Source organism: Nocardiopsis sp. NPDC101807, assembly GCF_044766605.1.
In the GTDB taxonomy this organism is placed as follows: Bacteria; Actinomycetota; Actinomycetes; order Streptosporangiales; family Streptosporangiaceae; genus Nocardiopsis; species Nocardiopsis tropica.
Genome location: NZ_JBIWMK010000005.1, coordinates 512,732 through 570,402, shown reverse-complemented (window position 1 = coordinate 570,402; position 57,671 = coordinate 512,732). Strand labels below are relative to the sequence as shown.

The 57,671-nt window shown below is 73.6% G+C and carries 49 protein-coding genes (2 of these 49 running past the window's edge); 23 read left to right on the top strand and 26 right to left on the bottom strand.

All coding sequences use genetic code 11. The annotated features are described in order from the left end of the window. Positions 1-1,340, bottom strand: the 5' portion of a protein-coding gene (locus ACIRPH_RS18750) for a HelD family protein (protein ID WP_402915945.1). Its footprint begins 820 nt before the window's first position; 1,340 of the gene's 2,160 nt are visible here — the first part of the coding sequence; it begins with the start codon at positions 1,338-1,340; its stop codon lies beyond the left edge, outside the window. Positions 1,341-1,696: 356 nt separating this feature from the next. Continuing rightward, positions 1,697-2,602, bottom strand: coding sequence for a type I pantothenate kinase (gene coaA, locus ACIRPH_RS18745; protein ID WP_402916028.1), 906 nt, complete (start codon positions 2,600-2,602; stop codon positions 1,697-1,699). A 331-nt stretch (positions 2,603-2,933) separates the two neighbouring features. Here coaA and glmS point away from each other — a divergent pair, with 331 nt between their 5' ends. Beyond that, positions 2,934-4,787 carry a glutamine--fructose-6-phosphate transaminase (isomerizing) gene (glmS, locus tag ACIRPH_RS18740; RefSeq protein WP_402915943.1) on the top strand — a complete coding sequence of 618 codons (1,854 nt, stop codon included), beginning with the start codon at positions 2,934-2,936 and terminating at the stop codon, positions 4,785-4,787. A 98-nt stretch (positions 4,788-4,885) separates the two neighbouring features. On the opposite strand, the gene ACIRPH_RS18735 is transcribed toward glmS, so the two are convergent. Both ACIRPH_RS18735 and ACIRPH_RS18730 read right to left on the bottom strand, forming a co-directional pair. Continuing rightward, positions 4,886-5,269 (bottom strand): STAS domain-containing protein, encoded by a 384-nt coding sequence (locus tag ACIRPH_RS18735; RefSeq protein ID WP_402915941.1) that lies wholly within the window; start codon positions 5,267-5,269, stop codon positions 4,886-4,888. Between the two features lie 149 nt (positions 5,270-5,418). Continuing rightward, positions 5,419-5,967 carry an ATP-binding protein gene (locus tag ACIRPH_RS18730; RefSeq protein ID WP_402915939.1) on the bottom strand — a complete coding sequence of 183 codons (549 nt, stop codon included), beginning with the start codon at positions 5,965-5,967 and terminating at the stop codon, positions 5,419-5,421. A gap of 300 nt (positions 5,968-6,267) precedes the next feature. Here ACIRPH_RS18730 and ACIRPH_RS18725 point away from each other — a divergent pair, with 300 nt between their 5' ends. Together ACIRPH_RS18725 and ACIRPH_RS18720 are read left to right on the top strand one after the other, a co-directional pair. Next, positions 6,268-7,176, top strand: coding sequence for a helix-turn-helix domain-containing protein (locus ACIRPH_RS18725; protein WP_402915937.1), 909 nt, complete (start codon positions 6,268-6,270; stop codon positions 7,174-7,176). Positions 7,177-7,591: 415 nt separating this feature from the next. Next, a complete protein-coding gene (locus ACIRPH_RS18720; RefSeq protein ID WP_267947976.1) occupies positions 7,592-7,828 on the top strand; it encodes a DUF397 domain-containing protein in 237 nt (78 codons plus the stop codon). Between the two features lie 348 nt (positions 7,829-8,176). Here the strand turns inward: ACIRPH_RS18720 and ACIRPH_RS18715 are convergent, their stop codons facing one another. Further along, positions 8,177-9,523: a KamA family radical SAM protein gene (locus tag ACIRPH_RS18715; RefSeq protein ID WP_402916026.1), complete on the bottom strand. Its 1,347-nt coding sequence runs from the start codon at positions 9,521-9,523 to the stop codon at positions 8,177-8,179. A gap of 427 nt (positions 9,524-9,950) precedes the next feature. Between ACIRPH_RS18715 and plsX the strand changes: the two genes are divergently transcribed. From plsX to ACIRPH_RS18700, 3 genes are all read left to right on the top strand, one after another. After that, positions 9,951-11,087 (top strand): phosphate acyltransferase PlsX, encoded by a 1,137-nt coding sequence (plsX, locus tag ACIRPH_RS18710; RefSeq protein ID WP_402915935.1) that lies wholly within the window; start codon positions 9,951-9,953, stop codon positions 11,085-11,087. Between the two features lie 112 nt (positions 11,088-11,199). Next, on the top strand, positions 11,200-12,945 hold the full coding sequence (gene argS, locus ACIRPH_RS18705; RefSeq protein WP_402915933.1) for an arginine--tRNA ligase: 1,746 nt from the start codon (positions 11,200-11,202) through the stop codon (positions 12,943-12,945). Positions 12,946-13,308: 363 nt separating this feature from the next. Further along, positions 13,309-13,914, top strand: coding sequence for a YceI family protein (locus ACIRPH_RS18700; protein WP_402915931.1), 606 nt, complete (start codon positions 13,309-13,311; stop codon positions 13,912-13,914). Between the two features lie 91 nt (positions 13,915-14,005). On the opposite strand, the gene ACIRPH_RS18695 is transcribed toward ACIRPH_RS18700, so the two are convergent. Together ACIRPH_RS18695 and ACIRPH_RS18690 are read right to left on the bottom strand one after the other, a co-directional pair. Continuing rightward, a complete protein-coding gene (locus ACIRPH_RS18695; RefSeq protein WP_402915929.1) occupies positions 14,006-14,962 on the bottom strand; it encodes a ribokinase in 957 nt (318 codons plus the stop codon). Then, entirely contained in the window at positions 14,959-15,792 is an 834-nt protein-coding gene (locus ACIRPH_RS18690) for an exodeoxyribonuclease III (RefSeq protein WP_402915927.1), read from the bottom strand. Before ACIRPH_RS18690 ends, ACIRPH_RS18695 begins: the two co-directional genes overlap by 4 nt. A gap of 457 nt (positions 15,793-16,249) precedes the next feature. Here ACIRPH_RS18690 and ACIRPH_RS18685 point away from each other — a divergent pair, with 457 nt between their 5' ends. Beyond that, positions 16,250-17,476, top strand: coding sequence for a winged helix-turn-helix domain-containing protein (locus tag ACIRPH_RS18685; protein WP_402915925.1), 1,227 nt, complete (start codon positions 16,250-16,252; stop codon positions 17,474-17,476). Between the two features lie 66 nt (positions 17,477-17,542). Here ACIRPH_RS18685 and ACIRPH_RS18680 read toward each other — a convergent pair whose 3' ends face one another. Together ACIRPH_RS18680 and ACIRPH_RS18675 are read right to left on the bottom strand one after the other, a co-directional pair. Then, a complete protein-coding gene (locus ACIRPH_RS18680; protein ID WP_402915923.1) occupies positions 17,543-18,685 on the bottom strand; it encodes an acetyl-CoA C-acetyltransferase in 1,143 nt (380 codons plus the stop codon). 80 nt (positions 18,686-18,765) lie between these two features. Then, positions 18,766-20,796, bottom strand: a complete 2,031-nt coding sequence (locus ACIRPH_RS18675) for a DHA2 family efflux MFS transporter permease subunit (RefSeq protein WP_402915921.1) — start codon at positions 20,794-20,796, stop codon at positions 18,766-18,768. 197 nt (positions 20,797-20,993) lie between these two features. On the opposite strand from ACIRPH_RS18675, the gene ACIRPH_RS18670 reads away from it, so the two are divergent. After that, entirely contained in the window at positions 20,994-22,136 is a 1,143-nt protein-coding gene (locus tag ACIRPH_RS18670) for an acyl-CoA dehydrogenase family protein (protein ID WP_402915919.1), read from the top strand. A 32-nt stretch (positions 22,137-22,168) separates the two neighbouring features. After that, positions 22,169-22,336, top strand: coding sequence for a hypothetical protein (locus ACIRPH_RS18665; RefSeq protein ID WP_402915917.1), 168 nt, complete (start codon positions 22,169-22,171; stop codon positions 22,334-22,336). 228 nt (positions 22,337-22,564) lie between these two features. Here the strand turns inward: ACIRPH_RS18665 and ACIRPH_RS18660 are convergent, their stop codons facing one another. The 5 genes from ACIRPH_RS18660 to ACIRPH_RS18640 form a co-directional block, all read right to left on the bottom strand. Then, positions 22,565-23,335, bottom strand: a complete 771-nt coding sequence (locus tag ACIRPH_RS18660) for an NPP1 family protein (protein ID WP_402915915.1) — start codon at positions 23,333-23,335, stop codon at positions 22,565-22,567. Positions 23,336-23,783: 448 nt separating this feature from the next. Further along, positions 23,784-26,054 carry a SpoIIE family protein phosphatase gene (locus ACIRPH_RS18655; RefSeq protein WP_402915913.1) on the bottom strand — a complete coding sequence of 757 codons (2,271 nt, stop codon included), beginning with the start codon at positions 26,052-26,054 and terminating at the stop codon, positions 23,784-23,786. 152 nt (positions 26,055-26,206) lie between these two features. Further along, the gene (locus ACIRPH_RS18650) at positions 26,207-26,908 is read right to left on the bottom strand and encodes a metal-dependent transcriptional regulator (protein ID WP_402915911.1); all 702 of its coding nucleotides are present in this window, start codon (positions 26,906-26,908) and stop codon (positions 26,207-26,209) included. Between the two features lie 391 nt (positions 26,909-27,299). After that, a complete protein-coding gene (pdxH, locus tag ACIRPH_RS18645) occupies positions 27,300-27,953 on the bottom strand; it encodes a pyridoxamine 5'-phosphate oxidase (protein ID WP_402915909.1) in 654 nt (217 codons plus the stop codon). Positions 27,954-28,013: 60 nt separating this feature from the next. Then, positions 28,014-31,484, bottom strand: coding sequence for an ABC transporter substrate-binding protein (locus ACIRPH_RS18640; protein ID WP_402915907.1), 3,471 nt, complete (start codon positions 31,482-31,484; stop codon positions 28,014-28,016). A gap of 232 nt (positions 31,485-31,716) precedes the next feature. On the opposite strand from ACIRPH_RS18640, the gene serC reads away from it, so the two are divergent. Then, positions 31,717-32,841, top strand: a complete 1,125-nt coding sequence (serC, locus tag ACIRPH_RS18635) for a phosphoserine transaminase (RefSeq protein ID WP_402915905.1) — start codon at positions 31,717-31,719, stop codon at positions 32,839-32,841. Positions 32,842-32,938: 97 nt separating this feature from the next. After that, the gene (locus ACIRPH_RS18630; protein ID WP_402915903.1) at positions 32,939-33,952 is read left to right on the top strand and encodes a glycerophosphodiester phosphodiesterase family protein; all 1,014 of its coding nucleotides are present in this window, start codon (positions 32,939-32,941) and stop codon (positions 33,950-33,952) included. A gap of 75 nt (positions 33,953-34,027) precedes the next feature. Here the strand turns inward: ACIRPH_RS18630 and ACIRPH_RS18625 are convergent, their stop codons facing one another. Further along, the gene (locus ACIRPH_RS18625) at positions 34,028-34,477 is read right to left on the bottom strand and encodes a VOC family protein (protein ID WP_402915901.1); all 450 of its coding nucleotides are present in this window, start codon (positions 34,475-34,477) and stop codon (positions 34,028-34,030) included. 100 nt (positions 34,478-34,577) lie between these two features. On the opposite strand from ACIRPH_RS18625, the gene ACIRPH_RS18620 reads away from it, so the two are divergent. Beyond that, on the top strand, positions 34,578-35,162 hold the full coding sequence (locus ACIRPH_RS18620) for a CGNR zinc finger domain-containing protein (RefSeq protein WP_402916024.1): 585 nt from the start codon (positions 34,578-34,580) through the stop codon (positions 35,160-35,162). 189 nt (positions 35,163-35,351) lie between these two features. Here ACIRPH_RS18620 and ACIRPH_RS18615 read toward each other — a convergent pair whose 3' ends face one another. Beyond that, positions 35,352-36,419, bottom strand: a complete 1,068-nt coding sequence (locus ACIRPH_RS18615; RefSeq protein WP_402915899.1) for a hypothetical protein — start codon at positions 36,417-36,419, stop codon at positions 35,352-35,354. Between the two features lie 90 nt (positions 36,420-36,509). Between ACIRPH_RS18615 and ACIRPH_RS18610 the strand changes: the two genes are divergently transcribed. Continuing rightward, the gene (locus ACIRPH_RS18610) at positions 36,510-37,235 is read left to right on the top strand and encodes a 3-keto-5-aminohexanoate cleavage protein (RefSeq protein ID WP_402915897.1); all 726 of its coding nucleotides are present in this window, start codon (positions 36,510-36,512) and stop codon (positions 37,233-37,235) included. Between the two features lie 168 nt (positions 37,236-37,403). Here the strand turns inward: ACIRPH_RS18610 and ACIRPH_RS18605 are convergent, their stop codons facing one another. Continuing rightward, a complete protein-coding gene (locus ACIRPH_RS18605) occupies positions 37,404-37,568 on the bottom strand; it encodes a hypothetical protein (RefSeq protein ID WP_402915895.1) in 165 nt (54 codons plus the stop codon). 154 nt (positions 37,569-37,722) lie between these two features. After that, the gene (gene thpR, locus ACIRPH_RS18600; protein WP_402915893.1) at positions 37,723-38,313 is read right to left on the bottom strand and encodes an RNA 2',3'-cyclic phosphodiesterase; all 591 of its coding nucleotides are present in this window, start codon (positions 38,311-38,313) and stop codon (positions 37,723-37,725) included. Between the two features lie 90 nt (positions 38,314-38,403). On the opposite strand from thpR, the gene ACIRPH_RS18595 reads away from it, so the two are divergent. Beyond that, positions 38,404-39,126 carry a sulfite exporter TauE/SafE family protein gene (locus tag ACIRPH_RS18595; RefSeq protein ID WP_402915891.1) on the top strand — a complete coding sequence of 241 codons (723 nt, stop codon included), beginning with the start codon at positions 38,404-38,406 and terminating at the stop codon, positions 39,124-39,126. Positions 39,127-39,195: 69 nt separating this feature from the next. Here the strand turns inward: ACIRPH_RS18595 and ACIRPH_RS18590 are convergent, their stop codons facing one another. Both ACIRPH_RS18590 and ACIRPH_RS18585 read right to left on the bottom strand, forming a co-directional pair. After that, complete coding sequence (locus ACIRPH_RS18590; RefSeq protein ID WP_402915889.1) at positions 39,196-40,614, bottom strand: MFS transporter; 1,419 nt, start codon at positions 40,612-40,614, stop codon at positions 39,196-39,198. Between the two features lie 157 nt (positions 40,615-40,771). After that, on the bottom strand, positions 40,772-42,241 hold the full coding sequence (locus ACIRPH_RS18585; protein WP_402915887.1) for an NCS2 family permease: 1,470 nt from the start codon (positions 42,239-42,241) through the stop codon (positions 40,772-40,774). 219 nt (positions 42,242-42,460) lie between these two features. Between ACIRPH_RS18585 and ACIRPH_RS18580 the strand changes: the two genes are divergently transcribed. Continuing rightward, positions 42,461-42,727: a DUF2530 domain-containing protein gene (locus tag ACIRPH_RS18580; RefSeq protein ID WP_402915885.1), complete on the top strand. Its 267-nt coding sequence runs from the start codon at positions 42,461-42,463 to the stop codon at positions 42,725-42,727. A 54-nt stretch (positions 42,728-42,781) separates the two neighbouring features. Further along, entirely contained in the window at positions 42,782-44,278 is a 1,497-nt protein-coding gene (locus tag ACIRPH_RS18575) for a methyltransferase (RefSeq protein WP_402915883.1), read from the top strand. Positions 44,279-44,321: 43 nt separating this feature from the next. On the opposite strand, the gene ACIRPH_RS18570 is transcribed toward ACIRPH_RS18575, so the two are convergent. Beyond that, the gene (locus tag ACIRPH_RS18570; protein ID WP_402915881.1) at positions 44,322-44,960 is read right to left on the bottom strand and encodes an SRPBCC family protein; all 639 of its coding nucleotides are present in this window, start codon (positions 44,958-44,960) and stop codon (positions 44,322-44,324) included. A gap of 64 nt (positions 44,961-45,024) precedes the next feature. After that, entirely contained in the window at positions 45,025-45,444 is a 420-nt protein-coding gene (locus tag ACIRPH_RS18565; protein WP_402915879.1) for a hypothetical protein, read from the bottom strand. A 103-nt stretch (positions 45,445-45,547) separates the two neighbouring features. On the opposite strand from ACIRPH_RS18565, the gene ACIRPH_RS18560 reads away from it, so the two are divergent. Beyond that, entirely contained in the window at positions 45,548-46,408 is an 861-nt protein-coding gene (locus ACIRPH_RS18560; RefSeq protein WP_402915877.1) for an MOSC domain-containing protein, read from the top strand. A gap of 46 nt (positions 46,409-46,454) precedes the next feature. Here the strand turns inward: ACIRPH_RS18560 and ACIRPH_RS18555 are convergent, their stop codons facing one another. The 4 genes from ACIRPH_RS18555 to ACIRPH_RS18540 all read right to left on the bottom strand — a co-directional run bounded on the left by ACIRPH_RS18555 (position 46,455) and on the right by ACIRPH_RS18540 (position 52,534). After that, positions 46,455-49,697 (bottom strand): sacsin N-terminal ATP-binding-like domain-containing protein, encoded by a 3,243-nt coding sequence (locus ACIRPH_RS18555; protein WP_402916022.1) that lies wholly within the window; start codon positions 49,695-49,697, stop codon positions 46,455-46,457. A 150-nt stretch (positions 49,698-49,847) separates the two neighbouring features. Further along, entirely contained in the window at positions 49,848-50,603 is a 756-nt protein-coding gene (locus tag ACIRPH_RS18550) for a DUF3027 domain-containing protein (protein ID WP_267950231.1), read from the bottom strand. Positions 50,604-50,788: 185 nt separating this feature from the next. After that, on the bottom strand, positions 50,789-51,172 hold the full coding sequence (locus ACIRPH_RS18545; protein ID WP_402915875.1) for a cold-shock protein: 384 nt from the start codon (positions 51,170-51,172) through the stop codon (positions 50,789-50,791). Between the two features lie 570 nt (positions 51,173-51,742). Then, a complete protein-coding gene (locus tag ACIRPH_RS18540) occupies positions 51,743-52,534 on the bottom strand; it encodes a hypothetical protein (RefSeq protein WP_402915873.1) in 792 nt (263 codons plus the stop codon). 165 nt (positions 52,535-52,699) lie between these two features. Between ACIRPH_RS18540 and ACIRPH_RS18535 the strand changes: the two genes are divergently transcribed. From ACIRPH_RS18535 to ACIRPH_RS18510, 6 genes are all read left to right on the top strand, one after another. Continuing rightward, positions 52,700-55,261, top strand: coding sequence for a helicase-associated domain-containing protein (locus ACIRPH_RS18535; RefSeq protein ID WP_402915871.1), 2,562 nt, complete (start codon positions 52,700-52,702; stop codon positions 55,259-55,261). A gap of 51 nt (positions 55,262-55,312) precedes the next feature. Beyond that, positions 55,313-55,483 carry a hypothetical protein gene (locus ACIRPH_RS18530; protein WP_402915869.1) on the top strand — a complete coding sequence of 57 codons (171 nt, stop codon included), beginning with the start codon at positions 55,313-55,315 and terminating at the stop codon, positions 55,481-55,483. Positions 55,484-55,621: 138 nt separating this feature from the next. Then, positions 55,622-56,134, top strand: coding sequence for a hypothetical protein (locus tag ACIRPH_RS18525; protein ID WP_402915867.1), 513 nt, complete (start codon positions 55,622-55,624; stop codon positions 56,132-56,134). A 134-nt stretch (positions 56,135-56,268) separates the two neighbouring features. Then, a complete protein-coding gene (locus ACIRPH_RS18520) occupies positions 56,269-56,724 on the top strand; it encodes a hypothetical protein (protein WP_402915865.1) in 456 nt (151 codons plus the stop codon). Positions 56,725-56,874: 150 nt separating this feature from the next. Then, a complete protein-coding gene (locus ACIRPH_RS18515; RefSeq protein WP_402915863.1) occupies positions 56,875-57,336 on the top strand; it encodes a DUF4190 domain-containing protein in 462 nt (153 codons plus the stop codon). 231 nt (positions 57,337-57,567) lie between these two features. Continuing rightward, a protein-coding gene (locus tag ACIRPH_RS18510; protein WP_402915861.1) for a DNA repair helicase XPB crosses the window boundary here: on the top strand, positions 57,568-57,671 show its start. Its footprint extends 1,543 nt past the window's final position; only the first 104 of its 1,647 coding nucleotides appear in the window; its start codon is at positions 57,568-57,570; the stop codon falls past the right edge of the window.

Below are 57,671 nucleotides of genomic sequence, written 5' to 3'. Positions count from 1 at the left end.
CTCAGGAGGCCGTCGGCGGCACGGGCGAGCCGTTCGGGGTCGGTGAGCAGGCCGAGCACGAGCTTGAGCGGGTCGGCCTTGGGCCACATGGCGGTGACCGCGGACCGCACGGCCGGATCACGGCGCACCTGCGCGTGGGTGCGGTCGTCGCACGCCTCGCCCTCGCCCTCCATGAGGGTCAGGACGGCGTGGGCGATGCGGTGGGAGAGGAGTTCCCGCCCGGAGCCGTAGGCGACGCCCCGCTCGGCGAGCTCGCCCAGGAGCGGGCTCAGGTCCTCCGGGTAGAGGCGCCAGCGGCGCGAACCGCGGCGGACCACGACGGCCTCCTCCGGGGTGCGCAGGTGGGACCACAGGTCGCGGCGCAGGACCTCGGCCATGCTTGCCTGGCCCTTGATCCGGGCGGCGGCGGGCTCCTCGACCCGTCCGACCCACCCGGCCGCGGGGCGGGAGCGTTCGGGCAGGTCGCGGGTGAGCAGCTCGGTGACGGTGGTCTGGTGGACGTCGACCTCGCCGAGGGCGGGCAGGACGTCGTGGATGTAGGAGAGGAAGGAGCGGTTGGGCCCGATGACGGCCACGCCGCTGCGGGACAGCCGTTCGCGCTCCGTGTAGAGGAGGAAGGCGATGCGGTGCAGGCCCACCGCGGTCTTGCCGGTGCCGGGCGCCCCCTGGACGCACAGGGTGGTGCCGAGCGGCGCGCGGACGAGGTCGTCCTGCTCGGGCTGGATGGTGGCGACGATGTCGCGCATGGGGCCGGTGCGGGGGCGTTCGATCTCCGCGTTCAGGAGCTCGCCCCCGCCCTGCCCGGTCTCGGGCGGGGCGCCGGCCAGCGTCTCGTCCTCGAAGGCGGTGAGCAGCGCCTCGGGCTCGGCGTCCGGCCCCGGGGTGACGGTGGTGAAGCCGTAGCGGCGCCGGACCCGGACGGACATCCGGTCCTGGGGCGAGGCCCGGTAGTAGGCGACGCAGATCGGGGCGCGCCAGTCCAGGACCATGGGGCGCCCGGCCTTGTCGTGGATGTGGCGGCGGCCGATCTGGACGCGGTCCGCGTCGGCGGAGCCGTCCGGGGCGGGGGCGTCGTCGAAGAAGACGGTGCCGGGGTCGAAGTCGAGGCGGCCGAAGAAGAGGGGGGCGCCCGGCACCTCGGCCAGGGCGGCGAGCCGCCGCTCGCGGCCGCGCCGGAGGGCCGCGTTGGTGACCTTGTCGTTGACGACGTCGCCCAGCACGAGTTCGCTGCCGGCGACCTCCTCGCGCATCCGCCGCAGGGCTTCGCGGGCGGCGGTGAGCCGGTCGCGTTCGGCCTGGAGCGCGTCGTTCGCGGGCACGGAGGGATCGGTGGTGGTCATACGAAGACCTCGGAGGGTTCGGCGGGACGGTGGCGCGGCGACGCGCGTGCGCTGGTCCCGCCCCGGTTCCCGCGAGGGGCCCGGTTCGTTCCGATCCTTGAGAGCGCACGGCACCCGGTGAAGGGGCGCGGCCGAAAAGAGAGACCACACTAACCCGCCGTCCGGCCCCGGCCAAACCGGCCTCCCGGCGCCCGCACTCGCCCCGGGCCGGCGCGGCCGGCCCGCGAGGGGCGCGCCGGCCCCCTGCGGGAGGAGCCGAGCCGCGAGCGGGGAACGAGCGACAGGCGAAAACGACGACGAAGGCCCCTGGCTACCGGCGCCCCGAGGCCGCGCAGCGAACCCGTGAGCTCGCCGAATTACGTCTTGCGCAGCCGCACCCGCCGGACGCGGTGGTCGTCCCCCTTGTAGAGGATGAGGGTGGCGCGTCCCCGCGTCGGGCGGATGTTCTCGACGAGGTTGACCTCGTTGATGGTGCGCCAGGTGTTGGCGGCGAACTCCAGGGCCTCCTCCTCGCGGATGGTGGTGGCCATGTGGTGGAAGTAGGAGCGGGGGTCGGAGAACGCGGTCCGGCGCAGTTCGCGGAAGCGGTCGAGGTACCAGTTGCGGATGTTCTCGACCTTGGCGTCGACGTAGATGGAGTAGTCGAAGAAGTCGGCGACGGCCAGCCGTCCCGCGGTGGCGGGCTGGAGGACGTTGATGCCCTCGACGATGAGGATGTCGGGGCGGTGCACGGACTGCCGTTCGCCCGGGACGATGTCGTAGTTCAGGTGGGAGTAGACGGGGATGTCGATGCGGTCGGCCCCGGCCTTCATCTCCGACACGAAGCGCACGAGCGCGCGGCGGTCGTAGCTCTCCGGGAATCCCTTGCGCCGCATGAGCCCCCGCGACTCCAGGGCGGAGTTGGGGTACAGGAAGTTGTCGGTGCTGACCAGTTCCACGTTCGGGTGGTTGGGCCACTGCGCGAGGAGGGAGCGCAGGAGCCGCGCCGTGGTGGACTTGCCCACGGCGACGCTGCCCGCGACGCCGATGATGAACGGCGCCGGGCGGTCCGTCTCGCCGAGGAAGGCGCGGACGGCGGCGTGCCGCTGCTGGGTCGCGCCCACGTAGAGGTTCAGCAGTCGCGACATCGGCAGGTAGACGTCCCGCACGTCCTCCAGGGAGGTGGGGTCGGTGGTACCGCGGAGCTCTGCCAGGTCGGCCTCGGTCAGGGAGAGGGGCGTGGAGGCCCGCAGGGCCGCCCAGGCCGCCCGGTCCAGCTCCACGTACGGTGAGGAGAGGCCGTTCTTCGTCGTGTGGGACACGAATGACCACCCTAGACGAGGAGGTCGTCCGGATTCGGCAGCCGGTCCCCAGTAGTCCCGAACCGGGGTGGAACGTGCCCGAAACCACACGTTCACGGTGGTGTCTCCCAAGGTTTTTCAGCGGGTCGCGAGTCGGGGGAAATCGGTTCCACTCTGCGCGCCCGCATGCCCCCCACCTGCGCGGTATGGCCCCCATGCACCAAATGGTCTATACCGCCACCTGCGAAAACAACCAGTGGTATGGGTAGGTGGTTGGTCGATCCGGCGTCCTTTTTCGCCTACGCTGGCGGCCATGTGCGGAATCGTTGGCTACGTCGGGCCGCAACCGGCGCTTCAGGTCGTCGTGGACGGCCTCGCAAGGTTGGAGTACCGCGGATATGACTCCGCGGGTGTGGCGGTGCTGGGCGACGGCGCCCTGCGCACGGAGAAGCGCGCGGGCAAGCTCGCCAACCTGCGCCGGGCCCTGGAGGAGCGGCCGATCTCCGGCGAGGGGGCCGGTATCGGGCACACGCGTTGGGCCACCCACGGTGCCCCGAACGACGTCAACGCCCACCCCCACGTGGACAACGGCGGACGTGTCGCGATCGTCCACAACGGCATCATCGAGAACTTCGCGGCGCTCCGCCTGGAGCTGGAGGAGCAGGGCTGCAAGTTCCTCTCCGAGACCGACACGGAGGTGACCGCGCACCTGCTCAGCACCGAGCTGGCCGAGCGCGGCGACGGGGACCTGCCCGCGGCCATGCGCGCCGTGTGCAAGCGGCTGGAGGGCGCCTTCACCCTGGTCGCGACGTCCGTGGACGACCCCGACCTGGTGGTGGCGGCCCGTCGCAACTCGCCGCTGGTCGTCGGCCGCGGCGTGGGGGAGAACTTCCTGGCGAGCGACGTGGCCGCGTTCATCGCGCACACCCGCGAGGCGGTCGAGCTGGGCCAGGACCAGGTGGTCGAGCTGCGGCCCGACTCCGTGGTCGTCACCGACTACGAGGGCAACCCCGTCGAGGTCCGCGAGTACCACGTCGACTGGGACGCGTCCGCCGCCGAGAAGGGCGGCTACGACTACTTCATGCTCAAGGAGATCGTCGAGCAGCCGCGCGCGGTGGCCGACACGCTCCTGGGCCGGCTGTCGGTCGACGGGCTGCTGACCCTGGACGAGATGCGCCTGACCCCGGAGGACCTGCGCTCCGTCGAGAAGATCGTCATCATCGCCTGCGGGACCTCGTACCACGCGGGCCTGATCGCCAAGTACGCCATCGAGCACTGGTGCCGCATCCCGTGCGAGGTCGAGGTGGCCAGCGAGTTCCGCTACCGGGACCCGATCCTGGACCAGCAGACCCTGGTCATCGCGATCTCCCAGTCCGGCGAGAGCATGGACACCCTGATGGCGGTCCGCTACGCCCGCGAGCAGCGCGCCCGCGTGCTGGCGATCTGCAACGTGAACGGTTCGACGATCCCCCGCGAGTCCGACGGCGTCCTGTACACGCACGCGGGCCCCGAGGTCGGGGTGGCCGCCACCAAGACCTTCATGACCCAGCTGATCGCCTGCTACCTCGTCGGCCTGTACCTGGCCCAGGTGCGCGGGCTGAAGTTCGGCGACGAGATCACGGCGGTCATCGCCCAGCTCGCCACGATGCCGGAGCAGGTCGACAAGGTCCTGAAGACGGTGGAGCCGGTCCGCGAGCTGGCCCGCTCGCTCTCCGACGCCGACACGGTGCTGTTCCTGGGCCGCCACGTGGGCTACCCGGTGGCGATGGAGGGCGCGCTCAAGCTCAAGGAGCTGGCGTACATGCACGCCGAGGCGTTCGCGGCCGGGGAGCTGAAGCACGGCCCGATCGCGCTGATCGAGGACGGCCTGCCGGTCGTCGTCGTGGTGCCCTCCCCGAAGGGCCGCAGCGTGCTGCACGACAAGATCGTGTCGAACATCCAGGAGGTGCGCGCCCGCGGCGCCCGCACCATCGTGATCGCCGAGGAGGGCGACGAGGCGGTGCGCCCGTACTCGGACGTGCTCATCGAGATCCCGGCGGTGCCGACCCTGCTCCAGCCGGTCGTCTCGACGATCCCGATGCAGGTGTTCGCGTGCGAGCTGGCCCTGGCCAAGGGCAACGACGTGGACCAGCCGCGCAACCTGGCCAAGAGCGTCACGGTCGAGTAGGGGAGGACATCCCCCCGGGGGGCGCTTCCGGCACGGCCGCCGGGGGCGCCCCCTCGGCGTGCGGCGGCCGGCCGCCGGAGCCCGCCGAGGGGGCCGGTTCAGCGCAGGGCGCCGGGCGGGTGTCCGTGACGGGGCGCGGCGTGGGAGGCGACCGCCGCCGCGACGCCGTCGTGGGTCGCCAGGACGTCGCGCAGGCCCAGGACGTCGAGGATCCGCGAGAGCTGGCGGGTGGGCCCGGCCAGGAGGAGGTGGTGCTGGACCTTCGTGGCTCCGCGCAGCGCGCGGACGAGCATGTTGACGCCGGAGGCGTCGATGAACTCCACCGCGGACAGGTCCACGACGACGCAGCCGTCCGCCGTGGCCGCGGTGATCCGGGCGAGCGCCCTCTCCGCGGTGGCGATGTCGATCTCACCGGTCAGTCCGACGACGGTGGTGGTCCCGTCGCAGAGGAACTGGTCCTGTTCCGTGTCCAGCACGGCCACGCCTCGCTCCCGGGATGGGGTGTGGGAAAGTCCTGTCACGACGCGGTCGGTCAAATACCGACATGCGTTGACAGCCTACTCTTCCCGGGCGGCTCCGCCGCGTCGTCCACAGCTCCCGAGGCACCGCGGTCGCGCGGTTCCGGGGTGTGTCAGCCCTCGCCGCCGCACACGGCCCAGACGACCTTGCCGCCGCGGCCGAGCGGGTTCCAGCCCCATTCGCGGCTGAACGCGGCGACCAGTCCGAGGCCGCGGCCGGACTCGGCGAAGTGGTGCGCGTCCATCTTGACCGGCGCCTTCGCGCTCTCGTCGGCGACCATGCACAGGACCCCGCCGCGCCGGCCCAGGCGGCGCAGTTCGACCACCACCGGAACGCCCGCGGGGTCCCCGTCCCCCGTCACGGCGTGGCGGCAGGAGTTGCCGACGAGCTCGGAGACGATCAGCCGAACGTCCTCCTGCACGTCCTCGACGCCCCACTCCTCCAGGACGGACGCGGCGAAGCCGCGTGCCCGGCGGACCGAGCCGGGGACGGAGCCGAACGCCCTGGCGGCGCCCTCCTGGGACCGGGAGGCCTGGCCGACGGCGAGGCGGCACGGCGGGTGGTTCCACCAGGACGGGAGGTCGTCCGACGCCTCCGCGAGGGAGGGACGACTCCAGGACGGCCCGGAGTCCAGCTCCGAGGACACCAGCTCTGCGTTCATCACGGTCCTCACGAGGGTGATGGCGGGTTCGCGCGGACTTGTCTGACGCGACCCCCTGTGGCTTACATCTGTAAGACACGGATGCACGTGCAGTTCAACGTCCGGGCAAGACTATAGGACGAACGACCCTTATTGGTAGATCCTCGTCAAAGAATTCCCACACGGGTACGCGCGTTTACTCCAGGCCCAGAAGCGGTGCTTAGGCCACGAACCAATCCCTCCTCGCCCCTGTCCGCAACCTCGGGCGCGTGGGTATACTGAGCGGTCGCTACGGGCCAAAGCCGCTACACAGGAGGCGATGTGGTCGCCGATCACGCAACGAATCTCCAGGTCACTCAAGATTTTCTGGCCAATTCCAGTGGTGGCCCCACCGTCCTCCGCATTCTCCTCGGAACCCAGCTCCGGCGGCTCCGCCAGGAGAAGGGCATTTCGCGGCACGACGCCGGATACGCCATCCGGGCCTCCCACGCCAAGATCAGCCGCATGGAGCTCGGCCAGGTCAGCTTCAAGCGCCGGGACGTGGACGACCTCCTCAAGCTCTACGGGGTGGACGACCCCCAGCAGCGCGAGGCCCTCCTCGGCCTGATCTCCAGCGCCAACGCCCAGGGCTGGTGGCACAAGTACGGCGACGTGCTGCCCCAGTGGTTCGGCGTCTACGTCGGCCTGGAGGAGTCCGCCTCGATCATCCGCACCTACGAGGTCCAGTTCGTCCCGGGACTGCTCCAGAGCGAGGACTACGCCCGCTCGGTCATCCGGCTGTCCCGGACGGCCACCTCCGACGAGGACGTCGACAGCCGGGTGATGATGCGCATGCACCGCCAGCGCAGATTCGTGGAGCCCCAGGCCCCACGCCTGTGGGCCGTGATCGACGAGGCCGTCCTGCACCGCCCCTACGGCGACGCCGAGGTGATGCGCGGTCAGGTCGAGCACCTGATCGAGATGGCCCGGCGCCCCAACATCACCATCCAGATCGCCACTTTCGCGATGGGCGGGCACCCCGCCGCGGGCGGCCCGTTCAGCATCCTGCGGTTCCCCACCCCGCAGCTGCCCGACGTGGTCTACCTGGAGCAGCTGAGCAGCGCCCTGTACTTCGACAAGTACGAGGACACCAACCGCTACTCCCAGACGATGGACCACCTCGCCACCCAGGCACCGCCGCCCACCGCCACCGAGGAGATCCTCCGCGGCTTCCTGGGGCGCTACTCCTGACCCCGCCTCCCCGCCCCCTCCGCCGCACGCCCGGTCGCTCTCAGCGCCCGGGCGTTCGCTTTGCGCACCCGGAGCGGGTTCCCGGTTGTCCGGCTTCGGCCACGAGTGGAGAACGATCCGGCCCCGGCGAACCGCACGCCTCTCCCCCACGTGAGGTGTGACGTGCGGTTTCGGATCCGAATCACCCGCCGTCCTTGCATAGGTACTTACGGACGTAATCACCAATGCACGTGCATGAGCTACGCTCTGACTCGCACCGGGACGAAACAACCCACCACGGGACGGTTCGCCCCTTCACGGGGCGTCCCACCCTCAAGGCGGACCCGGTGGCGAGACACGACGGGCGCGGTGAAGGATCTACCGCGTGTGGACAGATCCCCGCTCACGAGTCCCCCCGAAGTTCCAGGAGGTTGAGATGCATCCGATCTACAACGGCGTTCCCGCGAGCCGGCTGCCCAAGGTCGTCTGGACCAAGAGCAGCTGGAGCAATCCGGACGGGAACTGCGTCGAGGTCGCCGCGCTCCCGGACGGGGACATCGCCGTGCGCAACTCCCGCGACCCCCAGGGGCCGGCGCTCGTGTACACCCCCGCCGAGATCGAGGCCTTCGTCCGCGGCGCCAAGACCGGTGACTTCGACGCCCTCCTGAGGTGACGCCGCCCCGGAGGGCCGCGGTCCCCTCGCCGCACCGCTGACCTCCCCCGCCCCACCCCCGGTCCCCCGCGACCGCCCCACCGAGACCAGCCCCGGAAGACGTCCGCGCCGATGGCCCCCGTGACCACCCCGGTTCACGGGGAGGCCTCTCCGTCCACGGCGCGGACGCACGCGGAGCCCGGCACCACGATGTGGTGCCGGGCTCCGTCGCGTCCGGCCGGGGCCGCCGGCGCGGCCCGCCCCAGGGACGCTCCAATTCCCCTGGGACGGGTCTGCGCCGGCCCCGCCTGACCTCCGCGGTCCTTCCGATGCCCTGTGCTCGGGCCCCGCCCCGCGGACGGGCGGTTCCTACAGACGGGTGGGGTCCACCAGCCCGCCGCTACCGCCGACCGGCGGCGCCTCCCACGGGAAGTGGGTGGCGCCCAGTGCGGGCTTGAGGTCGAACAGCCACGCCGCCTTCTCGTCGTACTTGGCGAAGAAGGGGCGGCCGACCAGCTCCGGGTCCCGGGCCTGGATGAAGCGCAGGACGAAGACCTTCTCGCCCGCCACCTCCGCCACGCCGTCCACGCAGACCTTGCCCGGCGTCGCCGACATCGAGGGCCCCCGCACCGTCCGGGCCAGCCCGGACACCTTCGTGTAGGCGCCGCGGAAGATCTCGTACGCCTCGGCGAGCGGGACCGCGAAGTAGTCCTGGGGACCGGTGTCGCGCTCCACGAACATGTAGTACGGGACCATCCCGTGCCGCAGGTGGGTGCGCCACATGCTCTCCCACACGGCGGGGTCGTCGTTGATCGTGCGGATCAGCGGCGCCTGCGTGCGGATGACCGCCCCGGTCGAGCGGACGCGGCGGACCGCCTCCTGGACCAGCGCGGGGCGCATCTCGTTCGGGTGCGAGAAGTGGGCCATGAACGCGAGGTTCTTGCCCGACGCGACGACCTTCTCGAAGAGGCGCAGGGTGTCGTCGGCGTCCGGGTCGGTGACGAAGCGCTGCGGCCAGTAGGCCAGCGCCTTGGTCCCGATGCGGATGGCCTCCAGGTGCTCGATCTCCAGCAGCGGCTCGATGTAGCGGGAGATCACCCCCTCGCCCATGATCATCGGGTCGCCGCCGGTGAACAGCACGCTGGTGACCTCGGGGTGCGTGCGGACGTAGTCGACCAGCTGGTCGATCTCGCTCGACGCGAACTTCAGGTCGGCGTCGCCGACGAACTGGGCCCAGCGGAAGCAGTACGTGCAGTACGCGTGACAGGTCTGCCCCTGCTTGGGGAAGAAGAGCACGGTCTCCTTGTACTTGTGCTGGACGCCGGGGATGGGCTCCTCGTCGGCCGTCTTCGGCACGTTGAGGTCCATCTGGCCCGCCGGGTGCGGGTTCAGACTCGCCCTGATCCGGTTGGCCGCGTCGTTGAGCTCCTTGCGCGGGGCACCGGAACGCAGCAGGTCGGACATCCTGGACACGTCGCCCGGGGGCAGCATGTCGGCTTGCGGGAAGACCAACCGGTAGATCGGATCGTCCGGAGCGGCATCCCAGTCGATCAGCTCGTCGACGACGTAGCTGTTGACGCGGAACGGCAGCACCGTGGCCACCGCCTGCACCGCGAGCCGCTCATCGGCGGCGAGACCGGCTCGCGCGGTGAGCTCGTCGAGGTGTTTCGTCGTGTAGGCACGAAACCGACGTCCGGCGGACGGGGACTGTGCCACGTCTGGCGTAACGCTCACGCTTCTCCTCTCCTGTGTGTGTGCAGGGCCGCCCCCGGGCAATCGGGCAGCCCTGATCCGGCGGCTCCGGTGCGGAGTGCACCGGTCGACCTCCGGAACGGTGATCCAGTGTGGTTGTCCTACGCTCTCGGAGCGTGATGAGGCCCTGAGCCAGCGAGCGGATATACCCGGATTAGGGCTTTTGTACCCAGCCCACTCCAAGTCCAGCCCTGACCAGGACATATGGGAAGTATCCTCGCATGAGTGGACGAACGGGCCTTACGGCGTCGCCCCGGGAGCGAACCGGTAGCGTGGCACCACACCCTCGCGCGACCCTGGCCCCCACGTGCCCTCCGGCGCCGCCGGACCACCGGGACCTGCGCGCACACAGTGCGGAACGCCCACCACGACCCGTGAGGGAAGCACCGAGTTGACTGGTACACCCGACGCGGAAGCGCCCGCCCCTTCCCGGACCTCTCCGCCGATCATCGCCGTGGACGCCATGGGGGGCGACAACGCGCCCTCGGAGATCGTGAAGGGCGCCGTCATGGCCGTCCGCGAACTCGGACTCCGTGTGCTCCTCGTGGGCAGGCGCACCGAGATCGCCTCCCTCCTCGCCGAGGAGGGCGCCCTGCGGGACATCCCCGTCGTCCACGCCGAGGACAACCTGGCCATGAACGAGGGAGCCCTCGCCAGCTGGCGCCGCCCCCGCTCCAGCGCTGCCGTCTCCTGCCGCCTCATCCGGCGCGGCGACGCCGACGCCCTCGTCTCCGCGGGCTCCACCGGCGGCATCGTCGCGACGTCCACCGTCCGCCTGCGCACCCAGCCCGGCGTCCTGCGCCCCGCCCTCGCCGTGACGCTCCCCACCGGCGAGACGCCGACGATCATGGTGGACGCGGGGGCCAACGCCGACGCCAAGCCCGAGATGCTCGTCCAGTTCGCCCACCTCGGCTGCGCCTACGCCCAGACCGCCTTCGGCGTGCGCCGTCCGCGCGTGGGCCTGCTGACCATCGGGTCCGAGCCGGGCAAGGGCAACAAGCTCGTCCGCAGGGCCACCGAGCTGCTGTCCGCGACGGCCGAGGGCTCCCCGTCCATGGACTTCCGCGGCAACATCGAGGGCCACGACCTCCTCGCCCGCAAGGTCGACGTGGTGGTCACCGACGGCCACACCGGCAACGTGGCCCTCAAGTCCGTGGAGGGCACCGCCGCCTTCGCCATGGACCTTGTCCGCGACGCGCTGACCTCCTCCGCCGCGGCCAAGGCCGGGGCCCTGCTCCAGCGCAGGGCGCTGCGCCGCCTGCGCGAGCGGCTCGACAGCGAGACCTACGGCGGCGCCGCCCTCCTCGGCCTCAACGGAACCGTGGTCATCGCCCACGGCGACAGCCGCGCCAAGGGCGTCGCCCGGGCCTGCCAGCTGGCGCACGACCTGGCCGGCGGCCGCATCGGCGAGCAGATCCGCCGCCGGGTGCACCCCCGCTCCTCCAACTGGCTCCACCGCCTGGCCCAGTCCGAGGGCCCGCCCGCGTCCCCTCCCGGCGCCCTGCCGCCGGCCCCGGAGGGCCGCTGAGCGGGATCCGGACCGGCCCGCGCGCCCCGGTCCCGGGCGCGGGAGCGGACCCCGGACCGCGTCACCCCGCGAGGGGCGGGGACAGGGGGCTCAGGTCGGTACGCTTAGGAGCATGGCCGACCCGCAGGAAGTACTCTCGCGACGGGTCCAGTCCGCCCTCGGCGCCGCCTTCGGCCCCGAGTTCGCCGACACCGACCCCGTCATCCGCCCGTCCCAGTTCGCCGACTACCAGGCGAACGCCGCCCTCGCGCTCGCCAAGCGCCTGGGCCGAAAGCCGCGCGAGGTCTCCGCGGCGATCATGGAGCACCTCGACGTGGCCGACGTCTGCCGCGCCGTCGAGGTCAGCGGGCCGGGCTTCATCAACCTGACGCTGCGCGAGGACTGGATCGCGGACCAGACCCGCCTGCTCCTGGAGGACCCCCGCGTGGGCGTCCCCGTCCAGGAGCGCCTCGACATCCCCCTCGACTACTCCGCGCCCAACGTGGCCAAGGAGATGCACGTCGGGCACCTGCGCACCACCGTGGTCGGCGACTCCCTCGCCCGCACCCTGGAGTTCCTGGGCCACAACGTCATCCGGCAGAACCACATCGGCGACTGGGGCACCCCCTTCGGCATGCTCATCGAGCACCTGCTGGAGGTCGGCGAGGAGTCCGCCGAGGCGGGCCTGCTCACCACCGACCCCAACGCCTTCTACCAGTCGGCGCGCACCAAGTTCGACTCCTCCGGGCCCGGCGCGGACGAGTTCGCCGCGCGGGCGCGCCGCCGGGTGGTGGCCCTCCAGGGCGGGGACGAGGAGACCCTGCGCCTGTGGCGCGAGCTCGTCGGGCTGTCCAGGGTCTACTTCAACAAGGTGTACGCCAAGCTCGGGGTGACCCTCACCGACGACGACCTCGCCGGTGAGAGCACCTACAACGCCGTGCTCGCCGACGTGTGCGACGAGCTGGAGGCCAAGGGCATCGCGGAGGTCAGCGAGGGCGCGCTCTGCGTGTTCCTGGAGGGCTTCACCGGCCGCGAGGACAAGCCGGTCCCCCTGATCATCCGCAAGAGCGACGGCGGCTACGGTTACGCCACCACCGACCTGGCGACCGTCCGCCACCGCGTGGAGGACCTCAAGGCCGACCGCATCCTGTACGTGGTCGGCGCCCCGCAGGCCATGCACTTCAAGATGGTGTGGGCGACCGCCCGCAAGGCCGGGTGGCTGCCGGACGGCGTCGAGGTCACCCACGTGCAGATCGGCAACGTGCTCGGCGCCGACGGCAAGATCCTGCGGACCCGCAGCGGCGCGCCCGTCCGCCTGATGGCGCTGCTGGACGAGGCCGTCGAGCGGGCCGCCGCCGTCGTGGCGGAGAACCGCCCCGACCTCGGCGCCGAGGAGCAGGCCGAGATCGCCCGCCAGGTGGGCATCGGCGCGGTCAAGTACGCGGACCTGTCGGTCTCCCACGACACCGAGTACACGTTCGACTTCGACCGCATGCTGGCCCTGACCGGCAACACCGGCCCCTACCTCCAGTACGCGCAGGCGCGGATCCGGTCCATCTTCCGCAAGGGCGGGCTGGACCTGTCCTCGCCCCGGGGCGGGATCACCGTCTCCGAGGGCGCCGAGCGCGACCTCGCGCTCAAGCTGCTGGAGTTCGGCGCCGTGGTGGAGCAGGTCGGCGCCCTGCTCCAGCCGCACCGCCTCTCCGCGTACCTGTTCGAGCTGGCGCAGACGCTCACGGCGTTCTACGAGCACTGCCCGGTGCTGACCGCCCCGACGGAGGCCGAGCGCGAGTCGCGCCTGGCGCTGGTGTCGGTGGCCTTCCGGGTCCTGGTGCAGGGCCTGGACCTGCTGGGCGTGGAGGCTCCCGAGCACATGTAGCGGCGGCGGACCGCACCGGTCCGGCGCGCAGCACGACCACCGAACCCGAGGGGGCCGGGGCGGACGACCGCCCCGGCCCCCTCGGCCGTCCGCGGGCGTGCGTGGCCGGTTCCGGCCCCGTCCCCGGCCCGGCGCCGGCACTGCGGGCCGTCCGCGGGCGTGCGTGGCCGGTTCCGGCCCCGTCCCCGGCCCGGGGCCGCAGAGGGGTGACGTACCTCGTCAGCGGGGGTTCCGCCGCCGCCGGGGACGACAGAGTCCAATGTCTCGTGCCCGGTCGCGCCAGAACTTCACGTTCCGGGTGGACGTCAGACCTAAGGTATGTGGACAAAAGCCACAGACCGGACAAATAGGGAGCAAATGGCCATGACAACCACCCCCGAGATCGGACCGGGGCCGGGCACCTGGTACCTGGACCCGCTCCACTCCAGCCTGATCTTCGTCGCCCACTACCTGCGCTTCGGCCGGGTCCAGGGCACCTTCGGACGGGCGCGCGGGCAGGTGCTCGTCACCGGGGACCCCGCCCGCTCCGAGGTGGAGGTCGTCCTCGACGCGGCCAGCGTCAACACCGGCGTGGGCGCGCGCGACGCCCACCTGCGCTCGGCCGACTTCCTGGACGTGGACCACCACCCCGAGATCCGCTTCGCCTCCACCGGGTTGGAGCCGAGCCGGCGCGGACAGCACTCCTTCCGGCTGTTCGGCGACCTGACCATCCACGGGACGACCCTTCCGGTCACCCTCGACTCCCAGTGGGTCGGCGAGTCCCCGGACTACGTGTCGCCCGACGACACCTACGGGCACTTCTTCTCCGCGAGCACCCGGATCCGCCTCTCCGCCTTCGGCGTGGGCGACGGCGGCGAGGTCCCGTGGGGCGGCCGGCTCGTCGGCGACACCGTCGACATCGTGCTGGAGGTCCGCCTCCAGAACCAGGACCCGCGCCCGTTCCTCCAGCAGATCGGGCACACGCCCTGAGGGTCGCCCGTCCCGGGACCACCGCGGGGCGAGCGCCGACACGTCCCGGGACCGTCCCCCGGAACCCGGCCGCCCCCGCCCCGGACCGGCCTCAGGCGACGCCGCCGAGCAGCGCCTCGACCTCCTCGCGGGTGGGCATGGACGAGCTGGCGCCGGGCCGCTGGACCGAGAGCGACGCCGCCGCCGCGGCGAACGACATCGCCTCCTCCGGCGACCGCCCCTCCGCCCTCGCCACAGCGAACGAACCGCAGAAGGTGTCCCCCGCGGCCGTGGTGTCCACCGCCCTCACCTGCCGTGCGGGCGAGGCCACCGCCGCCCCGCCCCTGCGGCCGTGGAGCGAGCCGTCCTCGCCCAGGGTCAGCAGCACCTCCGGGACCAGCTCCAGCAGGGCGGCCAGCGCCTCGTGCGGGTTCGTGCGACCGGTGATCGCGGCCGCCTCGTGCTGGTTGGGGACCAGGACGTCCACCGACTCCAGCAGCTCCGCGGGCAGGTCGCGCGCCGGGGCCGGGGTCAGGTAGACCGGCACGCCGAGCGCGCGTCCGGTCCGCGCCGCGGAGACCACGGCCTCCATCGGCAGTTCGAGCTGGAGCAGGAGGGCCGCGCTCCCCTCGATGAGCGCCGCGTCGCCGTCGGCCACGCCGGCGACCCCGCCGTTGGCGCCGGGGACGACGATGATGGAGTTGCCCCCCTTGCCGTCCACGACGATGTGGGCGACGCCCGACGCCCCGGGGACCGTGCGCAAACCGGACACGCCGACCCCGGCCGCCGCCAGGTTGGCGCGCAGCTCCTCGCCGAAGGCGTCGTCGCCCACCGCCCCGAGGAAGGCCACGTCGGCCCCCGCCCGTGCCGCGGCCACCGCCTGGTTGGCGCCCTTGCCGCCGGGCACCTGGCGGAAGTCGGTGCCCGTCACGGTCTCGCCGCTCGCGGGGACCTCGTCCACGTAGGCGACCAGGTCCATGTTGACGCTGCCGAAGACGGCCACGCGCGGCGCGCCGCCGGCGGCGCCCCCGCCGTCCGTGGTCCCGACCGCTCTGCTCCCGGCGCTCATGCCCCGGCCTCCTTCACCTTGGCGACGGACGCTCCGTCGTTCCCGTCGAGCCCCACGATGACCGGTGCGTGGTCGGAGGCCCCCTTGCCCTTGCGCTCCTCGCGGTCGATGCTCGCGCCGCTCACGCGGGCGGCGAGTGCCGGGGAGGCGAGGACGAAGTCGATGCGCATGCCCCTGCGCTTGGGGAAGGCCAGCCCCTTGTAGTCCCAGTAGGTGTACACGCCGGGCCCCGGGGTGTGCTCCCGGACGACCTCGCGGAACCCCGCGCCGACGAGCGCCTCGAAGGCCGCGCGCTCGGGAGCGGTGACGTGGGTGCTGCCCTCGAACGCGGCCATGTCCCACACGTCGTCGTCCTGCGGGGCGATGTTGAAGTCGCCGACGTAGGCGATCTGCGCGTCGGGGTCCTGCGCGAGGCGCGCGGCGCCCGCCTCGCGCAGCGCCTCCAGCCAGCGCAGCTTGTAGGCGTAGTGGGGGTGGTCGACCTCGCGGCCGTTGGGCACGTACAGGCTCCACACCTGGACACCGCCGCACGTCGCGCCGACGGCGCGCGCCTCGGACTCCTCGGGGTCGCCGTAGCCGGGCTGGCCGGGGAAGCCGACCCGCACGTCCTCCAGCCCGACGCGGGAGGCGATCGCGACCCCGTTCCACTGGGAGAGGCCGTGGTGGGCGACCTCGTAGCCGCGGTCGGTGAAGACGGAGGCCGGGAACTGGTCGTCCCTGGCCTTGGTCTCCTGGATGGCGAGGACGTCGACGTCGCTCCGGTCCAGCCAGGCCCCGATCCGGTCGACCCTGGCCCTGGCACTGTTCACATTCCAAGTCGCGATACGCACAGCAGAAGGCTAGGCCATGGAGGGGGCGGGGGTGTTCGACGCGGGCCGTGGACGAGGGGGAAACGCCCAGCTGGGCGGGCGGGAACGGAAGGTGCCCCGGTGCGGCCGTCCTCCGCACCGGGGCGGGTGCGACTCCCGGCACGTGTCCGGTCGTTCGTGTCGCCTCTGTTGTGACGGCCATGCCCCCCTCGGGGTTCGCATTGGGCCAAAGGTTTTTTCCCGGGAACCGCCGCGGTCGGCCACAGCGAGTCGCCGCCACGCGTGTCACCGGGCACGACGGCCGCGGACGGGTGACGCATGACACACCGGCTGTCCGGCCCCTGAGGACCGCCCCGTCCGGCCCCGACCCGGCGCCCGCGCACACCGGCCCCGGGCCCGTCCGGCCCCTGCGGGCCGTCCCCGTCCCGGCCCCGACCGGGGCGGGCCGACTGTCGCCACCGGCGACTACCGTGGCGGCATGGCCGAACCGCACCCCCGCCGAGACGCGGACCTCTCCCTCTCCCAGGCGCGCAGGATCGCCCTCGCCGCCCAGGGCTTCACCGACCCGCGGCCCCGGGGCAGGGCGACCCTGGCCCACCTGGCCCGGGTGGTGCGCCGCGTGGGGATCCTCCAGATCGACAGCGTGAACGTGCTCGCCCGCAGCCAGTACCTGCCCGTGTTCGCCCGCCTGGGCGGCTACGACACCGCCCTGCTGGACCGGGCCGCCACCACGGCCGCGGGGGCGGGCGGCGCGCGCCTGGTGGAGTGCTGGGCCCACGAGGCCAGCCTGGTGCCGCCGGCCACGCGGCAGCTCATGCGCCACCGGATGGACCGCAACCGCGCCCAGGCCCGGGTCGGCTGGATGAACGGCATCCGGGAGGAGCGGCCCGAGCTCCTGAAGGCGGTCATGGAGGAGGTCGTCCGGATCGGCCCGGCCACCGCCCGCGGCGTGGAGGCCGCCCTCGCGCACGACGCGCCGCGCGCCAAGGACCACTGGGGCTGGAACTGGTCCGACGTCAAGAAGTGCCTGGAGTACCTGTTCTGGATCGGGGACCTGACCTCCAACGGGCGCAACTCCCAGTTCGAGCGGCTCTACGACCTGCCCGGGCGCGTCCTCCCGCCGGAGGTGCGCGACGCCCCGCCCACCACGCCCGAGGAGGCGCACCGGGAGCTGGTGTCCATCGCCGCGCGCGCCCACGGCGTCGCCACCGAGCCCTGCCTCCGCGACTACTTCCGGCTCAAGTCCGCCGAGTCCAGGCCGGCCGTGGCCGACCTCGTGGACTCCGGTGAGCTGGTCCCGGTGCGGGTGGAGGGCTGGAACCGCCCCGCCTACCTGCACCGGGACGCCCGGGTCCCCCGCTCGCTGGCGGCCCGGGCGCTGCTCAGCCCGTTCGACTCCCTGGTGTGGACGCGGGACCGCGCCGAGGAGCTGTTCGGGTTCCGCTACCGGCTGGAGATCTACGTGCCCGCCGCCAAGCGGGTGCACGGCTACTACGTGCTGCCGTTCCTGCTGGGCGAGGACCTGGTCGCGCGGGTGGACCTCAAGGCGGACCGCGCGTCGGGGACGCTCCTGGCCCAGAGGATCACCCTGGAGGACGGCGCCCCCGCCGACACCGTGTCGGAGCTGGTGGAGCAGCTGGTCGAGATGTCCGCGTGGCTGGGCCTGGAGAACGGCGTCGGGGGCCCCGCCCTGGCCCGCCGGTGAGCGGCGGGCGGGTCCGGCGCGGGGGCCGCGCGCCGGCAGGCGGGCGCGCGGCCCCCGCGCTCCGGGTCAGACGCGTTCGATGACGGTGACGTTGGCCTGGCCGCCGCCCTCGCACATGGTCTGGAGGCCGTAGCGCCCGCCGGTCCTGTGCAGCTCGGCGATCAGCTTGGTCATCAGGATCGAGCCGGTGGCGCCCAGCGGGTGGCCCAGGGCGATCGCGCCGCCGTTCGGGTTGACCTTGGCCGGGTCGGCGCCCAGCTCCTCGATCCACGACAGCGGCACGGGGGCGAACGCCTCGTTGATCTCGGTGACGTCGATGTCGTCGATGCCCAGACCGGCCTTGGCGAGGGCGATCCTGGTCGCGGGGATGGGCGCGGTGAGCATGTACACGGGGTCGTCGCCGACCAGGGCCAGCTGGACGACGCGGGCCAGCGGGGTCAGCCCGTGCTGCTCGATCGCGCGCTCGGACGCGATGAGCAGGGCGCCCGCGCCCACGGAGATCTGGCTCGCGACGGCCGCGGTGAGCTCCCACCCCTCGCGCAGCGGCTTGAGGCCGGCCATCTTCTCCAGGGTGGTGTCGGCGCGGACGCCCTCGTCCCTGCTCACCCCGGCGAGGGGCGCGATCTGGTCGTCGAAGCGGCCCTCCTCCTGCGCGGCGGCGGCGCGCCGATGGCTCTCCAGGGCGAACTCCTCCAGCCGCTCGCGCTTGTAGCCCCACTTCTCGCACATGAGCTGGGCGCCGCGGAACTGGGAGATCTCCTGGAGGCCGTAGCGCCCGGTCCATCCCTCGCCGTAGAGGGGGAGGTCGTTGTCGAGGGCGAACTGGACGTTGGCGCCCATGGGGACCATGCCCATGTTCTCGACGCCGGCGGCCACGACCAGGTCCTGGGTACCGGACATGACGCCCTGGGCGGCGAAGTGGACGGCCTGCTGCGAGGAGCCGCACTGGCGGTCGACCGTGACGCCGGGGACGCTCTCGGGGAGGCCCGCGGAGAGCCACGCGGTGCGGGCCAGGTCGAGGGCCTGGGGGCCCGCCTGGCTGACCACGCCCATGATCACGTCCTCGACGGCGGCCGGGTCGACCCCGGTGCGCCGGACGAGCTCCTTGAGCACGTGCGCGCCCAGGTCCGCCGGGTGCACGGCGGCGAGGGCGCCCTTCCTGGTGCCGACGGGGGTGCGTACTGCGCCGACGATGTATGCCTCGGCCACTGAGTCCTCCAAGAGCGCGGGTGACGATAACCGAACTGTATTCGGTTCCCTGGATCCGGCAAGCCCCCGCCCCCGTGCGGCTACAGCCGGTGGGCCCCCTCGCCGAGGCGCGAGGCGTCCCCCTCGTCGCCGAGGGTGTCCGCGGTCATCCGCTCCAGGGCGGCGACCACCTCCGGGTGCTCCCCGGGCTCGTAGTCGGCCAGCAGCGAGCGCAGCGCGGTGCGCTGGGCGTCGAACACCTGCCCGGCCGCGTCCGCCCCGCGCCGGTTCAGCTGCCAGGCCCCGCCCTCCTCCGTCAGGTATCCGGCCTCCTCCAGCTCCCGGCGCACACCCTCCCAGGCGTCCTCGTCCAGCCCCGACATCCGCGCGAGCTCCGCCCCGGTGAGCGGCCCGGTGACGCCGAGGTGGCTGAGCGCCCAGCACGCGCGCGGCGAGATCTCCAGCCCCGCGGCCTCGCGCAGGCGCTCGTACATCTCGTCCGCGCCCTCCCTGCCGCAGGCCCGGTACACCTCGCGTTCGACGTGCTCCATCGCGCTGCGGCTCCCCGCGGCGACGGGCGGGATCGACTCGTCCAGCCCGGGGGAGCCGATGGTGGTGCGCAGGGGCACCTGCCGCAGGAACAGAGCGAGCACGAACCCGGCCGCCGCCACCGGCACCGCCCACAGGAACACGGTGTCCACGGAGTCGGCGTAGGCCTGGAGGAACGACGCCTGTGCCTCCGGGGGCAGCCGGTCCAGGCTGCGGGGGTCGCTCTCCAGGGACGCCGGGTCCACCCCCGGCGGCAGCCGGATCTCCCCGGCGCGGGCCGCCAGGTTCGCCGCCAGCTGCCCGGAGAAGACCGCCCCGAACACCGCCGTGCCGAACGAGCCGCCGATCGACCGGAAGAACGTCGCCGAGGAGGTGGCCACCCCGAGGTCCGCGTAGTCGGCGGCGTTCTGCACGACCACGACCACCACCTGCATCACCAGGCCCAGGCCGAACCCCAGGACGAAGAAGTAGAACCCCATCTCCCAGAGCGAGCTCTCGGGGCCGAGGCGGGAGAGGAGCAGCAGTCCGAGCGAGGTGACGGCCATGCCCGCCACGGGATAGGCCTTGTAGTGGCCGGTGCGGGTGACCAGGCGTCCGCTGGTGATCGAGGTGAGGAACATGCCCAGCACCATCGGGATCAGGTGGAGGCCGGAGGCCGTCGGGGACAGGCCGTGCACGATCTGGAGGAACAGCGGCAGGAACGCCATCGACCCCATCATCGCGAAGCCCACGCAGAACCCGATGGCCATGGCGACCACGATGGTCGGGTTGCGGAACAGGCTGAGCGGCATGACCGGGTCGGCGGCCCTGCGCGCGGTCAGCCACCATCCGACCCCGAGGGCGGCGCCCGCGACGGCGAGCCCCACGACCTGGGGCGAGGTCCACGGGTAGACGCTGCCGCCCCAGGCCGCCACCAGGGTGAGGCACACGGCGGTGGCGGCCAGCAGGAGGATCCCGGCGTAGTCGACCCGGCGGCGGCCGGTCGGCGTGCTGGCGGGCAGCACCGCCAGCACCGTGGCGAACGCGACGACGCCGAGCGGAAGGTTCACGTAGAACACCCACCGCCAGGTCAGGTGGTCGACGAACAGGCCGCCCAGCAGGGGCCCCGCCACGCTGGAGATGCCGAAGACGGCGCCGAAGAGACCCTGGTACTTGCCCCGCTCCCGGGGCGAGACGACGTCGCCGATGATCGCGGAGGCGAGCACCATCAGCCCTCCCCCTCCGAGCCCCTGCAGCGCCCGGAAGGCAATGAGCTGGAGCATGTCCTGCGCGATGCCGCACAGGGCGGAGCCGACCAGGAAGATCCCGATGCACAGGAGGAAGAGCCGCTTGCGGCCGAACTGGTCGCCGAGCTTCCCCCACAGCGGGGTGACGGCGGTGACGGCGAGCAGGTAGGCGGTGATCACCCACGACAGGTGGTTGAGCCCGCCGAGCTCGGACACGATCGTCGGCAGCGCGGTGGAGACGATCGTCTGGTCCAGGGCGGCCAGGAGCACGGTGAGCATCAGGGCGGTCATGATCACCGCGATCCTGCCGCCCCGGTGCTCCCTGCGTTCCCGGTGGTCGGCCTCGTGCTGCGCCATCGGCTCTCCCCCGTGTCGGGCCGTGCACGGCTCACGGCCCCGCTGCGGCCACAGTAGGAACCCGGAAGCTCCCGTGAACGGGGAACCGCCCACCGGAACGGGAACTTTGCCGTGGCTTGGAGCCGCCCCTTCAAAACCGAATATGGTTCGGTTACTGTGGCGTCAACCAGTGATCCCCGACACGTCCGGAGCAGAGCATGAAGCGGGAACTCTTCGACGCCGACCACGACCTCTTCCGCGCATCGGTGGCCGAGTTCCTCGAGCGCGAGGTCGCTCCCTTCCACGCGCGGTGGGAGGAGGACGGGATCGTCCCGCGCGAGGTGTGGGTCCGCGCGGGCGAGGTGGGGCTCCTCGGGCACGGCGTGCCGGAGGAGTACGGGGGCACCGGCCTGGACGACTACCGGTACAACGCCGTCGTCAACGAGGAGGTCTGCCGGGCCCGCGCCAGCGGCCTCGGCGTGACCCTCCAGAACGACGTCATGGCGCCGTACATGGTGAAGCTGACGAACGACGAGCAGAAGAGCCGCTGGCTGCCCGGTTTCGCCTCCGGCGAGCTGATCACCGCCATCGCCATGACCGAGCCCGGCACCGGCAGCGACCTCCAGGGCATCAGGACGTCGGCGGTGCGCGACGGCGGCGACTTCGTCCTCAACGGCTCCAAGACCTTCATCACCAACGGCGTCAACGCCGACCTGGTGATCGTGGTCTGCCGGACCGACCCCGAGGCGGGGGCGCAGGGCTTCTCGCTCCTCGCGGTGGAGCGCGGCATGCCCGGCTTCGAGCGCGGCCGCAACCTGGACAAGATCGGCATGAAGGCGCAGGACACCGCCGAGCTGTTCTTCGACGACGTGCGCGTCCCCGCGGCCAACCTGATCGGCGCGGAGGGCCAGGGCTTCGTCCACCTCATGGAGAACCTGCCGCAGGAACGCCTGTCCATCGCCACCTGCGCGGTCGCCTCCGCCGGAGCCGTGCTGGAGCACACCGTCGAGTACTGCCGGGAGCGCACGGCCTTCGGGAGGCCGATTGGGCGGTTCCAGAACAGCCGTTTCGTCCTGGCCGAGATCGCCACCGAGGTCGACATGGCCCGTACCTACGTGGATCGGGGCATCCAGCTGCTCAACCGGGGTGAGCTGACCGTCGAGGACGCCGCCATGGCCAAGTGGTGGACCACCGAGATGTGCAACAGGGCCGTGGACCGGTGCCTCCAGCTTCACGGCGGGTACGGGTACATGATGGAATACCCCGTGGCACGGGCCTGGCAGGACACCCGCGTCCAGACGATCTACGGTGGCACCACCGAGATCATGAAGGAGATCGTGGGACGCGGCCTCGGCCTGTGACCTGACAACCCCCGGGAAGGGTCGGAGCAGTCATGAGCGGTGCGTGGGACGGCCTCATCGTCATGGGCCTGCTGGTCGTGCTGCTCGTGATCGGCGTGCGCAAGCTCCGGCCCAGGATCCACATCCCCTGGGCGACCAGCGGGATCGTGGTCTTCTTCGTCTTCGTGTGCCTGCTGCTCTGGGCGTGGTCCTGGCGGTAGGGACGACGCGCCGCCGGCCCCTCCGCGACGGGGACCGGGCGCCCGGACGCGGCCCGCGGATCGTTCCGGGCCCGCGTCCGCCGGGCCGCCTCCCACGGCGCCGCCCGGGCTCGGACGCCCCGGCCGCGGAACGACCCTCGCTCCCGGCCGTGCTGGAGGCGGCCCCGCGGCCGCTCGCGGCGGTCGGCGCGGGCGCCGGGCCGACCGCGGGCGCCCGCGGGCCGCGCGCTAGGCGTAGGGGTCGAACTCGATGCCGTCGGGCCGCGCCCTGGCCAGCGCCCCCGGGAACGAGCCGTCCCTGAGGTCGAGCTGCGCGCTCCCGTAGTCCGCCGACGTGAACGCCTCCCGGATACCCGGAGGGTAGTGGTCCCAGCTGACCAGGGCCGGGTACTGCCACACGCCGTAGTGGTTCTCCGGCGGGTCGTCGTGCCCGGCCGCGAACCGGAAGGCGTGGGTGGAGGCCCCGTCCTTGTGGTAGACGATCTTGGGGTGGGTGCCCTCCCACAGCACCTCGGACGCCGGCCTCGTGTCGTAGTCGCCGTGCGCCGAGGCCGACACGTGGCGCGCCTCGTCGTCGAGCACCCACACCACGACGTGTTCGAGGTCGTGCCGGTGCCCGCAGCAGCCGTGGACGGTCTGGTCCTTCTCGAAGTAGAGCGCGTACATGTACGCGCACCACCCGCTCGCGTCGCACTTGGAGCGCGAATACGAGTTCGTGTTGTCGAGGTCGGAACGGTCGCGGCAGTTGCCGTTCAGGGCGCCGGAGGTCTTCAGCCCCTCGGCGACGGTCCCGTCCGCTCCGATGGCGGGGGACGAATAGCAGCCGTCGGTGTCGTAGTCGAAGGCGGGCTGCCATTTCCCGTCCGCCTCCGCGTGGCTCGCCGGAAGCGCGGGGGGCGGATCCGCGAAGGCGTGGGCCGGAAGCGCGATGACCAGCGCCAGGGCCCCGACGAGGGAGCGGAGGGCCAGACGCGGGACGCGGCGGACCGCCCTTCGCACGGCTCCGGGCCCCGGGGCGGGCGGGGGTTCCCGGCGGCCGGCCGGAACGCGTGGGGAACGGGGACCCACGCCCCTCCGGGCGGACTCGGCGATTCTCGAACCGGCAGAATGGGTACGGGGAACCACTTCTGCGTCTTCCATCGACGTCCTCCACTCCCTGCCCGGGAATTGGTTCATCCTTTTCCTGTTGTCGTCGGACAAATTAACCGCGGAGGTCGTCCACGACAAGGAGGGCAGGGACGGAAACGCATTGTTCGCCGGGAATTCGGCGCCCGGCCGACCGCGCGGCGGGGCGGGCTGCGGCGGCGCCGCGCCCGGGGGTGGCGGAAGGGGCGGGGCACGCGGTGCGGGGCCTCGGCAGAGCGCGGAACCGGTGGGACGCGCGGGGCCCGCGCGCCCCGGAACCGGGCGGGCCGGCGGCGTCGGCCGCCGCGGCCCGCGGGAGGGCTCAGCCCCGCGAGCCCTCCTCGTCCTCACCGTGCATCGGCATCTCGAACCAGACCGCCTTGCCGTCCGGCGTGGGACGGGACCCCCACCGGCTCGCCAACTGCTCCACCAGGTAGAGGCCGCGACCGCCCTCGTCGTCGGCGGCGGCGCTGCGGATGCGGGGCAGGCGCAGGTCGTGGTCGAAGACCTCCACCCACACGGCGGAGGCGCCGCGCCGCAACCGGAGTAGGAACTCCTTGTCGGCGGCGTCCTCGGAGGGCTCGTCGTCCTCCTCGGCCGCCGCCTCCAGCAGGTCCGTCCAGTCCTCGTCGAACTCGTCCGCCGTCCCCGCCCCGAGGGGCGTCTCCGAGTCCAGGACGCCGTTGCCGGTGAACTCGCGGTGCACGGGGTGGGGGGTCGCGTGGATGACGACGTTGGTGACGATCTCCGAGACCAGCAGGCAGGCCAGCTCGGACTGGTTGCGGTCCATCCCCCACTCCTCGAAGGTCTTGGCCGCCAGGTGGCGCGCCTCGCCCACGGTGGAGGCCTCCGAGGGGAACCAGCCCTCGCGCAGGGCCAGTTCGTCGGAGTGCGTGCGCACGACCAACAGCGCGGTGTCGTCGTCCAGTTCGCCGGGGACGCTGTGCACGGCCGCCTCGGCGATCTCGTCGACGTCCTTGTCCGCGACCTCGGAGACCCGTTCGGCCAGTTGGGCCAGGGCGCGCTCGGGGTCGGCCGAGCCGCCGGCCGGACGCCGGTCCACGAGCCCGTCGGTGTACATGACCAGGGTCGCGCCGAGCGGGAGCCGCAGTTCGGCCTGGTGGTAGACGACGTCCTCGGCCGCCCCGCCCTTGGCGCGCACGCCCAGCATGCGGTCGGCCGCCGCCAGGTCGAGCTTGTCGACCGAGTCGGAGGTGACCAGTAGCGGTGTGGCGTGCCCGGCGTTGGCGTAGGACAGCTCGCGCGACCACGCGTCGTAGACCATGTACAGGCAGCTGACGCTGGGGATCCAGGTGCCGCCGTCCTCGTCCGGCTGGCCGAGCTGGCGGACCCACTCGTCGAGTTCGCGGAGGATGTCCGCGGGTTCGCGGTCGGCCTGGGCGAAGGCCCGCAGGGCGGCACGCAGCTGCCCCATGACCGCGGCGGCGTGCGGGCCGCGGCCCTCCACGTCGCCGATGACCAGTCCGACGCGTCCCGCGGAGAGCGGGATGGCGTCGTAGAAGTCGCCGCCGACCTGGGTCTGCACACCGTAACCGCCCGCCTGGAGGGGCCCGGCGGGCTGGTAGCGGTGGGCGATGGTCAGCCCGTCCAGGTGCGGGAAGTGGTGCGGGAGCAGGCTCCGCTGGAAGGCGAGGGCGGTGCTGCGCTCCTCCTCGAACAGGCGCGCGTTGTCGATGCTCAGGGCCACCCGGGAGGCGATCGCGCCGACGAGGTCGCGGTCGAACCCGCCGTAGGTGCTCTTCTGCCGGGGGGAGAGTCCTGAGAGCGCCAGGGTGAGCACGCCGAGGACCTCGCCGCGGGCCCGCAGGGGGGCGGCGATGGCGGAGGTGACGCCGACCTGCCGGGAGACGGTGTCGGAGCGGGTGCTGGGAGAGTTCTCGTACAGGTAGTCGCTGCTGACGACGGTCTCCATCCGACGCAGCGCCTGGGTGACGAAGTGGCGTTCGGGGTAGCGGACCTCGTCGCCGACCTCGAACCACGTGCGGGGCGGCGGCGTCCACCCCTCGGCGTGCACCGACACCTGTCTGACCAGGCGGTCGTGGTCGTAGAGGTCGATGAAGCAGTGGTCGGCGAACTGGGGCACCAGGATGCCCGCGACGCCCTTGACCGTGGAGTCGAACTCCAGGGAGCCGGCCAGGCGGCTGCCGATGCGTTCGAGCAGTCCGTACTGCTCCTCCACGCGGCCGCTGCGCAGGGCCTCGCGGGCGATGAGGGTGATGCCGTCGATCTCGCCGGACTCGTCGCGCATCGGCACGGCCTGGGCGCGCACGTGGATCCACGTGGAGTCGCCCTTGAGGACGGCGAACGTGCCCTCCCAGTGCTCGCCGCGCAGGACGCGGCGGGCCAGCTGGGAGGCGTGTTCGCGGTCCGACTCGTGGATGCCGATGTCGAGGAGGGAGAGGCCGACGTAGTCCCGGCCGCCGACGAACCCGAAGAGCTCGCGGGCGAAGGGGTTCCAGTAGCGCAGCAGGCTGGACCTGTCGATGACGACGATGGCGATCTGCGCCTGGTCCACCACAGCGGCCGTGGCCAGCGCGCCGCTCTCCCGGAAGGGCTCACCCCACCGTGTCATCTAGCCGCCACCTCGCCGTCATGAGCTGCATACATGCCCGCTCCGGGTACCCCGAACGACCGCACCTTGGGGCGAGCGTAGCAACACCGTCAACGTTCCCGCAGCGCAATGTGACAATCCCGATGAGCAACCAATCAACGTGTTCGCGTCATTCACGGCTTGGCGACGAAGATGTGCCCGGCGACGACCTCGGAGAGGTCGGTCCCCTCGGACTCGCCGCCGATCACGTGAACGCCCCCGTCGGAGGCCCTGAGCACCACTTCCTGCCCGGGTTGTACCCCGGATTCGCGCAAGGTGAGCATGATGTCGGCGTCCGACTGGATCTGCTCGCTGATGCGCCGTACCGTCACGGTCGTCCCGCTCTCGCCCGCGGCGTCGATCATCGGAACGATCGAGTCGTCGGTGAAGGGCTCGGGCGAGTAGTTCTCCAGGCCGAGCTCGTCCAGGCCCGGGATCGGGTTGCCGTGGGGGCACACCGAGGGGGCGTTGAGCAGCGTCACGAGGCGCTCCTCCACCGCCTCGGAGATCACGTGCTCCCAGCGGCAGGCCTCGATGTGCACGTCCTCCCAGGGCAGCCCGATGACGTCGACGAGCAGGCGCTCGGCGAGCCGGTGCTTGCGCATGACGTGCGTGGCCAGTCGGCGGCCCTCGGCCGTCATGACGAGGTGCCTGTCGTTCTCGACCCGCAGCAGGCCGTCGCGCTCCATGCGGGCCACCGTCTGGCTGACCGTGGGTCCGCTCTGGTGCAGGCGCTCGGCGATACGCGCCCGAAGCGGGACGATGCCCTCCTCCTCGAGCTCGAAAACCGTCCGGAGGTACATCTCCGTGGTGTCGATCAGCCCGTGTGCGGTCAAGTCTCCCCTCCCAAGGCTCTGCGCCCGACGCGCGGTCGCGGCGGGCACGGCAGGTCTCTCACAACACAGGCCGGGACCACGTGATTCCCAGGGGCCGAGTGGGGACCGGGGCGTCCGCAGGACCGCGGGAGCGACCACCGATACGGCAAGCATATCGCGCATCCGCGGGCCCGAATTTCTCGGGCGTCCCACAATGTGGACAGCGGAGGGGCGGCATCCGCCCCGCGGCCCAGGAGTCGCTGGTCCCGGCCCCTCCGGGCCCTCCGCCCCCGGAGGAATGCCCGACGGGCCCTTGCGGAAGGCCCTCCGGCGCCGCACGGGTCCGGGGCGGGCGCCGGACGCGACGGGGATCACTCCGGCGGGCGCCCGCGCCGCCCCCTCCGCAGGGGGTTCAGGGGGACAGGCGGTCGATCTCCCACACGTCCCCGTCGCCGCGCAGGTAGCGGAACCGGTCGTGCATGCGGTCCGGGCCGCCCTGCCAGAACTCGACCTCCTCGGGCACGAGGCGGTAGCCGCCCCAGTAGGAGGGCCGGGGGACTTCCTCGTCCTCGGCCCACACGGTCTCGAAGCCCCGGTACAGGCGGTCGAGCTCGGCGCGGTCCTCCACGGGCCGGGACTGGCGCTCGCTGGCCCAGGCCCCGAGCTGGGAGCCGCGCGGCCGTGTGGCGAAGTAGCGGTCGTTCTCCGCGTCGGAGAGCCGTTCGACCCGCCCGGCCACCAGGACCTGCCGGCGGACGGCGTGCCAGGGGAAGAGGAGGCCGGCGCGGGGGTCCGCGTCCAGCGCCTCCCCCTTCCTGGAGGTGTAGTTGGTGAAGAAGCGCAGCCCGGTCCTGTCGTAGCCCTTCAGCAGCACCGTCCTGGCCCTGGGCATCCCCGAGGGCTCGACGGAGGCCAGGACCATGGCGTTGGGCTCGGCCAGCCCCGACTCGTAGGCATCCTCGAACCACAGGTGGAACTGCGTCATCGGATGGGCGGCGAGAGAGGAGCGCACCAGGGGCTCACCCGTGTACGGTTTCCGCAGTTCGGCGGGGTTTCGGTGGTCCACAACGGGCATCTTCTCGCGTCGGGCGGTCCCGCGCCACCCCGCCCCGCACCCTCGCCCCGCTCATACGCAGTCCGGGTCGGGCAGGGGCGGGTCCGCGCTGCTCATGCCGCACCGGTGGATGACGTGCTGGCGGTCCCCGCCCGAGTCGGGCCCGACCAGGACCAGCTGCACCAGGCGCTGCGGGAACCAGTGGCCGTCGACCGAGCTGTCGAACTCGAGGTAGCCCGACATGCCGGTCAGGCCGCGCGTGTCCCGGATCCCGCCGAGGAGCTGGTCGCGCTTGGCCTCGTAGTCCTCCTGGGTCCGGAGGAACGGCTGCCGCCCCGGTCCGGGGAACCCCAGCGGCCCCCGCGCGCCGAGCTCCTCGGGGGTCAGGCCGGTGTGCGGCATCGCCCGCGAGACGACGAGGAGGGCGTCGCTGGCCACCGCGGCGTGCGCGATCGACGGGAGCTCGGTCCGCGGAACCGGTTCCCCCTCCTCGTCCCCGTCCTCCCGGTACAGCTCGTCCACGAGGTCGTCCACCGCCGTGTAGAACCCCTGGGAGTCCTCCTCCGCCAGCGCCTCCGAGTCCCCCCAGCTCCCGCTGGCCGCGAGCGGCGTGTAGAACACGGGGTGCTGGAGGGACTGGCTGATGCGGTTCTCCTCGTCGGCGACGAACTTGGCGATGTCGTCCCCTCCGAGGATGGTCATGTCCCCTCCCACGCACGCGGCGCCGCCCGCCGTCCTGAAGTAGTCGTGGAAGGCCGTGAAGTCCGCGGAGCGCCCGGCGAAGTAGAGCAGGTCGGGCGGGTCCTCCGTGCACAGCCGGTCGAGGTGGTCGCGGAAGGTGGTGTCCTCCTCCAGGTCGCCGCTCCCGTACAGGAGGGTCCCGTCGGCGTACTCCTGCGGCCCGAGCCCCCGGACGCCGTCCCAGACGGAGCCTCCCTTCTCCTGGAAGGCCGTCATGAACAGCTCGGCCAGGTGCGGGCCGTACTGCTCGTGCGTCCCCCCGTCCTCCGCCGCCCCCGCACTCGCGATGGCCACGGCCGTGCGTGCGGGTTCCAGCCCGTACCCGACCCCCCGGTCGCTGGTCCACGGCACGCCGTTGCGGGCCCAGTGCGCCGCCTGCTCGGCGATGCGGCTGTTGGCGGGGGCGACGGGGAAGAAGAACTCGTTGTGCCGCCGCTCGCCGGACCGGGCGACGTCGTCGTAGGTGGCGGTGGTGCCGACCATCGGTATCCCGGCGTCGCCGACGATCCGGATGGCCTCGCTGTTGGGCGCGACGCTGTGCCCGAAGCCGACCGCGCCGATGGGGCGGTCCATGCCGAGGCGCGTGTTCCCGGCCCGCGCGGCGATCTCCCGCGCGGTCTCCTCGGCGTGGGCCCACGCCTCCCCCGCGTTGCCGATCAGGATCTTGATCTTGGGCGTGCCGTCCTTTCCGACCAGCTCGTTGTGCTGGTCCTGCTGGAAGGCCAGGCCCAGCAGCTCGCCCTGGGCCCCGGACAGCGAGGGGTCCGCGGGGTCCGCGATCTCGAGTTCGGCGATGTAGGCGACGGTGACGTAGGGGTCCCCGCTCTCGTCGACCGCCCGGTTCTGGTCCCGGATGCGCCCGGTCACCTCCTCCAGCCGCTCGTGGAACACGAAGTCCCCGAAGGAGACGCCGGCGCACTGGCCGTTCCTCGTGTCGATCCCGGCGGGGACCGCCAGGCCCCGCTGCACGCAGGGGTGCAGGGCGGGGACGACCACCGTTCCGAGGAGGACCGCGAGGGCGACGCAGGCCGCGGCGCCCGCCGTCCAGCGCGCGGCGAGGACGGGGGCGGTGGGCACCCAGACGGGTTCGGGCCGCCAGGAATCATCGAACCGGCCCTCGCGCAGCGGACCGACGTCCAGGGCGACGAGCCGACGGGCGCCGAGCCGCCCGGCGGCGTGGCGCGCCCTGGTCCAGCGGGCGACCTCCGGGGCCCGCTGCGCGGCGCCCTCCCCCTCGGGGAGGGACGGGTACCGGTCGGTGTCCACCCCGCCCCGCACGAGCGGAGGGGTGGAGCCGCACCGGACCTGCACGATCAGGAGGGGGTCGGGGAAGCCGCGGCGCAGCCGTTCGTCCTCGATGAGGAGGACGAGGTAGCGGGCCACCGGGTCGAGGCGCTCCTGCTCCAGGAGGAGCACGGGGCGCTGCCTGAGCTTGCGCCCGTGGCGTCCGGCCGCGCCGTAGGCGTGGTGGAGGTCGTCGAGGAGGGCGTTGACGGCGAGCCGGTGGACGCCGGGCGGCCTGGTGTCCGCGCTGATCCGTCCGACCCCCGCGTCGCGGTCGTTGAGCTGGTTGAGGACGTGGATCCCGCGTACGCGGTGGTTGGGGGGAGCCTCGTCGCCGCCCGCCTCGGGGGAGACGTAGCGGTGCCGGTTGAGCCAGCGGTAGGGCCACCAGGGCAGGAGCACGAAGAACGCGACGACCGCGTAGCTGGCCGTCAGCCCGATCCCGGCGAGGAGTCCGACCAGCTCGTTGACCTGCTGGGCGACCAGTCCCAGGACGGCGAAGGGCGTGGCGGTGACGACGAGGGAGACGACGAAGGCCAGCGGGGTGAGCAGTCTCTCGTCGAGCTTGCCGAAGGTGACCCGGTCGGAGACGCGGGTCGTCCAGCGGGAGGTGCGGGAGGCGGCGGCGGCGAGCCAGCGCCAGCGCACGACGAAGGAGAGCCGGGAACGCTCCCACCGGGACGGGGCGCCGGCCGGGGCCCCGCCGCCCCCGGTGTCCGGCGCCCGTTGTCCGGCTTCGCCGAGGAGGCGCTTGCGCCGTTCCCCGGCGTTGACCAGCCGGACCCGGCGCAGCTCGTTGATCACCTCCACCAGGGTCTTGCTGTCGCTGCTGAGCGCGACCCTCTCCTGGGCGACCTCGGATCCGGAGACGTTGGCCTGCACCGTGGCCGGTTCGCACCTGCGCAGCCACAGCAGGGAGCTCAGGCGGGTGAAGCGGGGCGGTGCCGGGGGCTTGCGGCGGGACGGCGGTTCGGGCTGGTCGCCGGGCCGGGCAAAGCGGCCGTCGACGAGGCGTTCCAGCAGGTCGTAGAGCTGTTCGGTGGTGACGGGGGCGTCCTCGTCCGGGTGCCCGGCCTCCTCCGTGCCCGGTGACGGGGCGGTCGGCGGCGCACCGGCGCCCTCCGCGCCCGGTCGCGGCGCGGAGGGCGCCCCTCCGGTCTCCGTGTCCCCGCCGGCACCGTCCCCGCCGGGCGGGAGCGGCTCCACCGGGTCCTCCGCCTCGGGCAGGCGCCACAGGAGGTCGGCCCCGCCCTGGTCCACGAGCATGCGCAGGACCCGCGCGCGGTCGCCGGGCGTGTCGACGGACAGGTCCAGCACGGGGGGCGGCTCGGCGACGTCGCCGCGCTGGAGGCCGTCGTGCTTCTCCGCGGGGAGGCGGCGGGCCACCCGGCGCTCCATGCGGGCCAGGAGGGTGTGCCTGCGGCGAGGGGGGCGGGCCCGCAGCGCGTCGAAGACGGCCAGGAAGCGGGGCGGCGCCCCGGGGTCGGCGGTCCGGGCGCCGGACTCGTCGTCAACCACTCGCGAAAACCCCTTCACGGCTCGTGTCGGTCCCGTCACTCCCCCCGAAGCTGGTGCTCATTAGACAACAAAGGCGCCGGAAGTTTCATCCGTTTTGGCGGAATTGGCACTGGCCCATACCGGCCAGAACTTCTGTGAATGTGACAATTCAATCCTCCGATCACGCGCACGCACGCCGTGAACGGAGGCCCTGACCGGCCGCGTCACCGCTCCCACCACTACGCTGGGAACCGTGACCGACGAGATTCAGATCCCCGCGAACCTGCTGCCCGCCGACGGCCGTTTCGGCAGCGGCCCGTCCAAAGTGCGCCCCGCCCAGCTGGAGGCCCTGGCCTCCTCCGGCTCCCGCTACATGGGGACCTCCCACCGGCAGAAGCCGGTCAAGTCCCTGGTCTCCCGGGTGCGCGCCGGCGTGAGCGACCTCTTCTCCCTGCCCGACGGGTACGAGGTCGTCCTCGGCAACGGCGGGACCACCGCCTTCTGGGACATCGCCGCGCACGGCCTGCTGCGCTCCAGGTCCCAGCACCTGTCCTTCGGCGAGTTCTCCGGCAAGTTCGCGAAGGTCGCCAAGGGCGCCCCGTGGCTGGAGGAGCCCACCGTCATCAGCGCCGACCCCGGCAGCCACGGCGAGCCCGTCGCCGAGGCCGGTGTGGACGTGTACGCCCTCACGCACAACGAGACGTCCACCGGCGTGGCCGCCCCCGTCAAGCGGGTCGCGGGCGCCGACGACGACGCGCTCGTCCTGGTGGACGCCACCAGCGGGGCGGGCGGCCTGCCCGTCGACATCACCGAGACGGACGTCTACTACTTCGCCCCGCAGAAGAGCTTCGCCGCGGACGGCGGGCTGTGGCTGGCGGTCATGTCGCCCCGCGCCCTGGCCCGCGTGGACGAGATCGCCGCGAGCGGCCGGTACATCCCCGAGTTCTTCTCGCTGACCACCGCGGTGGACAACTCCCGCAAGGACCAGACGTACAACACCCCGGCCGTGGCCACGCTGCTGCTGCTCGCCGAGCAGCTGGAGTGGATGAACACGCGGGGCGGGCTGGAGTGGACGGTGGCGCGCACCGCCGAGTCCTCCTCCATCCTCTACGACTGGGCCGAGAAGTCCCCGGTCGCGACCCCGTTCGTGACCGACCCGGCCAAGCGCTCCCAGGTGGTCGGCACCATCGACTTCAGCGACGACGTCGACGCCGCCGCCGTCGCGAAGGTCCTGCGCGCCAACGGCGTGGTCGACACCGAGCCGTACCGCAAGCTCGGCCGCAACCAGCTGCGCGTGGCCATGTTCCCGGCCGTCGAGCCGAGTGACGTCCAGGCGCTCACCGCGTGCGTGGACCACGTGCTCACCGAGCTGTCCTGACCCGTTCGTCCCACGTTGCACAATGGTGGCCGACCCGTGTTCCCACGGGTCGGCCTCCCTCTTTCCCGGCATCTCGGCTTCTCAGGACGGTTCGGCTGTGCGCAGGAACAAGAACAAGCAGGAACTCCCCATCAAGATCATCTCCCACCGGGGTGCGTCGGGGCACCGTCCCGAGCACACGCTGGCCTCCTACGAGCTGGGCGCCCGGTACGGCGGCGACTTCATCGAGATCGACCTGGTCGCCACCCGGGACGGGAAGCTGATCTGCCGCCACGAGCAGGAGATCGGCGGCACCACGGACGTGGGCGAGCGCCCGGAGTTCGCCGACCGGCGCACCACCCGGACCGTGGACGGCCGCGAGACCACCGGGTTCTTCGCCCAGGACTTCACCCTGGAGGAGATCCGGACCCTGCGCGCCGTGGAGCGCATGCGGGACGTGCGCGCCATGAACGCCCTGATGGACGGCGACTACGGGATCCCGACCCTGGACGAGGTGATCGGGCTGGCCTTCTCGCTCACCAAGGAGCTGGGACGGCCGATCGGGATCTACCCCGAGACCAAGCACCCCGCGTACCACGCCGCCCAGGGCCTGGAGCTGGAGCCGGCCCTGATCGCGGCCCTGCGCGAGGCGGGTCTGACCGGCCCCGAGCCGGCCCTGCCGGTGTTCCTGCAGTCCTTCGAGGCCGAGAGCCTGCGCAAGCTCGCCGTGACGGAGCTCCCGCTGGTGTTCCTGCTCGGCACCGAGGACCGCTGGCTGCACCACACGACGCCGGAGGGCCTGGCCGAGGTCGCGGCCTTCGCCCAGGCCATCGGCCCCGCGAAGGGCCTGGTCATCCCCACCGACGAGGACGGCAACCTGGGAGAGCCCACCGACCTCGTCGAGAACGCGCACGCCGCCGGGCTGCTGGTGCACCCGTACACGTTCCGCAGCGAGAACCACTTCCTCCCCGTCGACCTGCGCTCGGACGCCGGGCCGAGCGACTACGGGGGCTTCGCCGCCGAGTACGAGGCGTTCTTCGAGCTCGGCGTGGACGGCGTGTTCACCGACTTCTCCCGGCACGCGTTCCTGGCGCGCGAGCACTTCCTCGACCCCCAGCCCGTCGAGGACTGACGGCCGCGCCCGCCGGGCCCGTCCGGCGCCGCCCGCCCGTGTCGCGGAGCGCCGCCCCCCGGCCCCGGTCGGGCGTCACTGCACGTCGAACTCGTTGCCCTCGGGGTCCCGCATGGTGACGTGCGAGGCCCCGGGCTCGTCCACGGCCCGCACGAAGGTCGCCCCCAGCCCCTCCAGCCGCGCGACCGTGTCGGCCCGGCGCGCGGCCCCCACCTTCAGGTCGACGTGCAGGCGGTTCTTCACGGTCTTGGGCTCCGGCACGACCTGGAAGAGCACGCGCCGCCCCAGCCCGATGCCGGTGCTCCCGTCCACCGGGTCGTCGGGGTGGCGGATGGCGACGACCGTGGCGAAGACCTTGCGCCCGTCCACCTCCCGGAGGTCCTCCTCCTTCACGAGCCCCTCCGCCAGCAGGCGGTCGATGAGCACGGTGTTGTCCTCGGGCTCGTACTCCATCGCCCGGGCCCAGAACAGCGAGAGGGCGACGGGGTCCGCGCAGTCCACCACGAGCTGCCATTCGACTGCCATCGGGTTCTCCTCGGCTCTGTGGCGGGACCGTCCGGACATGGCCCCGACCGCTGATTCCAGTTATAGTGGTTACATGACCCGGGACACAACAGGCTTGCCGATGCGTCCCCTGCACGGCTCCCCCTTCGTCTTCGACCCCGGCGCCCTGTGCCTGGAACTGCTCGTCACCGGCGCCCCCGGCGCGTACGCGCACTACGAGGTCCTCCACGGGCCCCGGGACCTCGCCGAGTGGCTCGCCCTGTCCCGGCTCCGCCTGGACCCGGAGCTGGTCGGGGTCACCGAGGCGGAACTCGGCGCCGCACGGCGCCTGCGCGACTCGCTCTGGCGCCTGGCCGAGGCGCGCACGGGCGGCCGCCCCCTCCCGCCGGAGGACGTCGCCGAGGTCAACCTGGCCGCGTCCCGCCCTCCCCTGGTCCCCGCCATGGACGCCGGGGCGGACCGGTCCTGGGTCCAGCCGGCCGGTGCGACCGCCGTCCTGTCCACCATCGCCCGCGACGCGGTCGACCTGTTCACCGGCGACCACGCCGACCGGATCCGCGAGTGCGGCTCCGACGACTGCCGGCTGGTCTTCGTGGACACCTCGCGGCCGGGCCGGCGGCGCTGGTGCTCGATGGAGCGCTGCGGCAACCGCCAGAAGGTCCGGGCGCTGCGCGCCCGCAGGGAGGCGGCGGAGGGCCCGCCGTGACGGCGCGGCCGCCGCGGTCGGCGCCCCCGGGGCCGGCGGCCGTGCGGTGCGACGTCCCCGCCGCGTCCCGGCACCGGAGGTCAGCCCCGCCGTGACCGGGGCCGGGGGGCGGTCCGCCGTGACCGCGGCCTGGCACCACCCCGCCGCGTCCCGGGGCCGGGGGCAGCCCGCCCCGTCCCGGAACCGGGGTCAGCCCCGGCGGGCGAGCAGGACGATCCCGGCGATGAGCACGGCCGCGACGCCGGCCCCGCCCAGGATGAACGGCAGCGCGCTCCCGCCCCCGCCGCCGTCCTCCGCCGGGGTCCCGCCGTCCTCCTCCCCGGGGGGCGCGTCCTCCGCCTCGACCTCCACCGGTTCGTCGGTCAGGTACCGGTCCTCCAGGGGGATCCGCCACACGGGGGCGTGCAGCCCCTCGGTGCCCGCCATGAGCGCGGTCCCGTCGGGGGTGAACGCCACCGACTCTCCCTGGTCGGACTCGGGCAGGTCGAAGGAGCCGATCGGCCGCCCGGGCACACCGTCGGTGGAGTCGTAGACCGTGGCTCCCCAGTACGTGCGGATCACGTAGCGGGTGCCGTCCGGGCCGAACGCGGCGTCGGTGGCGAACAGCGGCGCGGAGTCGATCCGCTCCAGGACGTTCGCGCCCTCGGGGTCCAGGACCTCGGGGGCCGCGTAGAGGCCGCCGGAGAACTCCTTGGACACCACGTACACGCGCCCGTCGCGGGGGTCGATCATCATCGACTCCGCGTCCCGGCCGCCGTCCGCGTACGTGAAGGTGAGCGTCACCGGCTCGACCGCCCCGTCGGCGAGGACCGCCGGTTCCGGGAAGCGGTACACCCTGTACTCGGCCCAGCTGCCGCCGAAGTTGTCGCCGATGTCGGCCACGAAGACCGCCGGCTCGCCGTCGGGCCCCTCCGCGACGGCGACCGCCTCCCAGTCGCGCCGCTCCAGGCCCAGGGAGAGCGTGGCGAGCGTCTGCCCCTCCCCGTCGACCGCGTACACCTCGCTCGGGTGCTCGCCGCTGTCGTTGTGCGTCCACCACACGTCCTCGTGCAGCGCGGAGGGCGCGATGCCGCTGGACTCGGAGATCCTCGCGTCCTGGAACTCGAACGCCACCTCCGAGCCCTCCGGCCCCTCCCCGCCCCTCGGGTAGTCGACACCGCCGCTCGACGCGCCCGGGTCCTCGGGGGACGCCGAGGCCGGGGCGGCGGGAAGGGCCGCGAGCAGTGCGGTCGCGGCCAGCGCGAGCGGTCTTCTCATGGACGACATCCTGCCAGGGGACGGCGGGGGTGGCTTGCGCCCGGGTGCGAACGGGCACATTCGGCTTACGGAGCGCCGTGAGGAGAGCCCATGAGGATCGTCGCCTGCCTGAACGGGGACCGCCGCCCCGGAGCGCACCCCGCCCTGCCCGTGTCCGTCGACCAGCTGGTGGCGGACGCCCACGCGGTGGTGGCCGCCGGCGCGGACGCCATCCACGTCCATCCGCGCGACCCGGGGGGCGCCGAGTCGCTGGAACCGCAGGTCGTCGCGTCGCTGATGGAGGGACTGCGGTCCGAGGGGCCGGACGTCCCGGTGTCCCTGACCACGTCGCTGTCGGCGGAGTCGGACCCGTGGCGCCGCTACGACCTGGTGCAGAGATGGGCGTCCCCGCTGTTACCCGACTCGGTCACGCTGAACCTGCACGAGGCCGGCTCGGTGGACCTGGCCCACCTCCTGGACGACCGCCGGGTGGACGTGGAGGCGGGCGTGTGGACCGTGGAGGCGGCCCGGATCCTGGTCGCCACGAAGATGCGGGTGTCCGCCGTCCTGGTCGAGCCCACCCAGGTCGCGGTGGAGGACGCCGAGCGCAACGCGAACGCGATCCTCTCCCTCCTGGACCGCGCGCGGGTGGGCGCGCCCCGGATGCTGCACGGGACGGACGCGACCGCGTGGCCGATGCTGGAGGCCGCCGTGGCCTCGGGCCACGACGTCCGGATCGGCCTGGAGGACACCATGCGGCTCCCGGACGGGACGGAGGCGCACGACAACGCGGCGCTGGTGGCGCACGCCGCGAGCCTGGCCGCCGCGGCCGCCTGACCCGGCCGGGTCCGTCCGCCGTACCGGACGGCGGGGACGCCTGCTTCTTCCGCGCGGCCCGGGAGGTCCGCCCCGTCGGCGCGCAGGGCCCGTGCGCCCCGGTCCCGGTGTGCGGGTCCGGAACCTCGGCGCGGTCCCGCGCGGTCACGGCACCCGGTCGGTCCGCCGCTACGGGCGTGCGCGGGCGGCGGCGCCCACGCCGGTCCCCGGGTCCCGGGCGGTCCCGGGGAGGAGCCCGGCTAGGACGAGGTCGTCGGTGCCGATCGCGAGGGCGGTGGGCGTGGGGCGCACCGGCCAGCCGGAGCCGCGCGTCCCGGTCGTGTGTGGAGTCATGGCGGCGCGCCAGACCCCTGACGCAGGCGTCAAGGTCAAGCGCCGACCGTGCGGGGGGCTCAGCCGAGGAGGGCGCCCAGGACCACGATCAGCATGATGGAGCCGAGGACCACGGGCAGCAGCCACCGCTGCTTGCGGTTGTTGGTGAGCATGCTCATGACGTGCTGCGCTCCGGTGGTCGGGTGGGATCCGGCTTCCAGCCTAACGCCCAGGTCCGGACGGTCCGGTAGCGGTCCGCCGACCCGGGCCGGCTCTCCACGAGGTGCATCTCCCGCGCCTCCCACCTGCGGCTGCGCAGGGTCCCGAGGGAGTGGACGGTGCCGGAGAGGTCCCGCGCGGGGCGGCTCCGGGCGACCGTGATGTGCGGCACGTACGGGCGGTGGTCGACCTCGATCCCGATCCGGTCGGCGGCGGCCCTCAGCCGGTCGACGAGGATGCCGAGGGCCTGGGTGTCGCCGTTGACGCCGGCCCACAGCACGGAGGTCCGGGCGTTGCTGCGCGGGAAGGTCCCCCAGCCGCGCGCCGCGAGCTCCAGGGACCGCCGGTTGCGCGCCACCCGGCCGAGCGCCCCGGTGAGCCCGGGCAGCAGGTCGTCGTCGACCCGCCCGAGGAAGAGCAGGGTCAGGTGCCATGCACCGGGAGGCGTCCACCTCAGGTCGGGGGTGTGCCTGCGCCCCCGGTCGACGGCCTCGCGCACCGTCTCCACCACGTCCGGGGGAGGCGCCAGGGCAACGAACAGTCTCATCCCCCCATCCTTCCCTCCCGTGTCCACGGCCGCATCCCGGGGAGTAGGGTCTGCGGGTTCCCGCCGCCGCGCCCCCGGAGCCGCCCGCCCATGCTCGTCCTCTCCTGCGTCTTCGTGGTCCTCGCCCTGGGGTCCCTGGTGCGCGCCACGACCGGGTTCGGCTTCTCCCTGGTGGCGGTGCCGCCGCTGGCCCTGCTCGCGGACCCGGTGACGGCGGTCGTGGTGGCCGGGCTGATGTCGGCGCCGGTGAGCGTGTGGATCACCGCGCGGGACCGCCGCCACGTGGACCGCCGCCTGGCGGCCCTGTTCCTGGGGTTCGGGCTGTCCGGGGTGCCGTTGGGCGTGTGGCTGCTCGCCGTGCTGCCCGAGCGGGCCCTGACGGCGGCGATCGCCGTGATGGTCCTGGTCGGGACGTTCCTGGTGTGGCGGAGGACCCCCATCCCCGGCGGTACGCCGACGCTGGCGGGGGTGAGCGCCCTGTCGGGTGCGTCGTTCGCCTCGACGGGCGTCGACGGCCCGCTGATGGTGGCGGCGCTCCAGGGGAGCGGGCTGGAGCCCCGCGTGCAGCGGGCGACCCTGTCGGTGATGTTCTCGGCGACGAGCGCCGCCTCGCTGGCGGGGTTCTGGATCAGCGGCAGGCTGACGCCGGAGGTCGGCTCGCTGCTGCTGGTCGGGGTCCCCGCGATGCTGGTCGGCATGGCGGTGGGCGAGCGGGTCTTCCGCCGGCTGGACGCCGAGCTGTTCCGCCGCGCGGTCCTGTGGCTGCTGCTGATCAGCTCGGTGTCGGTGGTGGCGCGGGCGGCCACCGTCTGACCGGTCCCGCGCGGTCGGCGGGACGCGGTCTCCGGCCGTGCCCCGAGGACGGCGGGGCCCGGCCGGGTCTCAGGTGCGGGTGACCGCGTCCTCCGGGGGCCGTCCGGGGCCGTCGGTCCCCCGGGCGGGCCCGGCCGCGGTCGCGCCGTCCGCGCCGCGCCCGTCCGGGGCCGGCCCGGCTCCGGCGTCCTCCGCCGGGGCCGGTGCGGCTCCGGCGTCCTCCGCCGGGGCCGGTGCGGCCGCGGCGGTCCGCCGGCGCCCCGGCAGGAGGTCGCGCACCCCGACGCCGTGGACCCTGAACAGCGGTCCCGTCAGGGCCGCGACCACCAGCACGGTGACCGTGCCCCCGATGACGAGGCTGGCCTGCGGGCCGAACGCGTCGGCCAGCAGGCCCACCACGGGGGCTCCGATGGGCGCCACGCCCATGAACACCAGCAGGAACATGCTCATGACGCGACCGCGCATCTGGGGGTCGACGCTGAGCTGGAAGGTGGCGTTGAGCGTCGTCACGTAGGTCAGGAAGGCCATGCCCATGGGGACCAGCACCACGACGAACGCCACGTAGCCGGGCATCAGCCCCGCCGCCACCTGGAGCAGGCCGAAGGCCATCGACCCGATCAGCACCAGGCGCACCCGGGGCCGGTCGCGCCGGGCCGCGAGGAGGGCCCCGATCAGGGCGCCCACGGCCAGGAAGGCCGCGGCCACCCCGAACGCGGCCGCGCCCGCCTCGAAGACGTTGTTGACCACCAGCGCGATCTGGTTCTGCCCGTTGGCCCCGAAGAACTGGGTGGCGGCGGCGAGGATCAGCAGCAGCACGAGGTCGCGCCGGCCCCCGATGTAGCGCAGGCCCTCGCGGATCTGGCCCTTGCCCCGGGGCACCGGCTCGGTGGTGGTGAGCTCGGCGGTGCGGATCATCGCCAGGGCGATGATCGTGAACCCGAACGACGCGCCGTTGATCAGGAACACGGGACCGCTGCCGATCACGGCGATGAGCAGTCCGGCGACGGCGGGGCCGGTGACCCTGCCGAGCTGGAAGCTGGCGCTGTTGAGGGCGATCGCGTTGGACAGGTGCTCGCGGTCGACCATCTCGGGGACGAAGGCCTGGCGGCCGGGGTTGTCGAGCACGGTGACCAGGCCGAGGGCGAAGGCGAACACGTACACGTGCCAGACCTCGGCCGCGCCGGCGGTCGCGAGGACGCCCAGGGCGACGGCGAGCGCTCCCATGAGGCTCTGGGTGCAGATCAGGAGCCTGCGCTTGTCCAGGCGGTCCACCAGCGCGCCGCCCCACAGCCCGAAGAGGAGCAGGGGCAGGAACTGGAGCGCGGTGGTCATGCCGAGCGCGATGCCGCTGCCGCCGCTGAGCTGGAGGACCAGCCAGTCCTGGGCGATGCGCTGCATCCAGGTGCCGGGGTTGGAGAGGAGCTGGCCGAGGGCGTAGAGCCGGTAGTTGCGGACGGCCAGGGAGCGGAACATGGCGATACGCCGCATCAGTCCCTTCCCTCCCGGACGGGTCGCCGGGGAGGGGCTGACGCGGCTGTCGACCGATGGTGCGGACACATAAGTAAACGGCGTTGACTCATCACTCGGGTCAACGCCGTCCACTGTCTCAGGAATTCCCGTCCCCCTACGAGGGGGACGCGCGGGATCAGCCGATGAGCGCGTAGATCGGGGCCTCGGCGAAGTGGAGGAGGAAGACCGCCGAGACCACCCACATGAGGGGGTGGACGTGGCGCGGCCTGCCCTCGACCAGGCGCACGAACGTGTAGACGATGAACGCCATCCCGATGCCGTTGGCGATCGAGTACGTGAACGGCATGATCACGATCGCGAAGAACGACGCCAGGCCGACGGCCGGGTCCGTGAAGTCGATCTTGCCGACCGGCAGCAGCATCATGAAGCCGACGATGACGAGGACCGGCGTGGCGGCCTCGAACGGCACGATGGTGACCAGCGGCGCGAAGAAGGTCGCGACGACCATCATCAGACCGGTGACGATGGGCGCGATGCCGGTGCGCGCGCCCTCCGCGACGCCCGCGGCGGACTCGGCGTACACCGTCGCGATGGACGCGGAGGCCGCGCCGCCGAAGATCGTGCCGAAGGCGTCCATGGCCAGGACCTCGCGGGTCCGGGGCAGGTTGCCGTTCTCGTCGGTCAGCTCCGCCTGGTGGGCGACGCCCACCATGGTGCCCATGGTGTCGAAGAAGTCGGCCAGCATCAGGGTGAACAGCAGCATCACGACGGTGGCGACGCCCACGTCGGACCAGCGGCCCACGATGTTGAAGCCGCCCTCGGCGAACAGGCCGATGAGGGAGAAGTCGGGGAGGGCGACGACGTCGCCGACCGAGGTCGGCAGGCTCGGGGTGGAGCCAGGCAGCTGCCAGGCCAGTCCCTCGCCCCGGTCGCCGAACAGCGCCTGGATCGCGATCGCGGCGACCGTGGAGACGATGATGCCCAGCAGCATCGCGCCGGGGACCTTGCGGACGTAGAGCGCGATGGTGACCAGGAGGCCGATGACGAAGACCAGCAGGGGCAGGGTGTTCAGGCCGCCGCTGCCGAGGCTGACGATCGTGCCGCCGCCGCCCTGGATGAAGCCGGAGTTGACGAAGCCGATGATCGTCAGGAACAGGCCCACGCCGACGCCGATGGCGATCTTCAGCCCGCCGGGGATCGCGGCGAAGACGGCGGTGCGGAAGCCGGTCATCACCAGGACCGTGAGGATGAGGCCCTCGACGATCAGCAGGAGGAAGACGTCGGACCAGGCCATCAGCGGGGCGACCCCGTACGCGACGACGGCGTTGAGGCCCATGCCCGCGGCGAGCGCGAACGGGTAGCGGCTGACGACGCCCATCAGGATGCTGCTGATCGCGGCGACCAGGGCGGTGACGGCGACGAGCTGGGGGACCTCCAGGACCTCGCCGTTGACGTCCGCGGTGCCGTTCAGGATCAGGGGGTTCAGCACGATGATGTAGGCCATGGCGAAGAAGGTCGCCAGACCGCCGCGGATCTCGGTGCCGAACGTGGAGCCGCGCTCGGAGATGTGGAAGAAGCGGTCCACGCGGCCCCGGGGGGCGGAGGCCGCTCTGTCGTCGGTGGGGGATGGAGTTGGTGCGTTCACGTCGTCAGCCTGACCTGGTCGTGTTACCGGACAACAAGGATTCTGCGCCAGATTAGTTGCATCTTCATACAACAGCTGACGCTCGTTTCACGGGAGTTTCATAGAAATCGCCATATGGTCGGATGATCGGTTCAGAGAGTGTGACGAACGCTTCCCTGGTCGGAGCGGTCGGCGCCGACACGCCGCCGCCGACCGCGTGCGAGCGGATAGCCTGGAACCGTGCGCACACCTCGCCGGCCCGATCCCGAAGTCCACGAGAGCGACTACCGCGTGCCCGCCGCCATCGGCACCCTCGCGTGGGCCGTCGCCCTCGTCGTCCTCGTCGCCATGGGCGACTCCCTCCCCCAGGCCGAGCGCTGGTGGATCGGTGTCTGCGCGACCGGCGCCGCCCTCGGCGTTTTCGGCTACCTCTACATCCCGCGCCTGCTCCGCAAGAGGGACGAGTCGGCCGAGCGCGGGGCCTCCCGCTCCCCCGAGCACTCCTGACCCGGCCGGACCGCCTGTCAGCGGGGCACCGCCGTTCTGCCTGATAATGGGCGGGTGTCTGAGACTGAATTCCCGCGCGGCCTCGCCGACCGACTCCGCGGCATCCTCATCGACGCCGACTACACGGTGTCGGGCGTCCGCGACCGGCTCGGCGACGCCGCCGCCCGAGCCCTGGCCCGTGAAGAGCTGGTGCCCGCCCTGCGGGCCACCGGCGGGGAGGAACGGCTCGGGCTGCTGCTGCGCCTGTGGTGGCTCCGGTCGCCCATCCCCGCGCGGGCCGCGCGGGCCGTCCTGCCCGTGGACGAACTGGCCGAGGCGGGGCTCGTCACCGTCGAGGAGGGGCCCCACGGGACCGTCGTCCGCGCCCTGGTCCACCTCGGGCCGTGGGACCTGGAGGACGGCAGGCCCGGATTCGTGGTCTCCGACCCCAAGGTGCGCCCGGGCACCGGAGCCGTCCCCCGCCACGACCACGTGGTCGGCGCGGGCAACGCGTCCGCCACCCTGTCCCAGCTGATCGTCGACGGCCCGGTCGACCGCGCCCTGGACGTCGGCACCGGCTGCGGGGTGCAGGCGCTGCACCTGGCGTCGCGGGCGCGCGAGGTGGTCGCCACCGACCTCAACCCGCGCGCGGTGCGCCTGGCCGGGATCAGCCTGGCCCTGTCCGGGGTCACGGGCGCCCGCCTGGCCCAGGGCTCCCTCTACGAACCGGTCGGGGGCGAGCGGTTCGACCTCATCGTGTCCAACCCCCCGTTCGTGATCACCCCCGACTCCTCCCGGTACACCTACCGGGAGTCCGACCTCCCCGGGGACACGGTCTGCGCCGAGCTGGTGCGGCAGGCCCCCGCGCACCTCACCGAGGGCGGCTGGTGCCAGATCCTCGCGAACTGGGTGCACTCCGACGGCGACGACTGGGAGGACCGCGTCGGCGGCTGGGTGACCGGGACCGGCTGCTCGGGCTGGGTGGTCCAGCGCGACGTGCAGGATCCCGCCCAGTACGTCGAGCTGTGGCTGCGCGACTCGTGCGAGCACGGCACCCCCGAGTACACGCGCCGCTACGACGCCTGGCTGGACTACTTCGAGCGCGAGGGCATCAAGGGCATCGGGTTCGGGTGGATCAGCCTGCGCAACGACGTCGCCCAGGACGCGACGGTGCGCGTGGAGGAGCTGCGGCACGACATCGAGCAGCCGGTCGGCCCGTACCTGCCCGACGTCGTGGACGGGGCGATGACGGCGCTGCGGCTCACCGACGCCGCCCTGCTGTCGGCGCACGTCGCGCTCGCTCCCGGTGTGGTGGAGGAGCGGGTGGGCAGGCCGGGCGCCCCCGACCCGGAGAAGATCGTGCTGCGCCAGCAGAACGGGCTGCGCAGGGTCGCCCGCGTGGGGACCGTCGAGGCGGCCCTGGCCGGGGTGTGCGACGGCACCATGCCCGTGGGCCCGCTCCTGGACGCCATCGCCCAGCTCATCGGCGAGGACCAGGCGGTCGTGCGGGAGCGGACGCCGGAGGCGCTGCGCACGCTCATCTCGGAGGGGTTCTTCCGGGTCGCCCGCTGATCCGCCGTCCGCCCGCGCGCAGGGTCGCCCCGGCCCGGCGGCCTCAGGCCGGACCCTCCTCCGGCGGCGCCGTGTAGAAGTCGATCGTCCGGTCCGCCGCGGCCTCGGCCCGGTCCGGGTCCTCCCCGGACTCGGCGTGCGCCGTCGCCCAGCGGCGTCCGCTCAGCTCCGTGAACCGCCGCGCGTCCTCCGAGCCCGCCCACTCCCCGGCCTCCGGCGGGACGCCCGCCCCGTGGAGCAGGTGCAGGGTCAGGCCGAACAGCCCCAGGTCCCACCCGATCCCCCCGGCCCCGGGGCCGTACCGCTCCCAGAACTCGTCGAGCGGCGCGGTGTGGGACAGCTCGAACCGCGAGCGGGTGGCGGTCTCCGCGGTCAGGCGGACCTCCACCTCGCTGCTCTCGCCGCCGTACTCCCAGGTGACCCGGAAGGAGTGCGGCGGGTCGCAGGCCAGGACGCGCCCTCCGGCGTTGCCCTCCAGCTGGTAGGCGCCGCCCTCCCGGAGGTCGCCGGCGACCGGCAGGAACCAGCGCGGGATGCGCTCCGGGCTGGTGCAGGCGTCCCACAGGTCCTCGATCGGGACCTCGTAGGCGCGGCTGACCGTGACGGTGCCCTCGGCGCCCGAACCGGTCCGCCGGACACCGACCGACCGGCCGACCGCGTCGATCTCGTGCTCGATGTCCATCGTGCTCCTCCTCGGTGTGGACGCCATGGCCCCCCGTCCGGGGCCCGCGCGGTCGCCGGAGGGGTCACCCCTCCCCCGTGGGGACCACCTCACCCGTACCCCGCTCGACGCCGTCCTCCACCAGGGCGAACCCGGGGTCGTCCACCGGGACCGCGACCTCGGAGCCGCACTCCAGCACGATCGTGTGGGTCTCCCCCGGCGGGAACTCCCGCAGCTCGACCGGCAGGTGGGCGCCGCACTCGACGGCCGGTCCCCCGTTCCCGAACTCGATCTCGGGCCGGTACCCGGAGAAGAACGGGGTCCGGCGCCCGTCCTCGCCGTCGTACATGGTGAGCTCCACGGTGATCCGCTCGCCCGGGGCGAAGACGTACTCCGTCGGCTCGGCCTCCGCGGTGGCGGCGGGCGGGCCCTGCGCCTCCCCGCCGCCGCAGCCGGCGGCGAGCAGCAGGGCGCCCAGGGCGAGGAACGAGGGGGTGGCGCGCATGGGGAGTCCCGTCGGGGTCGGAGGGCGGGGCGGGGGAAGAGGAGGCTACCCGGTCCGGGCCTCCCCCGGGGGCCGCGGGCCGGCCGGGCGGTAGCGTCTGCCCATGGCCCGAATCTCCGAACTCGTCCACTACCCCGTCAAGGGGTGCGCCGGGACCTCCCTGCGCTCCGCCCTCATGACCCCCGCCGGGATCACCCACGACCGCACGTTCATGGTGGTCGACGGCGGCGGCGGTTTCCGCAGCCAGCGCAACGACCCGCGGCTGGCGCGCGTGCGCGCCGGGATCTCCGGCGACGGGTCCCGCCTGCGGCTGGACACGGACGGGTTCGGTCCCGTCGACGTCGAGGTCGACCCCGGGGGACCCCGGCTGGACGTCGTCCTGCACAGGAAGCCGTTCGTGGGCGTGGACCAGGGGGACGAGGTCTCCGGGTGGCTGACCGAGGTGCTGGGCGCGCCGAGCCGCCTGGTGCGGGTGCCCGACGACCACGCACGCCTGACCGGGGGGAGGACCCCCGGCACCAGCGGGTTCGCGGACAGCACGGCGGTCCTGATGGCGTCCGCGTCCTCCCTGGACCTGCTCGGCGCGCGCATCCTGGAGCGCGGCGCCGAGCCCGTGCCGATCGACCGGTTCCGGCCCAACGTCGTCGTGTCGGGGTGGGAGGAGCCGCACACCGAGGACCGGGTGCGCTCCGTCCGTCTGGGGGACGCCGAGCTGGGCTACGCCAAGGTGTGCATCCGCTGCGTGGGGACGACGGTGGACCAGGCGCGGGGCGAGAGGAGCGGCCCGGAGCCGCTGCGGACCCTGGCGGGCTACCGGCGCGCGGACGGCGGCGGGGTGTCCTTCGGCTCCATGTTCGCCGTCACCCGGCCGGGGAGCCTGGCGGTGGGCGACGCGGTCGAGGTCCTGGAGTGGGGGGAGCCGGAAGAGGGGCTGGGCGAGCGCCTGGCCGAGGTCCTGGCCTGACGCGGCCCCCGGGGTCGCCGGGGGCCGCGTCCCGCCCGGGGCCGCGCTACTCCAGGTCGGCCTCGGCGAGGAGCCGGGCGGCGGCGGTCGGGTCGCGCAGGGCGGCCGCGACCAGGTGCCGGCGGGACCACTGCCCGGCGCGCCAGCACAGGGCCCGTGCCAGGCCGTCGGTGGTGGACGCGTGCGCGGTGCCGTCGCCGACGTACCACTCCAGGTCGACGCCGTCCACGGTGAGCGTCCGGTGGTGCATGTAGGTGCGGTCCGGCTCCCCGGCGGGGTCCAGGAACAGGTCGGCCTCTCCGGGGACCGGGCGGACCTCGCCGACCGACCCGACCTTCCCGGTGACCGTCTCGCTCGCCAGGTCCAGGTCGAGCACGTCGGCCAGGGCCTCGGCGGAGTCGTCCGGGGCCAGGACCAGCGGACGGTCCTCCAGCAGCGGCAGCAGGTCCGGGGAGTCCACGACCACGGTCTCCTCCGCGTCGGCCACCACGATCGCGCCGCCGCGCACCGCCCGCACGCGGGAGGGCGGGGTCACCAGCTCCGCGTCCACGAGGGCGAGCGCGGTCCACACCAGGCGGAGCGAGGCGCGGTCCACGTGGCGGTCGGGGTCCGCCAGGCGGGCGAGCAGGTCGTCCGGCCCGTCCGGGTCGGTGATCAGGTCGGCGAGGGTGGCGCGTACCCCCAGCGCTCGGGCGAACTCGGGGTCGACGTCGGCCGGGACCTCGTCGTACAGGCCGGTCAGGGACGGGTCTGCGTCGGCGGTGCGCAGCTCGACCGGCGCGCTGCCGCCCAGCAGCGCCCGGGTCCGGAGCCACCACGCCGTGTACGAGGGCGCGTCCACCACGCGGCCGTCGGGCATGAGCAGGCGCGCGGGCTCGGTCACGGCCTCGCGCAGCGGGCCCCGGGAGAGCATCGCCAGGGCCTGCGGCCAGCTGTCGTCCGCGACGCAGTCGAGGTCGGCGACGACCACGAGCTCGGGCACGACCGGGGGCAGCTCGGGGTCGCCGACGCGTTCGAGGACCTCGTCGGCCCAGTCCTCCAGGCCGTCCGGGCCGTCCTCGCCGGCGGCGCCGTCGAACTCCGCGACCAGGTCCTCCCCCAGCGCGGCCTCCTCGACACGGACCACGCCGAGTTCCCAGAGCGCGCCGACCGCGCGCAGGACGTCGGTCCCGTGGCGTTCGACGAGGTCCTCGTGGACGGTGCCGAAGGGGGCGTCGTCGACGAGCAGGTCCGCGAGCGGAGCGCCGGGGACGAGGAGCTCGGCGGCGACCGAGTAGCCGTCCTCGTCGTCGCGCAGGGCGAGTTCGGCCAGCCAGGGGGCGTCGGCGACGGTCGTTCCGGAGGCCGCGACGAGGTCGAGGACGGCCTCGGCGATCGGGTCGGGGTCGTCGGCGTCGAGGGAGTCGCGGACGGCCGCCTCGGTCCGGGGGTCGGACAGGACGGTGGCCGCGCCGGCCTCCACCGCGCCCAGGCGGCGCAGGAGCGGGTCGACGGCCTCGGGGTGGACCACGCGCACGCCGAGCGCCGCGAGGGTCTGCGCGGAGATCCCGTGGCCCCCTGCGCCGCCGTCCCCGGCCCAGTCCTCCCCGGGGAGGAGCAGGGAGCGGGGACCGCGCACGAGGCGGCCGTCCGCCAGGGGCACCGGGAGGGAGCCGAGCTCGTCGAGGTCGGCTCCGCCGCTCCCGGCGGTGTCCAGGGCGGCGTAGAGCGAGGCCCACCAGCGCGGCGGCCGGTCGGTGTCCGCGAGCAGGTCGGCCACGTCGGCCAGGCCCAGGCGGTGGACGCGCAGGGCGGCGAGCGCCGGGTGGCGCGGACTCCACGAGCCGGGGAGCAGCTGGGGGACGAGTTCGGCGAGGACGGCCGCCAGGTCCGCGGCGCCGCCCGACCCGCCGGTGTCGAGCAGGGCCGCGTCGCGCGGGGCGACGGGCGCCCCGGAGGCGGTGGTCAGGAACGCGGTGTCCCGGAGGGGTTCGGCGACGCGTGCGCGGAAGAGGGCGTCGACGGCGCCGCCCCCCACGCGGGTGCCGGGTACGAGGTCGAGGGCGGCCCGGCCGTCGAACCGGCGCAGGAGCGCGCAGTAGGCGTGGGCCGCCTCCCCGAGCAGCAGGTCGGTGGCGGCTCCGGGTTGGACGCCGCGCCGGTCGCTGCCGAGCGGGAAGCTCCCGATGAGGACGGCGGGGAGGTCGAGCTCCGTGTCGGTGGGGGTGGGCGCGTGGACGACGTTCTCGACGTCGGCGGGCAGTGCGGCGACGGAGCCGTCGGGGGCCACGGGGACGGCCCAGGTCAGCGACCAGGAGGTGCGGTCGCGCTCCTCCGTGGGACGGTCCGCCAGCAGGGAGGCGTCGAACTCGCCCGTGCGGCTGAGGACCCGCCACAGGGTGGTGCGCGTGCCCTCGGCGTCCCGGCGGCCGGTGACGAGGTCGGCGACGCCGGTCCCCGCCACGGGTGTGGCCGAAGTGGTTGTGGTGACTGGAGCGGCCTGTGATGCGAGCGGGGTCGCGTCGGCGGTCCCGGGCGGCACGGTCGTGCCCGGGTCGTCCTGGTCCGCCGGGACCTCCTGCCGGGTGAGGACGTGCTCCTCGCCGTCCACGTCCACCCGGACCTCCGCGAGGCCGGGCAGGGCGAGCAGCAGGGCCTCGCCGGTGCGGCCGAGGAGCTCGCGCACGCGCAGGCGGACCTGGTCGTCGCGGAGCAGGAGGGTGACGACGGTGTCGTAGTCCCCCGGGGCCGCCGCCCGCGCGGGGAAGGGCAGCCGCAGCATGGGCACGTGCCCGGAGCGGCGCCCCACCTCGTCCGCCAGGTCGGCGTGGGCCCCGCCCCCGGCCAGCAGCTCCGCGACGGCCCCGCGCGCGGCCTCGGCGCTGAAGCGGACCGCCGCGCCGCCGGAGTCGACGGTGACGTCGTCGCTGAGCGCCGCCACCGCGGAGAAGCCGACGCCGAAGCGCCCGGTCGCGCCCTGTTCGCCGCGCTTGGTGGAGGCGCGCAGGGTCGCCAGCGACTCGACCCCCTCCGGGGTCAGCGGCGAGCCCGTGTTCTCGGCGGTCAGCCGGAGGCCGTCCAGCGCCAGGCGCAGCTTTCCGGGGACCCCCGCCCTGCGCGCCGCGTCGGCGGCGTTCTGGGCGAGTTCGACCACGACGCGGTCGCGGTAGCCGCCGAGGGCGAAGTCCTCCTCGGCGTTGGCGTCCTCCCGGAACCTGGCCGGGGCGTCGGCCCACGCCGCGAGGACGCGTCGGCGCAGTTCGGCGGTGTTGTAGGGGTCGACCGCCGAAGCGGTCACCGGCTCGGCCATGGTGGGTTCCTCCTGCGCTGCGGGCACGACCCGGCACGGTGCACCCGGGGCGAGGGTGGGTGCGGTAGAAAAACCCTAGCCCACCGGGACGGGGGGCCAGGGTCCGACAGCGCGGCGGGGCGTGCTTTCTCCGGGGGAGGGCACGGCCCGTCAGGATTCGGAGGAGACGAGCTCCAGCTCGGCGGTGTCGTCGAAGACGATGTGGTCGTAGCCCATCTCGTCGACGACCGGGCCGCTGGGGCCGGCCTGCGGCTCGGGGCGGCGCACCTCGGAGTGGGCGCCGCAGCCGTGGTCCATGGAGACCACCCGGCCGTCGTCGGGCGCGTACTCGTTGGTGCACACGCCGAACATCTGGCGCAGCTCACCGGCGAGCGGGGTCATGAAGCCGCAGGTGATGCAGCGGTCGGGGGCGGCCGCGGCGATCGGGCTGCGCGGTCCGGCCTCGCCGTTGTACCAGCGCTCGGCGGCCTGCTCGCGCCCGACCTCGGAGAGGACCTGGCGCCGGCCCAGCCCCAGCTCCCAGACCATCTGCTGGTCCACGCCCTCGGCGTCCAGCTCGCTGTCGGGCACCTGGGCGTAGCCGGGGATGAGGCGCTCGTCGTCCTCCTCCGTGGGCAGGAGGTCGCCGACGCCGAGGTCGCCGGGGAGCAGCCGCTCCTTCCAGGGCAGCCATTCGGGCGCCACGAGGGCGCCCTCGCCGGGGAGCAGAACGACCTCGTTGACCGTGACGTCCTTGGCGCGCGAGGCGCGGACGACGGTGACCGCGTAGTTCCACCCCGGATAGGCGGGGTCGAGGCAGGTGAAGTAGTGGGTGACCAGGCGCGTGTCCTCGACCTGGGGGGTGAGCGCGTCACCCACCCATTCGGGTCGCCCGGCCTCGGCGGCCACCGAGCGGGCCAACTCCACCGCGTCGACACAGGCCTTGTCCGGTACAGGAGAACGTCGAGAAGGGCTCACGTTCCCCATTCTCACTGATCGCGAGCACCGATTTGACCATAACGCGGGTCAAGGTTCGCCCGATACATCCTCTTGATCAAGTCTTGTGGTGTCGGAGGGGCCCTCCCGGGGACGGGCGGAAGGGCCCGCGGCGGTCAGGCCTCCAGGTCGTCGGCCACCACGCGCAGCACGGAGGAGATCCGCGCGGCCTCCCGGCGCTCCGGGTGGCGGCCCCTGCGGTAGCCGGTGGAGAGGCCCTCCAGGAGCTTGATGAGGTCCTCGGTGAGGGCGACCATCTCGTCGGGCGACTTGCGGCGGGCCCTGGCGACGGAGGGCTGGGCGTCCAGGAGCACGACCTGGAGCGCCTGGGCGCCCTTGCGGCCGTCCGCGACGCCGAACTCGACCCGCTGCCCGGGGCGCAGCGGCGCGGCGCCCGGGGGCAGGGACGAGGAGTGCACGAAGACCTCACCGCCGTCGTCGCGCGTGAGGAATCCGAAACCCTTGTCGCCGTCGTACCACTTGACCTTGCCGGTGGGCACGTAGAGACCTCGCGCTTTCGCTGGCGGGCCCCGGGGCAGGGGGCGGCAAAGGCACACAGGTGCCCCGGCCCGCCCGTCCGTCCCGGGCTCCCGTGGTTTCCATGGGCCCACCAGGTTAGTGTGGAAGGGCATCCGGACGCGAGGGCATAATTCCCCGCCCCGGGGACGGGAGTAACTCCCCGCCGAACAAGGAATGGCTCCCCGGGAACGGAAACGAGGCCCGGATACGGCTCATCCGGGCCTCGTGCGGTGCTGGCGGCCCCCACCGCTGGGTGCGGAGTGTGGGACGGGACTCGGCGGTGAAGCGGGCCGCCTCGACCGAAGTGGCGCCCGAACTGGCCGTCGGGCCACCGTTACCGATACGACCGCCGCGAAGCGAAAACGGCGGTGCAGTGACATGCCTACCCGAATCCGTGGCCTAGGACTCGTAGTAACGGGCGGACCGTAAAAGGTTATTCCCCAGCGTTTGCCAAGCAATGACCAGCCGGAACGGCGCGACCGCGTTCCCGCCCCGCCCCGGAGAACGCGGGAAGGAACGGCCGGGGCCGAAAGCCCGCGTCGGCCGGGGCGTCATTCCCGCGCCCGGCGCTCCTCCGCGTCGGCGGAGCGGCGCGCCCTCGGGTACAGGTACACGACGGCCGCCAGGGAGCCCACGGCGAGGCCGACGACGCCCGTGGCGGCCAGGGAGTCCTGGACGTACTGGTCGACGAACTCGGCCTCCCCCGGCCACAGGGCCATCCCGACCAGGCAGGCCACCAGGGGCAGGCCGACGCCGACCCACTTGTCCACGGCGCTCCACACCTGGCTGAGCACGACGAGCGCGGCGCCGAGCACCCACAGGTAGGCGAGGTTCAGCGACCACGGCACCGTGAGCAGCATCAGGCCCAGGGCGGCCGCCTCCGCGGGGTGCCGGCGCACCAGCGCCACCGCCCCGGGCGGACCGCTCCGGCCCCCGGGGGCGCGGGCGGCGCGTTCCGCGCGGTCCGCGCGGCGGCCGGTGACGTGGATGTCCGTCTGCCGGGGGCCCTCCACGAGGGACATCAGCCCGCGGCTGGGGCCGCCCCGCCACGGCGGCGGCGGCCGGTCGGCGTGGCGCGGCCTGGGCGGGATCAGCTCCGCGTCCTCGATGTCGAGGTCGCGTCCGGCGATCTCGCGTTCCACCAGGTCCTCCGGGCTGCCGAGGCCCCTGAGGATCCCCCTCACGGCCTCGGGGCCGCCCTCCGCCGCCGCGCGGCGCGCGTCGATCCGCGAGCGGAGCTCCGAGAGGAAGGCGGTGCGCTCCCTCGCCGACATGCGACCGTGCAGGACCAGGCCGACCTCGGACAGATAGTCCAGTACCAGTTGTTCCGAGCGCTGGGTCATGACTCCAATATTGGCCGACAACGACCTGGCATTTAACCCCCCTGCGCAATTTCGGTCACCGAATCGTCTTCGGATACGGTCTCACCCTCGGTGACGGGTGGTGACAACGGGGAACCGCCGGGACTCACGCGAACACGGGACCCGGCATCGCTTAGCGTGGACCCGATGACCGAGAACGCAGCACCCGACGAGCACGTGCCGGGCGGGGGGAGCCCCGCGGCCCCCGCCCCGGGCCGTCCCCCCACCTTCACCTCCTGGTTGCGCAGCCGGTCGGACGGGGAGCTCGCCGCCCTGCTGGCCGCACGGCCCGACCTGGCACAGCCGGTCCCGGCCGACATCGGCGCGCTCGCGGCCCGCGCGACCAGCCGCAACGCGGTCCTGAGGGTCCTCGAACGCCTGGACCGGTTCACCCTCCAGGTGCTGGAGGCCGTCATCGCGCTCGGCGACGACCGGCTGTCCGAACCGGTGGGCGTCCAGACCGTGGAACTGGCCGAGGCGCTGGGCACGCTCCCCCTGCCCGGCCCGGCGGGCGGCGGAGCGGCCTCCGGGCGCCAGGGGTCCGCGACGGAGGACGGCGCCGCCGGAGACCCCCTCGCCGACGCCCTGGACACCCTGCTCGAACTGGCCCTGGTCTGGCCCGACAGGGGCAGGATCCGCCCCGTCCAGGTGCTGCGCGACCTGATCCCCCACCCGGCGCAGCTCGGGCCGCCGGCGCGCGTGCTCCTCGCCGGCCTTCCGCACGGCGCCGCCGCGCGGCTCGCCCGCGACCTGGTCCCCGACAGCACCGCGCACACGCCCGTCGAGGCGGTCGCGACGCTCCTGGCCGACCCCGGCCGCGTCCTGGGGCTCATCGGGCAGGCCGGCCCGCAGGCGCGCAGGCTGCTCGACGGGATGGCGTGGGGTCCCCCCAACGGGACCGTCTCCGACGCCCGCCGCGAGGTCACCCTCGCCGGCGCCTCCTCCCCCGTCGAGACGCTGATCGCCCGGGCGCTGCTCCTCCCCAGCGGGGACGACACCCTCACCCTGCCGCGCGAGGCCGCCCTGGCCCTCCGCTCGGGGCTGCTGTTCCGCGAGGTCACCACCGAGCCGCCGCCGTTCGAGGGCACCCCGAACCCCGGCGAGGCCGTCACCCGGGCGGCGGCCGGGCAGGCGTTCACGGTGCTGCGGGCGATCGAGGAACTGCTCGAACGCTGGTCGCAGGAGCCGGCCGCCGTGCTCCGCAACGGCGGTCTGGGGGTGCGCGACCTCCGCCGCGCGGCCCAGGCGATGGACACCGACGAGACCACCGCCGCCCTGTTCGTGGAGGTCGCCCACGCCGCCGGGCTGCTCGGCGCCGACGACCGCGTCGAGGGCGAGTGGCTGCCCACCCGCGCGTACGACGTGTGGCGGGAGACCCCGCCCGAGCGCCGCTGGCTGCGGCTCGCCTCCGCGTGGCTGGACTCCGACCGGGTCGCGTCCCTCAACGGGTCGCGCGACTCCGGCGGCCGGGTGCGCAACGTGCTCGGGGCCGGGCTGGTCCGGCCCGCGGCCCCCCAGGCCCGCCGCGACCTGCTGGGCGAGATGGCCACCGCCCCGCCCGGGTTCGCCCCGCTGCCCGGGTCGCTGGCCTCGCGCCTGTCGTGGCGCCGCCCGCGCCGCCAGTCGCCCGTCTACGCCGAACTGGTGGAGATCGCCGCCGCGGAGGCCGCCGCGCTCGGGCTGACCGGGCGCGGGGCGCTGGCCGAGCACACCCGCCCCCTGCTGGAGGGGGAGGACGACGCCGCCGCGAGGGTGCTCGCGGCGGAGATGCCGAAGCCGCTGGACTACGTGCTGGTGCAGGGCGACCTGACGGCGGTGGCCCCCGGCCCCCTCGTCACCGGCCTCGCCCGCGACCTCGCGCTGGTCGCGGACGTGGAGTCCACCGGCGGCGCCACCGTGTACCGCTTCACGGAGGAGTCCGTGCGCCGCGCCCTGGACGCGGGTCAGGGCGTCGCCGACATCACCGCCCTGCTCGAACGCCACTCGCGCACCCCCCTTCCGCAGGCGCTGCGCTACCTGGTGTCGGACGTGGGGCGCCGGCACGGACGGCTGCGGGCCGGGTCGGCCTCCGGCTACCTGCGCTGCGACGAGCCCGCCCTGCTGGAGGAGCTGCTCGGGGACCGCCGGGCCCAGGACCTGGGGCTGTTCCGGCTGGCCCCCACCGTGGTGGCGAGCCGCTCCAACCGGGCCGCGCTCATGGAGCGGCTGCGCCAGCTCGGCTACCACCCGGTGCCCGAGAGCGGCGACGGGTCCATGCGGCTGAGCCGCCCCGAGGCGCGGCGGTCCGACCCGGCGGACGCCCCGCCGCCGCCCGGGGGGTCGTTCCGGGAGACGGCGCGCGCCGCCGTGCGGGCGGTGCGGGCCGGGGACGAGGCGTCCAACGCGGCGCGCACGCCGATCCCCCTCCCGGAGGACGGGCCGCCCGGGTCGAGGAACGCGGCGGTGCTGGAGGCGCTCACCCGGGCGGCGAAGGACGGCCGACGGGTGTGGATCGGCTACACGGACACGGACGGACGGCAGGTGAGCCGGATCGTGGAGCCCTCGGGGGTGGACGGGGGCTTCCTCACCGCCTACGACGCCACGCGCGCGTCCGTGCACCGGTTCGCCGTGCACCGGGTGAACGCCGTCGCCGAGCTGGACGGGCCGGAGCCCGAGGGCGGGGACGGCGTCCCCGGCGGCGACCGGCGAGGGGCGGCGGAGCCGCACTAGATCGTCGATGGGAGATCCCTGAACCCGCTGCGGGCATGACGAGGGGCGTCGGTGATCTGGACGCCGAGGAGCCGGCTCGGCCCGGAGCGCCGTGCCGCGCGCACCGCCGAGGGGCTCCGGGTGCGGGTGTGCCGGCGCGTCTGCGCGCTCAACGCGGCGATCTGGCACGACTGGCTGGTGGGCGTCCCGGTCAAGCGGTCGTCGGTGGCCCACGACCGCTGACGGGGGCACACATTTCCCGTCAACGATCTAGTGTGTCCGGTGGGCCCCGCCCGTCGCGCAGCGGGGAGGGCGCCCGCCGGGCACGCCCTCTAGTGTGGGTGCGAGCCGGTCCGCCCACCGACAGCGAGAGACACCCCCATGAGCGACACATCGCTGCCCCCCGGGGCATCGTCCCCCCGCGACCACGGACGCGACGACGACCGCGACGGCGGCCGTGGGCGGAGCCGCGGTGCGGGGCGCCGGGAGCCCCGCGGCGGCGGTCCGGACGACCGCGCCGCCCGGGACCGCCCCCGCGCCGACGAACCGGACGAGCGGGAGGGGTGGGACGAGCGCGACGACGCCCGCGAGGGGTCCCGGACGCCGCTCCCCGGCGGTGCCAGCAGCTCGACGATGGCCCTGATCCTGCACGCGCTCACGTTCCTGTGCTGCGCGAACTGGCTGTTCGGGGTCGCCGGGATCGTGTTCGCGGTGCGCGCCGCCCACGCGCGCGACCGGGGCCGCCCCGTCCAGGCGGAGACGCTCACCCGCTACTCCTGGTACTGCCTGGGCGCCGCCGGGGTGATGTTCTTCGTGATGCTCGTGCTGACGTTCGTGATGTTCACCCAGGCGGGCTCGTGGATCCAGGGGATCGTCCCGGTGACCAACTACTGACCGGTGTTTGACGAACCGTGCCGCCGGACGCCGGGTCCGCGCGCGGCGGGCTGGGTATGCGGCAGTATGGGACGGCCGCGAGGGCGGCTCGGCGACGACGGCCCCTGCGGCCGACGGGAGGCGGACGAGCGGTGATGAGCGGCCAGGGCGGACCCAAGGCCTTCTGGGAGCGCGAACAGGGCTCCACGCTCGGCTCCGTGCGGCCGCCGGACGCGAGTGGCCCGCGGACCGCGCACCCCTCGCGTCCGGCGGCCGGCGGGTCGTTCGGCCACCGCCCCGGGCCCCACACCGGAGTCGGCCCCACGGGTCCCCCGGCCCGGCTGGGGGGAGCGGTCGCGGCCCTGGTGGCGGCGCTGCTCAGCCTGGTGGTGCCCGTCCTGGGGCTGTACCTGGGCATGTGGTTCTTCCTCCTCGTGGCGAACCTGCCCGGCATCGGTTTCGGGGTCATGGCGGTCAGGCGCTACCCGGACGCGGCCGAGGTCGAGCGCCACCTCCGGTACGCGTGGGCGTGCAATTTCGCCTACGCCGCGCTGTCGGTGGTGTTCTTCATCCCGCTCATGCTCCTGGCGGTGGTGATCCTCAGCGTCTGACCGGGCCCCGCCGGTCCGGGCGGGCCGGTCGCGCGGAACGGGCCCCGTCCCCGGCCTCTGACCGGGCCCCGGGCACCGCCCCGCGACCCCGCCGTCCCCCGCGGCTCCCACCCCTCCCCCACACACCGACACCTCCCGGAGATCACGACCTTGAGCGAGAACTGGCAGTCCGGTCCCGGCGACCCCTACGGCAGCCCCTCCGCAGGACAGCCCCACCCGCAGGGCCTCCCCTACGGCAGCCCCTATCCGCAGCCGCCCGGCGGCTACGGCGACCCCGCGGGGTACCCGCCGCCCCCGGGCGGCTACGGCGACCCCGCCGCCGAGCCCGTGCACCACCTGGAGCCGTACGGCGCTCCGTACCAGGAGGCCCCGCCCAACCAGACGAGCGCCATCGCCGCCCTGGTGGTGTCGATCCTCCTCGTGGTGACCTGCTGCGGGTTCCTGGGCGTCGTCGGCCTCGTGTTCTCGGCGCTCTCCCTCACGGAGAAGGTCGACCGGGAGAAGGCGCGGCGGCACCTCCGCTACGCCTGGATCTCCAACGGGGTCATCCTGGCGATCATGGTCGTCCTCGCGTGCCTGATCGGCTTCGCCATCGCCACCTCCGAGACCTGACCCCGCACGGGCCGCGCCGGTGCGGCGGGCGCGGGCGCGGGCCCCTGGCCCCCGGGGGCCAGGACTCGACGGCGCCCGGACAGCGGCGGACACGGACGCCCCGCCCCCGGAGGACGCCGTTCCGGCGGCCGGGCACGGGGCCGGGCGGGCATTTCGGCGGCAGGGCATGATCAGGGGCCCGGACGCGTTGCACCTGAGGCCGCCCCCCGCCCCGCGAGATTGAAGGTCCGTGTGTCCTGCCTGATCGTCCAGTCCGACAAGACGCTCCTGCTGGAGGTCGACCACGAGCTCGCCGGCGAGTGCCGCCGAGCCATCGCGCCCTTCGCCGAACTGGA

Coding starts and splice junctions, on each gene's coding strand:
- ACIRPH_RS18565 (WP_402915879.1), bottom strand. CDS start 45,444: ATGCGCGCCACCCCCTCGTTCCTCGCCCTGGGCGCCCTGCTGCTCGCC.
- ACIRPH_RS18665 (WP_402915917.1), top strand. CDS start 22,169: ATGAGCGGTGCGTGGGACGGCCTCATCGTCATGGGCCTGCTGGTCGTG.
- ACIRPH_RS18555 (WP_402916022.1), bottom strand. CDS start 49,697: ATGGCCGAGCCGGTGACCGCTTCGGCGGTCGACCCCTACAACACCGCC.
- ACIRPH_RS18720 (WP_267947976.1), top strand. CDS start 7,592: ATGCATCCGATCTACAACGGCGTTCCCGCGAGCCGGCTGCCCAAGGTC.
- ACIRPH_RS18590 (WP_402915889.1), bottom strand. CDS start 40,614: ATGCGGCGTATCGCCATGTTCCGCTCCCTGGCCGTCCGCAACTACCGG.
- argS (WP_402915933.1), top strand. CDS start 11,200: ATGGCCGACCCGCAGGAAGTACTCTCGCGACGGGTCCAGTCCGCCCTC.
- ACIRPH_RS18670 (WP_402915919.1), top strand. CDS start 20,994: ATGAAGCGGGAACTCTTCGACGCCGACCACGACCTCTTCCGCGCATCG.
- ACIRPH_RS18605 (WP_402915895.1), bottom strand. CDS start 37,568: ATGACTCCACACACGACCGGGACGCGCGGCTCCGGCTGGCCGGTGCGC.
- ACIRPH_RS18655 (WP_402915913.1), bottom strand. CDS start 26,054: ATGACACGGTGGGGTGAGCCCTTCCGGGAGAGCGGCGCGCTGGCCACG.
- thpR (WP_402915893.1), bottom strand. CDS start 38,313: ATGAGACTGTTCGTTGCCCTGGCGCCTCCCCCGGACGTGGTGGAGACG.
- ACIRPH_RS18560 (WP_402915877.1), top strand. CDS start 45,548: ATGGCCCGAATCTCCGAACTCGTCCACTACCCCGTCAAGGGGTGCGCC.
- ACIRPH_RS18730 (WP_402915939.1), bottom strand. CDS start 5,967: ATGAACGCAGAGCTGGTGTCCTCGGAGCTGGACTCCGGGCCGTCCTGG.
- ACIRPH_RS18610 (WP_402915897.1), top strand. CDS start 36,510: ATGAGGATCGTCGCCTGCCTGAACGGGGACCGCCGCCCCGGAGCGCAC.
- ACIRPH_RS18540 (WP_402915873.1), bottom strand. CDS start 52,534: ATGACCCAGCGCTCGGAACAACTGGTACTGGACTATCTGTCCGAGGTC.
- ACIRPH_RS18620 (WP_402916024.1), top strand. CDS start 34,578: ATGCGTCCCCTGCACGGCTCCCCCTTCGTCTTCGACCCCGGCGCCCTG.
- ACIRPH_RS18520 (WP_402915865.1), top strand. CDS start 56,269: ATGAGCGGCCAGGGCGGACCCAAGGCCTTCTGGGAGCGCGAACAGGGC.
- ACIRPH_RS18595 (WP_402915891.1), top strand. CDS start 38,404: ATGCTCGTCCTCTCCTGCGTCTTCGTGGTCCTCGCCCTGGGGTCCCTG.
- ACIRPH_RS18625 (WP_402915901.1), bottom strand. CDS start 34,477: ATGGCAGTCGAATGGCAGCTCGTGGTGGACTGCGCGGACCCCGTCGCC.
- ACIRPH_RS18700 (WP_402915931.1), top strand. CDS start 13,309: ATGACAACCACCCCCGAGATCGGACCGGGGCCGGGCACCTGGTACCTG.
- ACIRPH_RS18675 (WP_402915921.1), bottom strand. CDS start 20,796: ATGGCGCAGCACGAGGCCGACCACCGGGAACGCAGGGAGCACCGGGGC.
- ACIRPH_RS18570 (WP_402915881.1), bottom strand. CDS start 44,960: ATGGACATCGAGCACGAGATCGACGCGGTCGGCCGGTCGGTCGGTGTC.
- glmS (WP_402915943.1), top strand. CDS start 2,934: ATGTGCGGAATCGTTGGCTACGTCGGGCCGCAACCGGCGCTTCAGGTC.
- ACIRPH_RS18535 (WP_402915871.1), top strand. CDS start 52,700: ATGACCGAGAACGCAGCACCCGACGAGCACGTGCCGGGCGGGGGGAGC.
- ACIRPH_RS18685 (WP_402915925.1), top strand. CDS start 16,250: ATGGCCGAACCGCACCCCCGCCGAGACGCGGACCTCTCCCTCTCCCAG.
- ACIRPH_RS18525 (WP_402915867.1), top strand. CDS start 55,622: ATGAGCGACACATCGCTGCCCCCCGGGGCATCGTCCCCCCGCGACCAC.
- ACIRPH_RS18695 (WP_402915929.1), bottom strand. CDS start 14,962: ATGAGCGCCGGGAGCAGAGCGGTCGGGACCACGGACGGCGGGGGCGCC.
- ACIRPH_RS18615 (WP_402915899.1), bottom strand. CDS start 36,419: ATGAGAAGACCGCTCGCGCTGGCCGCGACCGCACTGCTCGCGGCCCTT.